General features: G+C 71.6%; 66 protein-coding genes (2 of these 66 running past the window's edge). 59 read left to right on the forward strand and 7 right to left on the reverse strand.

Features of this window, described 5'->3' with window-relative positions:
• From AB0N04_RS11575 to glmM, 37 genes are all read left to right on the forward strand, one after another.
• Positions 1-423, forward strand: the 3' end of a protein-coding gene (locus AB0N04_RS11575) for a hypothetical protein (protein ID WP_360209098.1). 1,398 nt of this gene lie to the left of the window's left edge; the window shows 423 of its 1,821 coding nt (coding positions 1,399-1,821); the start codon falls outside the window, past its left edge; it ends in the stop codon at positions 421-423.
• Positions 424-842: 419 nt separating this feature from the next.
• The gene (gene rpsJ / locus AB0N04_RS11580) at positions 843-1,151 is read left to right on the forward strand and encodes a 30S ribosomal protein S10 (protein WP_012785157.1); all 309 of its coding nucleotides are present in this window, start codon (positions 843-845) and stop codon (positions 1,149-1,151) included.
• 14 nt (positions 1,152-1,165) lie between these two features.
• Positions 1,166-1,813 (forward strand): 50S ribosomal protein L3, encoded by a 648-nt coding sequence (rplC, locus tag AB0N04_RS11585; RefSeq protein ID WP_153460994.1) that lies wholly within the window; start codon positions 1,166-1,168, stop codon positions 1,811-1,813.
• A 4-nt stretch (positions 1,814-1,817) separates the two neighbouring features.
• Positions 1,818-2,495, forward strand: a complete 678-nt coding sequence (rplD, locus tag AB0N04_RS11590) for a 50S ribosomal protein L4 (RefSeq protein ID WP_360209095.1) — start codon at positions 1,818-1,820, stop codon at positions 2,493-2,495.
• A complete protein-coding gene (gene rplW / locus AB0N04_RS11595) occupies positions 2,495-2,812 on the forward strand; it encodes a 50S ribosomal protein L23 (protein WP_030280768.1) in 318 nt (105 codons plus the stop codon). The genes rplD and rplW overlap by 1 nt, the downstream gene beginning before the upstream one ends.
• Positions 2,813-2,858: 46 nt before the next feature.
• Entirely contained in the window at positions 2,859-3,695 is an 837-nt protein-coding gene (gene rplB / locus AB0N04_RS11600; protein ID WP_360209092.1) for a 50S ribosomal protein L2, read from the forward strand.
• Between the two features lie 11 nt (positions 3,696-3,706).
• Entirely contained in the window at positions 3,707-3,988 is a 282-nt protein-coding gene (gene rpsS / locus AB0N04_RS11605; RefSeq protein ID WP_030232469.1) for a 30S ribosomal protein S19, read from the forward strand.
• Between the two features lie 58 nt (positions 3,989-4,046).
• Entirely contained in the window at positions 4,047-4,394 is a 348-nt protein-coding gene (gene rplV / locus AB0N04_RS11610) for a 50S ribosomal protein L22 (protein WP_030232471.1), read from the forward strand.
• On the forward strand, positions 4,394-5,218 hold the full coding sequence (gene rpsC, locus AB0N04_RS11615; RefSeq protein ID WP_030055823.1) for a 30S ribosomal protein S3: 825 nt from the start codon (positions 4,394-4,396) through the stop codon (positions 5,216-5,218). The genes rplV and rpsC overlap by 1 nt, the downstream gene beginning before the upstream one ends.
• Positions 5,219-5,223: 5 nt before the next feature.
• Positions 5,224-5,643 carry a 50S ribosomal protein L16 gene (gene rplP / locus AB0N04_RS11620; RefSeq protein WP_030300385.1) on the forward strand — a complete coding sequence of 140 codons (420 nt, stop codon included), beginning with the start codon at positions 5,224-5,226 and terminating at the stop codon, positions 5,641-5,643.
• A complete protein-coding gene (gene rpmC / locus AB0N04_RS11625) occupies positions 5,643-5,867 on the forward strand; it encodes a 50S ribosomal protein L29 (protein ID WP_030232478.1) in 225 nt (74 codons plus the stop codon). Before rplP ends, rpmC begins: the two co-directional genes overlap by 1 nt.
• Positions 5,867-6,139 (forward strand): 30S ribosomal protein S17, encoded by a 273-nt coding sequence (gene rpsQ / locus AB0N04_RS11630; RefSeq protein ID WP_030055826.1) that lies wholly within the window; start codon positions 5,867-5,869, stop codon positions 6,137-6,139. Before rpmC ends, rpsQ begins: the two co-directional genes overlap by 1 nt.
• A 102-nt stretch (positions 6,140-6,241) precedes the next feature.
• Positions 6,242-6,613 (forward strand): 50S ribosomal protein L14, encoded by a 372-nt coding sequence (gene rplN, locus AB0N04_RS11635; RefSeq protein WP_030232481.1) that lies wholly within the window; start codon positions 6,242-6,244, stop codon positions 6,611-6,613.
• A 15-nt stretch (positions 6,614-6,628) separates the two neighbouring features.
• Complete coding sequence (rplX, locus tag AB0N04_RS11640; protein WP_345286354.1) at positions 6,629-6,940, forward strand: 50S ribosomal protein L24; 312 nt, start codon at positions 6,629-6,631, stop codon at positions 6,938-6,940.
• Positions 6,940-7,509: a 50S ribosomal protein L5 gene (gene rplE, locus AB0N04_RS11645; protein WP_030280779.1), complete on the forward strand. Its 570-nt coding sequence runs from the start codon at positions 6,940-6,942 to the stop codon at positions 7,507-7,509. The genes rplX and rplE overlap by 1 nt, the downstream gene beginning before the upstream one ends.
• A 4-nt stretch (positions 7,510-7,513) precedes the next feature.
• The gene (locus tag AB0N04_RS11650) at positions 7,514-7,699 is read left to right on the forward strand and encodes a type Z 30S ribosomal protein S14 (protein WP_030055830.1); all 186 of its coding nucleotides are present in this window, start codon (positions 7,514-7,516) and stop codon (positions 7,697-7,699) included.
• A 268-nt stretch (positions 7,700-7,967) separates the two neighbouring features.
• Positions 7,968-8,375 carry a 30S ribosomal protein S8 gene (rpsH, locus tag AB0N04_RS11655; protein ID WP_031063036.1) on the forward strand — a complete coding sequence of 136 codons (408 nt, stop codon included), beginning with the start codon at positions 7,968-7,970 and terminating at the stop codon, positions 8,373-8,375.
• A gap of 22 nt (positions 8,376-8,397) precedes the next feature.
• Positions 8,398-8,937 (forward strand): 50S ribosomal protein L6, encoded by a 540-nt coding sequence (gene rplF / locus AB0N04_RS11660; RefSeq protein WP_360209088.1) that lies wholly within the window; start codon positions 8,398-8,400, stop codon positions 8,935-8,937.
• 3 nt (positions 8,938-8,940) lie between these two features.
• Positions 8,941-9,324, forward strand: coding sequence for a 50S ribosomal protein L18 (rplR, locus tag AB0N04_RS11665; protein WP_030232494.1), 384 nt, complete (start codon positions 8,941-8,943; stop codon positions 9,322-9,324).
• A 48-nt stretch (positions 9,325-9,372) separates the two neighbouring features.
• Entirely contained in the window at positions 9,373-9,993 is a 621-nt protein-coding gene (gene rpsE / locus AB0N04_RS11670) for a 30S ribosomal protein S5 (RefSeq protein WP_350573992.1), read from the forward strand.
• Positions 9,993-10,175 carry a 50S ribosomal protein L30 gene (gene rpmD, locus AB0N04_RS11675; RefSeq protein ID WP_030251557.1) on the forward strand — a complete coding sequence of 61 codons (183 nt, stop codon included), beginning with the start codon at positions 9,993-9,995 and terminating at the stop codon, positions 10,173-10,175. The genes rpsE and rpmD overlap by 1 nt, the downstream gene beginning before the upstream one ends.
• Positions 10,175-10,630 (forward strand): 50S ribosomal protein L15, encoded by a 456-nt coding sequence (rplO, locus tag AB0N04_RS11680; protein ID WP_313767858.1) that lies wholly within the window; start codon positions 10,175-10,177, stop codon positions 10,628-10,630. The genes rpmD and rplO overlap by 1 nt, the downstream gene beginning before the upstream one ends.
• Before the next feature lie 307 nt (positions 10,631-10,937).
• Positions 10,938-12,248: a preprotein translocase subunit SecY gene (gene secY, locus AB0N04_RS11685; protein WP_360209084.1), complete on the forward strand. Its 1,311-nt coding sequence runs from the start codon at positions 10,938-10,940 to the stop codon at positions 12,246-12,248.
• Positions 12,248-12,901, forward strand: a complete 654-nt coding sequence (locus AB0N04_RS11690) for an adenylate kinase (RefSeq protein WP_360209081.1) — start codon at positions 12,248-12,250, stop codon at positions 12,899-12,901. Before secY ends, AB0N04_RS11690 begins: the two co-directional genes overlap by 1 nt.
• A 112-nt stretch (positions 12,902-13,013) precedes the next feature.
• Positions 13,014-13,853, forward strand: coding sequence for a type I methionyl aminopeptidase (gene map, locus AB0N04_RS11695; RefSeq protein WP_360209079.1), 840 nt, complete (start codon positions 13,014-13,016; stop codon positions 13,851-13,853).
• A 151-nt stretch (positions 13,854-14,004) separates the two neighbouring features.
• Entirely contained in the window at positions 14,005-14,430 is a 426-nt protein-coding gene (gene mscL, locus AB0N04_RS11700) for a large conductance mechanosensitive channel protein MscL (protein WP_360209077.1), read from the forward strand.
• 180 nt (positions 14,431-14,610) lie between these two features.
• Positions 14,611-14,832, forward strand: a complete 222-nt coding sequence (gene infA / locus AB0N04_RS11705) for a translation initiation factor IF-1 (RefSeq protein ID WP_003956442.1) — start codon at positions 14,611-14,613, stop codon at positions 14,830-14,832.
• Between the two features lie 33 nt (positions 14,833-14,865).
• Positions 14,866-14,979 (forward strand): 50S ribosomal protein L36, encoded by a 114-nt coding sequence (gene rpmJ, locus AB0N04_RS11710; RefSeq protein ID WP_003956441.1) that lies wholly within the window; start codon positions 14,866-14,868, stop codon positions 14,977-14,979.
• A 178-nt stretch (positions 14,980-15,157) separates the two neighbouring features.
• The gene (gene rpsM / locus AB0N04_RS11715; protein ID WP_097237495.1) at positions 15,158-15,538 is read left to right on the forward strand and encodes a 30S ribosomal protein S13; all 381 of its coding nucleotides are present in this window, start codon (positions 15,158-15,160) and stop codon (positions 15,536-15,538) included.
• Positions 15,539-15,610: 72 nt separating this feature from the next.
• Positions 15,611-16,018, forward strand: a complete 408-nt coding sequence (rpsK, locus tag AB0N04_RS11720) for a 30S ribosomal protein S11 (protein ID WP_030232513.1) — start codon at positions 15,611-15,613, stop codon at positions 16,016-16,018.
• A 131-nt stretch (positions 16,019-16,149) separates the two neighbouring features.
• A complete protein-coding gene (locus AB0N04_RS11725) occupies positions 16,150-17,172 on the forward strand; it encodes a DNA-directed RNA polymerase subunit alpha (RefSeq protein WP_030055844.1) in 1,023 nt (340 codons plus the stop codon).
• A 129-nt stretch (positions 17,173-17,301) separates the two neighbouring features.
• On the forward strand, positions 17,302-17,781 hold the full coding sequence (gene rplQ / locus AB0N04_RS11730) for a 50S ribosomal protein L17 (protein ID WP_360209075.1): 480 nt from the start codon (positions 17,302-17,304) through the stop codon (positions 17,779-17,781).
• An 83-nt stretch (positions 17,782-17,864) separates the two neighbouring features.
• A complete protein-coding gene (truA, locus tag AB0N04_RS11735) occupies positions 17,865-18,776 on the forward strand; it encodes a tRNA pseudouridine(38-40) synthase TruA (RefSeq protein ID WP_363364075.1) in 912 nt (303 codons plus the stop codon).
• A 41-nt stretch (positions 18,777-18,817) separates the two neighbouring features.
• Entirely contained in the window at positions 18,818-20,476 is a 1,659-nt protein-coding gene (locus AB0N04_RS11740; protein WP_360209070.1) for an ATP-binding cassette domain-containing protein, read from the forward strand.
• Between the two features lie 243 nt (positions 20,477-20,719).
• On the forward strand, positions 20,720-21,163 hold the full coding sequence (gene rplM / locus AB0N04_RS11745) for a 50S ribosomal protein L13 (protein WP_030055846.1): 444 nt from the start codon (positions 20,720-20,722) through the stop codon (positions 21,161-21,163).
• Positions 21,164-21,208: 45 nt separating this feature from the next.
• Positions 21,209-21,709 (forward strand): 30S ribosomal protein S9, encoded by a 501-nt coding sequence (gene rpsI, locus AB0N04_RS11750; protein WP_360209067.1) that lies wholly within the window; start codon positions 21,209-21,211, stop codon positions 21,707-21,709.
• 166 nt (positions 21,710-21,875) lie between these two features.
• Positions 21,876-23,240: a phosphoglucosamine mutase gene (gene glmM / locus AB0N04_RS11755; protein WP_360209064.1), complete on the forward strand. Its 1,365-nt coding sequence runs from the start codon at positions 21,876-21,878 to the stop codon at positions 23,238-23,240.
• Positions 23,241-23,332: 92 nt separating this feature from the next.
• On the opposite strand, the gene coaA is transcribed toward glmM, so the two are convergent.
• A complete protein-coding gene (gene coaA, locus AB0N04_RS11760) occupies positions 23,333-24,328 on the reverse strand; it encodes a type I pantothenate kinase (RefSeq protein ID WP_360209062.1) in 996 nt (331 codons plus the stop codon).
• Between the two features lie 99 nt (positions 24,329-24,427).
• Here coaA and glmS point away from each other — a divergent pair, with 99 nt between their 5' ends.
• On the forward strand, positions 24,428-26,284 hold the full coding sequence (gene glmS, locus AB0N04_RS11765; RefSeq protein WP_360209060.1) for a glutamine--fructose-6-phosphate transaminase (isomerizing): 1,857 nt from the start codon (positions 24,428-24,430) through the stop codon (positions 26,282-26,284).
• Between the two features lie 41 nt (positions 26,285-26,325).
• Here the strand turns inward: glmS and AB0N04_RS11770 are convergent, their stop codons facing one another.
• Entirely contained in the window at positions 26,326-26,886 is a 561-nt protein-coding gene (locus AB0N04_RS11770) for a Uma2 family endonuclease (protein WP_360209058.1), read from the reverse strand.
• 170 nt (positions 26,887-27,056) lie between these two features.
• Here AB0N04_RS11770 and AB0N04_RS11775 point away from each other — a divergent pair, with 170 nt between their 5' ends.
• From AB0N04_RS11775 to AB0N04_RS11795, 5 genes are all read left to right on the forward strand, one after another.
• Positions 27,057-28,589, forward strand: a complete 1,533-nt coding sequence (locus AB0N04_RS11775; RefSeq protein ID WP_360209055.1) for an NAD(P)H-hydrate dehydratase — start codon at positions 27,057-27,059, stop codon at positions 28,587-28,589.
• A gap of 106 nt (positions 28,590-28,695) precedes the next feature.
• Positions 28,696-29,895, forward strand: coding sequence for an alanine racemase (alr, locus tag AB0N04_RS11780; RefSeq protein ID WP_360209052.1), 1,200 nt, complete (start codon positions 28,696-28,698; stop codon positions 29,893-29,895).
• Positions 29,892-31,109 carry an alpha/beta hydrolase gene (locus tag AB0N04_RS11785; protein WP_360209050.1) on the forward strand — a complete coding sequence of 406 codons (1,218 nt, stop codon included), beginning with the start codon at positions 29,892-29,894 and terminating at the stop codon, positions 31,107-31,109. Before alr ends, AB0N04_RS11785 begins: the two co-directional genes overlap by 4 nt.
• Positions 31,110-31,225: 116 nt before the next feature.
• Entirely contained in the window at positions 31,226-31,723 is a 498-nt protein-coding gene (gene tsaE, locus AB0N04_RS11790; protein ID WP_360209048.1) for a tRNA (adenosine(37)-N6)-threonylcarbamoyltransferase complex ATPase subunit type 1 TsaE, read from the forward strand.
• Positions 31,724-31,912: 189 nt separating this feature from the next.
• Positions 31,913-32,107 (forward strand): hypothetical protein, encoded by a 195-nt coding sequence (locus AB0N04_RS11795; RefSeq protein ID WP_360209046.1) that lies wholly within the window; start codon positions 31,913-31,915, stop codon positions 32,105-32,107.
• Between the two features lie 28 nt (positions 32,108-32,135).
• On the opposite strand, the gene AB0N04_RS11800 is transcribed toward AB0N04_RS11795, so the two are convergent.
• Complete coding sequence (locus AB0N04_RS11800) at positions 32,136-32,705, reverse strand: hypothetical protein (RefSeq protein WP_360209228.1); 570 nt, start codon at positions 32,703-32,705, stop codon at positions 32,136-32,138.
• Positions 32,706-32,867: 162 nt separating this feature from the next.
• On the opposite strand from AB0N04_RS11800, the gene tsaB reads away from it, so the two are divergent.
• The 5 genes from tsaB to AB0N04_RS11825 all read left to right on the forward strand — a co-directional run bounded on the left by tsaB (position 32,868) and on the right by AB0N04_RS11825 (position 36,369).
• Positions 32,868-33,524: a tRNA (adenosine(37)-N6)-threonylcarbamoyltransferase complex dimerization subunit type 1 TsaB gene (gene tsaB, locus AB0N04_RS11805; RefSeq protein WP_360209044.1), complete on the forward strand. Its 657-nt coding sequence runs from the start codon at positions 32,868-32,870 to the stop codon at positions 33,522-33,524.
• A 23-nt stretch (positions 33,525-33,547) separates the two neighbouring features.
• On the forward strand, positions 33,548-34,036 hold the full coding sequence (gene rimI, locus AB0N04_RS11810) for a ribosomal protein S18-alanine N-acetyltransferase (protein ID WP_360209225.1): 489 nt from the start codon (positions 33,548-33,550) through the stop codon (positions 34,034-34,036).
• Positions 34,029-35,120 carry a tRNA (adenosine(37)-N6)-threonylcarbamoyltransferase complex transferase subunit TsaD gene (gene tsaD, locus AB0N04_RS11815; RefSeq protein WP_360209041.1) on the forward strand — a complete coding sequence of 364 codons (1,092 nt, stop codon included), beginning with the start codon at positions 34,029-34,031 and terminating at the stop codon, positions 35,118-35,120. Before rimI ends, tsaD begins: the two co-directional genes overlap by 8 nt.
• Positions 35,117-35,377, forward strand: a complete 261-nt coding sequence (locus tag AB0N04_RS11820; protein WP_360209039.1) for a hypothetical protein — start codon at positions 35,117-35,119, stop codon at positions 35,375-35,377. The genes tsaD and AB0N04_RS11820 overlap by 4 nt, the downstream gene beginning before the upstream one ends.
• Positions 35,378-35,457: 80 nt before the next feature.
• Positions 35,458-36,369, forward strand: a complete 912-nt coding sequence (locus AB0N04_RS11825) for a polysaccharide deacetylase family protein (RefSeq protein ID WP_360209036.1) — start codon at positions 35,458-35,460, stop codon at positions 36,367-36,369.
• A gap of 29 nt (positions 36,370-36,398) precedes the next feature.
• On the opposite strand, the gene AB0N04_RS11830 is transcribed toward AB0N04_RS11825, so the two are convergent.
• A complete protein-coding gene (locus AB0N04_RS11830) occupies positions 36,399-37,565 on the reverse strand; it encodes a methyltransferase domain-containing protein (protein WP_360209033.1) in 1,167 nt (388 codons plus the stop codon).
• Positions 37,566-37,994: 429 nt separating this feature from the next.
• Here AB0N04_RS11830 and groES point away from each other — a divergent pair, with 429 nt between their 5' ends.
• The 3 genes from groES to AB0N04_RS11845 all read left to right on the forward strand — a co-directional run bounded on the left by groES (position 37,995) and on the right by AB0N04_RS11845 (position 41,235).
• Positions 37,995-38,300 carry a co-chaperone GroES gene (groES, locus tag AB0N04_RS11835; protein WP_014136232.1) on the forward strand — a complete coding sequence of 102 codons (306 nt, stop codon included), beginning with the start codon at positions 37,995-37,997 and terminating at the stop codon, positions 38,298-38,300.
• Between the two features lie 117 nt (positions 38,301-38,417).
• A complete protein-coding gene (groL, locus tag AB0N04_RS11840; RefSeq protein ID WP_360209031.1) occupies positions 38,418-40,046 on the forward strand; it encodes a chaperonin GroEL in 1,629 nt (542 codons plus the stop codon).
• Positions 40,047-40,239: 193 nt separating this feature from the next.
• Positions 40,240-41,235 carry a LysR family transcriptional regulator gene (locus AB0N04_RS11845; RefSeq protein WP_360209028.1) on the forward strand — a complete coding sequence of 332 codons (996 nt, stop codon included), beginning with the start codon at positions 40,240-40,242 and terminating at the stop codon, positions 41,233-41,235.
• 103 nt (positions 41,236-41,338) lie between these two features.
• Here AB0N04_RS11845 and AB0N04_RS11850 read toward each other — a convergent pair whose 3' ends face one another.
• Positions 41,339-41,665, reverse strand: coding sequence for a WhiB family transcriptional regulator (locus AB0N04_RS11850; protein ID WP_360209025.1), 327 nt, complete (start codon positions 41,663-41,665; stop codon positions 41,339-41,341).
• A gap of 560 nt (positions 41,666-42,225) precedes the next feature.
• On the opposite strand from AB0N04_RS11850, the gene AB0N04_RS11855 reads away from it, so the two are divergent.
• The 4 genes from AB0N04_RS11855 to AB0N04_RS11870 all read left to right on the forward strand — a co-directional run bounded on the left by AB0N04_RS11855 (position 42,226) and on the right by AB0N04_RS11870 (position 46,933).
• Entirely contained in the window at positions 42,226-42,837 is a 612-nt protein-coding gene (locus tag AB0N04_RS11855) for a response regulator transcription factor (protein WP_014136228.1), read from the forward strand.
• 338 nt (positions 42,838-43,175) lie between these two features.
• A complete protein-coding gene (gene shbA, locus AB0N04_RS11860; protein ID WP_360209022.1) occupies positions 43,176-43,892 on the forward strand; it encodes an RNA polymerase sigma factor ShbA in 717 nt (238 codons plus the stop codon).
• A 253-nt stretch (positions 43,893-44,145) separates the two neighbouring features.
• A complete protein-coding gene (guaB, locus tag AB0N04_RS11865) occupies positions 44,146-45,648 on the forward strand; it encodes an IMP dehydrogenase (RefSeq protein WP_360209020.1) in 1,503 nt (500 codons plus the stop codon).
• Between the two features lie 157 nt (positions 45,649-45,805).
• Positions 45,806-46,933 (forward strand): GuaB3 family IMP dehydrogenase-related protein, encoded by a 1,128-nt coding sequence (locus tag AB0N04_RS11870; protein WP_360209017.1) that lies wholly within the window; start codon positions 45,806-45,808, stop codon positions 46,931-46,933.
• Between the two features lie 79 nt (positions 46,934-47,012).
• Here the strand turns inward: AB0N04_RS11870 and AB0N04_RS11875 are convergent, their stop codons facing one another.
• Positions 47,013-47,576 (reverse strand): hypothetical protein, encoded by a 564-nt coding sequence (locus tag AB0N04_RS11875; RefSeq protein WP_360209015.1) that lies wholly within the window; start codon positions 47,574-47,576, stop codon positions 47,013-47,015.
• Between the two features lie 251 nt (positions 47,577-47,827).
• Between AB0N04_RS11875 and AB0N04_RS11880 the strand changes: the two genes are divergently transcribed.
• On the forward strand, positions 47,828-49,840 hold the full coding sequence (locus tag AB0N04_RS11880; protein ID WP_360209012.1) for a serine/threonine-protein kinase: 2,013 nt from the start codon (positions 47,828-47,830) through the stop codon (positions 49,838-49,840).
• A 103-nt stretch (positions 49,841-49,943) separates the two neighbouring features.
• On the opposite strand, the gene AB0N04_RS11885 is transcribed toward AB0N04_RS11880, so the two are convergent.
• On the reverse strand, positions 49,944-50,477 hold the full coding sequence (locus AB0N04_RS11885; RefSeq protein WP_360209010.1) for an SHOCT domain-containing protein: 534 nt from the start codon (positions 50,475-50,477) through the stop codon (positions 49,944-49,946).
• Between the two features lie 58 nt (positions 50,478-50,535).
• Between AB0N04_RS11885 and AB0N04_RS11890 the strand changes: the two genes are divergently transcribed.
• The 3 genes from AB0N04_RS11890 to AB0N04_RS11900 all read left to right on the forward strand — a co-directional run.
• On the forward strand, positions 50,536-51,660 hold the full coding sequence (locus tag AB0N04_RS11890; RefSeq protein WP_360209007.1) for a protein kinase: 1,125 nt from the start codon (positions 50,536-50,538) through the stop codon (positions 51,658-51,660).
• A gap of 160 nt (positions 51,661-51,820) precedes the next feature.
• Positions 51,821-53,542, forward strand: coding sequence for a protein kinase (locus tag AB0N04_RS11895; RefSeq protein WP_360209005.1), 1,722 nt, complete (start codon positions 51,821-51,823; stop codon positions 53,540-53,542).
• Between the two features lie 121 nt (positions 53,543-53,663).
• On the forward strand, positions 53,664-53,805 hold the 5' portion of the coding sequence (locus AB0N04_RS11900; protein ID WP_360209002.1) for a succinic semialdehyde dehydrogenase. The gene runs 1,490 nt beyond the window's last position; the window shows 142 of its 1,632 coding nt (coding positions 1-142); it begins with the start codon at positions 53,664-53,666; the stop codon falls past the right edge of the window.

Raw genomic sequence — 53,805 nt, forward strand, 5'->3', positions numbered from 1 at the left:
CGGGGTGCCGGCTGGCTGCGGACGGTGCAGCGCGTCGGCACCGACGGCGGGCCCGTGCCGCTGACCCTGCGCCCGGCCGTCACCGGCCGGCTGGTCGCCGGCGCGGTCTGCGCGGTGGCGCTGTTCGCCACCATGGCCGCCTCCTGGTCCGCGGACCGCTACATGCCGACCACCAAGCCGGAGTTCGTGCCGACGGCCGACGCCAAGGGCATCGACATGGGTGCGGACGCCTGGCGCGCCCACATCCTGGTGAACCGCGACGGCAAGTGCCCGAAGTACGACCCGGCCGGGCCGACGGACTGCGCACCGGTGAACAAGCAGCTCAAGGAGTACAACAACGAGCCCGACAAGGGCCGGCTGTGGTGCGCCAACGTGACCGGCGAGGAGTGGGCGCTCACCTGCGGCAGCAAGCGGCCCTGGTGACGCCGGGGCCCGGCGCCGCGCGCCGCTGAGGACGGTCACCCGAACGGGGCCGGTGAGGGAGACCTCACCGGCCCCGATTGGCATCCGGGCTGCTCCATGTGGCAGTATGTCCAAGTTGCTCGGTTGAGTGCCGATGCTGCGCGCCTCCCGCCGGGAGGACCGGAAGCGAGTCCCACGTACTCGTCGTTCCCGTGATGGCCGTTAAGCGTGAAGTCGACGCCACGGCAGCTGCGGGGCGAAAGTACGGGAATCTTCCGGGAAGCGTATGCGGGGCCTCGATCCGGCACCCCCCACCCCGGAAAGTTTGAAACCGACGATCTCTTCGCCGGTTTTTTGCAAGCGCGAGTGCGACACGCCCGAGCGCGGGGGTCGGAGGGGAGGTCGTGCAGTGACTAAGACAGAAGGACTACTGAGTAGCCATGGCGGGACAGAAGATCCGCATCCGGCTCAAGGCCTACGACCACGAGGTCATCGACTCCTCGGCGAAGAAGATCGTCGAGACGGTGATCCGGACTGGTGCGCAGGTCGCAGGCCCGGTGCCGCTGCCCACTGAGAAGAACGTGTACTGCGTCATCCGCTCGCCGCACAAGTACAAGGACTCGCGCGAGCACTTCGAGATGCGTACTCACAAGCGTCTGATCGACATCCTCGACCCCACGCCGAAGACGGTTGACTCGCTGATGCGTCTCGACCTGCCGGCCGGCGTCGACATCGAGATCAAGCTCTGAGAGGCGCACCGAAGATGGCTAAGCAGATTAAGGGCATCCTGGGCGAGAAGCTCGGCATGACCCAGGTCTGGGACGAGAACAACCGGGTCGTCCCGGTGACCGTCGTCAAGGCTGGGCCCAATGTCGTGACCCAGGTCCACACCGCCGACAGCCCGGCCGGCTACGACGCCGTCCAGATCGGCTTCGGCGAGATCGACCCCCGCAAGGTGAACAAGCCCCTCGCGGGCCACTTCGCCAAGGCCGGTGTCACCCCGCGCCGCCACCTGGTCGAGCTCCGTACCTCGGACGCGTCCGAGTACACCCTGGGCCAGGAGATCACCGCCGAGCTGTTCGAGGCGGGTGTCAAGGTCGACGTGACCGGCACCTCCAAGGGCAAGGGCTTCGCCGGTGTCATGAAGCGCCACAACTTCCGTGGTCTCGGCGCCGGTCACGGCACCCAGCGCAAGCACCGTTCGCCCGGTTCCATCGGTGGCTGCGCCACCCCGGGCCGTGTGTTCAAGGGCCTGCGCATGGCTGGTCGGATGGGTCACGAGCGTGTGACCACCCAGAACCTGACCGTGCACGCGGTCGACGCGGAGAAGGGTCTGCTGCTCATCAAGGGCGCCGTCCCGGGCCCGAACGGCGGCCTCGTCCTCGTCCGCACCGCGGCGAAGGGGCTGTGAGGAAATGAGCACCATTGACATCCTGTCGCCGGCTGGCGACAAGACCGGCAGCATCGAGCTGCCGGCCGAGATCTTCGACGCGAAGGTCAGCGTTCCGCTGATGCACCAGGTCGTCGTGGCGCAGCTCGCTGCGGCCCGTCAGGGCACCCACAAGACCAAGACTCGTGGCGAGGTCCGCGGTGGCGGCAAGAAGCCGTACCGCCAGAAGGGCACCGGCCGCGCCCGTCAGGGCTCGACCCGTGCGCCGCAGTTCGCCGGCGGTGGCGTCGTGCACGGTCCCGTGCCGCGCGACTACTCGCAGCGGACCCCGAAGAAGATGATCGCCGCCGCCCTGCGCGGTGCGCTCACCGACCGGGCCCGCCACAACCGCATCCACGTCATCACCGACGTGACCGCGACCGAGGCGCCGTCGACCAAGGCCGCCAAGAGCCTGTTCGGCAAGATCACCGAGCGCAAGAACGTCCTCCTGGTCGTCGAGCGTTCGGACGAGCTGGGCCTCAAGTCCGCTCGCAACCTGCCGCACGTGCACATCCTGGACGCCGGTCAGCTGAACACCTACGACGTGCTCGTCTCCGACGATGTGGTCTTCACCCAGGCCGCCTTCGAGCGTTTCGTGGCCGGTCCGGCCGCGTCCGCCAAGGCCGTTGCCGCTGAGGGCGAGCTCGAAGGGAGCGCCGCCTGATGAGCGACGTTACGAGCAAGACGTTCACGGACCCCCGTGACGTCCTGGTGAAGCCGGTCATCTCCGAGAAGAGCTACAGCCTTCTCGACGAGAACAAGTACACGTTCATCGTGTCGCCGGGCGCCAACAAGACCCAGATCAAGCAGGCCGTCGAGGCGGTCTTCTCGGTCAAGGTCGAGGCTGTCAACACGATCAACCGTCAGGGCAAGCGCAAGCGGTCCAAGACGGGCTTTGGCAAGCGCAAGGACACCAAGCGCGCCATCGTGACGCTGGCCGAGGGCAACCGCATCGACATCTTCGGTGGTCCGGTCTCCTGAACAAGGAGATCGTGATCGTCGATTAGGACGAGGACGAGAGAGCCAAATGGGCATCCGCAAGTACAAGCCGACTACGCCGGGCCGTCGTGGCTCCAGCGTGGCCGACTTCGTAGAAATCACGCGGTCCACGCCGGAGAAGTCGCTGGTTCGCCCCCTGCACAGCAAGGGCGGCCGTAACAACGCCGGTCGTGTCACCGCTCGCCACCAGGGTGGCGGTCACAAGCGCGCCTACCGCGTGATCGACTTCCGTCGTCACGACAAGGACGGCGTGCCGGCCAAGGTCGCGCACATCGAGTACGACCCGAACCGCACCGCGCGCATCGCGCTCCTGCACTACGCGGACGGCGAGAAGCGCTACATCATCGCGCCGCGCGGCATCACGCAGGGCGACCGGATCGAGAACGGCGCTGGCGCCGACATCAAGCCGGGCAACAACCTGCCGCTGCGCAACATCCCGGTCGGTACCACCATCCACGCGGTTGAGCTGCGTCCCGGCGGCGGTGCCAAGCTGGCCCGCTCCGCCGGCTCCGGCATCCAGCTGCTGGCGCGTGAGGGCAAGATGGCGCACCTGCGCATGCCCTCCGGTGAGATCCGCCTGGTCGACGCCCGCTGCCGCGCCACCATCGGCGAGGTCGGCAACGCCGAGCAGTCGAACATCAACTGGGGCAAGGCCGGCCGTATGCGCTGGAAGGGCGTCCGCCCGACCGTGCGTGGTGTCGCCATGAACCCGATCGACCACCCGCACGGTGGTGGTGAGGGTAAGACCTCCGGTGGTCGCCACCCGGTCTCGCCGTGGGGTAAGCCCGAGGGCCGTACCCGTCGCCCGAACAAGGCGTCGGACAAGCTCATCGTGCGCCGCCGCAAGACCAACAAGAAGCGCTAGGAGCAGGTCAGATGCCGCGCAGTCTCAAGAAGGGCCCCTTCATCGACGGCCACCTCATCAAGAAGGTGGACGTTCAGAACGAGGCGGGTACCCAGAACGTCATCAAGACCTGGTCCCGTCGTTCCGTGATCTCCCCGAGCATGCTCGGTCACACGATCGCGGTCCACGATGGCCGCAAGCACGTCCCGGTGTTCGTCACCGAGTCGATGGTCGGCCACAAGCTCGGCGAGTTCGCTCCGACCCGCACGTTCCGCGGTCACGTCAAGGACGACCGCAAGTCGAAGCGTCGCTAAGTCGCCTGAGCTTCAGCGCCAGAACGACTCAATGACTTACTCCATTAAGGGGACAACCATGGAAGCCAGGGCCCAGGCGCGGTACATCCGCGTCACGCCCATGAAGGCCCGCCGCGTGGTGGACCTCATCCGTGGCCTGAACGCCACGGAGGCCCAGGCCGTCCTGCGTTTCGCTCCGCAGGCCGCCACCGTGCCGGTCGGCAAGGTGCTCGACAGCGCCATTGCCAACGCCGCGCACAACTACAACCACTCCAACGTGGACGACCTCTACATCTCTGAGGCGTACGTTGACGAGGGCCCGACCCTGAAGCGGTTCCGTCCGCGCGCCCAGGGCCGTGCCTACCGGATCCGCAAGCGGACCAGCCACATCACCGTGGTCGTCAGCAGCAAGGAAGGGACCCGGTAATGGGCCAGAAGGTTAACCCGCACGGGTTCCGCCTCGGCATCAGCACGGACTTCAAGTCCCGCTGGTACGCCGACAAGCTGTACAAGGACTACGTCAAGGAAGACGTCGCCATTCGTCGCATGATGACGAAGGGCATGGAGCGCGCCGGCATCTCCAAGGTCGAGATCGAGCGCACCCGCGACCGCGTCCGCGTTGACATCCACACCGCCCGCCCCGGCATCGTCATCGGCCGCCGTGGCACCGAGGCCGACCGCATCCGCGGCGACCTCGAGAAGCTGACCGGCAAGCAGGTCCAGCTGAACATCCTCGAGGTCAAGAACCCCGAGCTGGACGCCCAGCTCGTGGCTCAGGGCGTCGCGGAGCAGCTGTCCTCCCGCGTGTCGTTCCGCCGTGCCATGCGCAAGTCGATGCAGGGCACCATGAAGTCCGGCGCCAAGGGCATCAAGGTCCAGTGCTCCGGTCGTCTCGGCGGCGCCGAGATGAGCCGTTCGGAGTTCTACCGCGAGGGCCGTGTGCCGCTGCACACCCTGCGCGCGAACGTCGACTACGGCTTCTTCGAGGCCAAGACCACCTTCGGCCGCATCGGCGTGAAGGTCTGGATCTACAAGGGCGACGTCAAGAACATCGCCGAGGTCCGCGCTGAGAACGCCGCTGCCCGCTCGGGCAACCGCCCGGCCCGTCCCGAGGGTGGTCGTCCCGCCCGCGGTGGCGAGCGCCGTGGTGGCGAGCGCGGTGGCCGCGGCCGTCGTCCCGCCGCTGCCGAGGCCCCCGCGGCCCCGGTCGCCGAGGCTCCGGCTGCCGAGAACACCGGAACGGAGGCCTGACCGCAATGCTGATCCCCCGTCGGGTCAAGCACCGCAAGCAGCACCACCCGAAGCGTCGCGGCGCTTCCAAGGGTGGCACCGAGCTGGCGTTCGGCCAGTTCGGCATCCAGGCCGTGACCCCGGCCTACGTGACGAACCGTCAGATCGAGTCCGCTCGTATCGCGATCACCCGTCACATCCGCCGTGGCGGCAAGGTCTGGATCAACATCTACCCGGACCGTCCGCTGACCAAGAAGCCGGCCGAGACCCGCATGGGTTCCGGTAAGGGTTCGCCGGAGTGGTGGATCGCGAACGTGCACCCGGGTCGGGTCATGTTCGAGCTGTCGTACCCGAACGAGAAGGTTGCTCGCGAGGCGCTCACCCGCGCCGCGCACAAGCTGCCGATGAAGTGCCGGATCGTCCGGCGCGAGGACGGTGAGAGCTGATGTCGGCCGCTACCAAGGCTGCTGAGCTTCGCTCGCTGGACAACGAGGGTCTCGTTGCCAAGCTTCGCGAGGCCAAGGAGGAGCTGTTCAACCTCCGCTTCCAGGCGGCGACCGGGCAGCTCGACAACCACGGACGGCTCAAGCTCGTCCGTAAGGACATCGCGCGGATCTACACCCTGATGCGCGAGCGCGAGCTGGGCATCGAGACGGTGGAGAACGCCTGATGACTGAGAACACCAACGAGACGCGCGGTTTCCGCAAGACCCGTGAGGGTCTCGTCGTCAGCGACAAGATGGACAAGACCGTCGTCGTCGCCGTCGAGGACCGCGTCAAGCACGCTCTGTACGGCAAGGTCATCCGCCGTACGAACAAGCTGAAGGCGCACGACGAGGCCAACGCCTGCGGCATCGGCGACCGGGTCCTCCTCGCGGAGACCCGCCCGCTGTCCGCGACGAAGCGCTGGCGCGTCGTCGAGATCCTCGAGAAGGCCAAGTAACGAAGCCGATGTGGTACGGCCGTATGTGCAGCGGGTCCCCCCGGGACGCCGGTGTGAGCAGCGGCCGGCCCGTCGACTCTCGTTGACGATCAGGAGAAAGCTGTGATCCAGCAGGAGTCGCGACTGCGTGTTGCCGACAACACTGGTGCCAAGGAGATCCTTTGCATCCGTGTTCTCGGTGGCTCCGGTCGTCGCTACGCCGGAATCGGGGACGTCATCGTCGCGACCGTCAAGGACGCGATCCCCGGTGGTTCGGTGAAGAAGGGTGACGTCGTCAAGTGCGTCGTCGTCCGCACCGTCAAGGAGCGTCGTCGTCCGGATGGCTCGTACATCCGCTTCGACGAGAACGCCGCTGTCGTGCTGAAGAACACCGAGGGTGACCCCCGTGGCACCCGTATCTTCGGCCCGGTCGGCCGCGAGCTGCGCGACAAGAAGTTCATGAAGATCATCTCGCTGGCGCCGGAGGTGCTCTAACCCATGGCGAACAGCATGAAGATCAAGAAGGGTGACCTGGTTCAGGTCATCACCGGCAAGGACAAGGGCAAGCAGGGCAAGGTCATCCAGGCCATCCCCGCTGAGAACAAGGTCCTGGTCGAGGGTGTGAACCGGGTCAAGAAGCACACCAAGCCGGGTCCGGGCACCCAGGGTGGCATCGTCACCGTCGAGGCCCCGGTTCACGTCTCCAACGTCCAGCTGGTCGTGGAGAAGGACGGCAAGAAGGTCGTCACCCGCGTTGGCTACCGCTTCGACGACGAGGGCAACAAGATCCGCGTTGCCAAGCGAACCGGTGAGGACATCTGATGTCTGAGACGACTGTTGAGAAGGTGGCCCCCCGCCTCAAGGAGCGTTACAACTCCGAGATCAAGGGCCAGCTGCAGGAGCAGTTCTCGTACGAGAACGTCATGCTGATCCCCGGCCTGGTCAAGGTCGTGGTCAACATGGGTGTCGGCGAGGCCGCCCGTGACAGCAAGCTGATCGAGGGCGCGATCCGCGACCTGACCGCGATCACCGGTCAGAAGCCGGCCGTGACCAAGGCTCGCAAGTCCATCGCGCAGTTCAAGCTGCGCGAGGGCCAGCCGATCGGCACGCACGTCACCCTCCGTGGTGACCGCATGTGGGAGTTCCTGGACCGTCTGGTGTCGCTGGCCCTGCCGCGTATCCGTGACTTCCGTGGCCTCTCCCCGAAGCAGTTCGACGGCCGTGGCAACTACACCTTCGGTCTGACCGAGCAGGTTATGTTCCACGAGATCGACCAGGACAAGGTCGACCGTCAGCGCGGTATGGACATCACCGTCGTGACCACCGCTCAGACCGACGACGAGGGCCGGGCGCTCCTGCGCGCTCTGGGCTTCCCGTTCAAGGAGGCGTGAGCCAATGGCGAAGAAGTCCCTCATCGCGAAGTCCGAGCGCAAGCCGAAGTTCGGCGTCCGGGCCTACACCCGGTGCCAGCGCTGCGGCCGTCCGCACTCGGTGTACCGCAAGTTCGGCCTGTGCCGTGTGTGCCTCCGCGAGATGGCGCACCGCGGCGAGCTGCCGGGCGTGACCAAGAGCTCCTGGTAATCCAGAGCCCTAGGCACCGCTAGCGAAGCAGAGGTGCCCGATCCCACACCGGCTCGTTTTGGGCCTCCTTACGGAATCCCGTAAGGTTGTGGGGTCGGGCCCCCTGCCACGGCTTCCCCATGGTTGTCCGTGGTCCTCTTCTGGGAGGGCTCGCACCCAGTCTTACTACGTCGTAGGTCCCCTGCGCTTGTGCCCCTGACGCACTCGGAAGAGTGCGGCGGGGGGACCTGGTGCGGAGAAACCACGGCGAGAGAGGCCTGAGGCCATCATGACCATGACCGACCCCATCGCAGACATGCTCACGCGTCTGCGTAACGCGAACTCGGCGTACCACGACTCCGTGGCGATGCCGGCCAGCAAGATCAAGGCGCACGTCGCCCAGATCCTGCAGCAGGAGGGGTACATCTCCTCCTACAAGGTTGAGGAGCCCGTCGAGGGCGAGGTCGGCAAGAAGCTGACCATCGAGCTCAAGTTCGGCCCCAACCGTGAGCGCTCGATCGCCGGCATCAAGCGGATCAGCAAGCCGGGTCTGCGCGTTTACGCAAAGTCCACCAACCTGCCGAAGGTTCTCGGCGGCCTGGGCGTGGCCATCATCTCCACGTCGTCCGGCCTCCTGACCGACAAGCAGGCCGCCAAGAAGGGCGTAGGCGGAGAAGTTCTCGCCTACGTCTGGTAATTCGGGAAACGGAGGTACAGCAATGTCGCGCATTGGACGGCTGCCCATCCAGGTCCCCGCTGGCGTGGACGTCACCATCGATGGCCAGGCGGTCTCGGTGAAGGGCCCCAAGGGCACCCTCACCCACGTCGTCGCCGAGCCGATCGAGATCGGCAAGGGCGAGGACGGCATCGTGCTCGTCACCCGCCCGAACGACGAGCGTCGCTCGAAGGCCCTGCACGGCCTGACCCGCACGCTGGTGGCGAACATGATCACCGGCGTGACCGCGGGCTACCGCAAGTCGCTGGAGATCAGCGGTGTCGGCTACCGAGTCGCTGCGAAGGGCTCCGACATGGAGTTCCAGCTCGGCTACAGCCACCCCATCCTGGTCCCCGCGCCGGAGGGCATCTCCTTCGTCGTCGAGTCGCCCACCAAGTTCCACGTGGACGGCATCGACAAGCAGAAGGTCGGCGAGGTCGCCGCGAAGATCCGCAAGCTGCGCAAGCCCGACCCGTACAAGGCCAAGGGCGTCAAGTACGCGGGCGAGGTCATCCGCCGCAAGGTCGGAAAGAGTGGTAAGTAAGCGATGAGCGTCTCTGTCAAGATCGGCAAGGGCAACGCCTACAAGAGCGCCGCTCGCAAGCGCCGCGCGATCCGCGTTCGCAAGCGCGTCGTCGGCACCGAGGTGCGTCCGCGTCTCGTTGTGACGCGCTCGAACCGTCACATGGTCGCCCAGGTCATCGACGACGCCAAGGGTCACACCCTGGCGTCGGCGTCCACCCTCGACGTGTCCATCAAGGGCGCCGAGGGCGACAAGACCGAGCTGGCCAAGAAGGTCGGGAGCCTGGTCGCCGAGCGCGCCAAGGCCGCCGGCATCGAGGCGGTCGTGTTCGACCGCGCGGGCAACCGGTACGCCGGCCGCATCGCCGCCCTGGCGGACGCGGCCCGTGAGGCCGGGCTCGACTTCTAAGCCGCTCGTCGACTCTGTCGGCGGACGTAATCGAGAGAGGTAATTCCAATGGCTGGACCCCAGCGCCGCGGTAGCGGCGCCGGCGGCGGCACCGGTGGCGAGCGGCGCGACCGTAAGCGTGACGACCGGGGCAACGCCCCCGCCGTCGAGAAGACCGCTTACGTCGAGCGCGTCGTCGCGATCAACCGTGTCGCCAAGGTTGTCAAGGGTGGTCGTCGCTTCTCCTTCACCGCGCTGGTCGTGGTGGGCGATGGCGAGGGCACCGTGGGTGTTGGTTACGGGAAGGCGAAGGAGGTTCCGGCCGCCATCGCCAAGGGTGTTGAGGAGGCCAAGAAGAACTTCTTCAAGGTCCCCCGTATCCAGGGCACCATTCCGCACCCCATCCAGGGTGAGAAGGCCGCCGGCGTCGTGCTGCTGAAGCCCGCCGCCCCCGGTACCGGTGTTATCGCCGGTGGTCCGGTGCGCGCCGTCCTGGAGTGCGCCGGCATCCACGACATCCTGTCGAAGTCGCTCGGCTCGGACAACGCGATCAACATCGTGCACGCCACGGTGGCCGCTCTGAAGGGCCTCGTGCGCCCCGAGGAGATCGCCGCCCGTCGTGGCCTCCCGCTGGAGGACGTGGCCCCGGCCGCGCTGCTGCGGGCCCGCGCTGCAGGGGTGAGCGCCTGATGGCTCGCCTGAAGATCACGCAGACCAAGTCGTACATCGGCAGCAAGCAGAATCACCGTGACACCCTGCGTTCGCTTGGTCTCAAGCGCATGCACGACGTCGTGGTGAAGGAGGACCGTCCCGAGATCCGCGGGATGGCCCAGACGGTCCGTCACCTGGTGACGGTTGAGGAGGTGGACTGATCATGGGCGACAACCCGATCAAGATCCACAACCTGCGTCCCGCCCCGGGTGCCAAGACCGAGAAGATCCGCGTGGGTCGTGGTGAGGGCTCCAAGGGTAAGACCGCCGGTCGTGGCACCAAGGGCACCAAGGCCCGCTACCAGGTTCCGCAGCGCTTCGAGGGTGGCCAGATGCCCCTCCACATGCGCCTGCCGAAGCTGAAGGGCTTCAAGAACCCGTTCAAGATCACGTTCCAGGTCGTCAACCTCGACAAGCTGGCCGAGCTCTACCCGCAGGGTGGAGAGGTCACCGTCGAGGACCTGGTCGCCAAGGGCGCGGTTCGTAAGAACTCCCTCGTCAAGGTGCTCGGCACCGGCGAGATCTCGGTCGCGCTGCAGGTGACGGTCGACGCCGTCTCCGGCTCCGCCGCCGAGAAGATCACCGCCGCCGGCGGTACCGTCACCGAGCTCGTCTGAGCGCGCTGACCTGATGCGAGCCCCGCATCTCCTTCGGGAGGTGCGGGGCTCGTTCTTTTTCCCGGGGATTCCTTCTTCCGGGGCCCTCGTTCTTTTGTGTGGCAAAACCGGGCATCCCGTACCCCGTGAGTGGGGGAGGGGCGGTACGCGCTTCTTTCGAGTGGCTGCGCACTGTTAGAGTCCGTGGAGTTCCCTTGTAGGCTGCGCGTAGGCTCGCCTGTGCCGTCTGTACGGGAGCCCGACCCGCAAACTCCCCATTCAGGACCGACCCTCCCGCCGACGACGTGCGGGAGGCGCAGGAGGCACCGTGCTCAGTGCGTTCGCGCGGGCGTTCCAGACGCCCGACCTGCGCAAGAAGCTGCTGTTCACGCTGGGCATCATGGTGCTGTTCCGGCTGGGCTCGCACATCCCGATCCCCGGCGTGAGCTTCACGGCCGTGAACGAGTGTGTGAAGGAAGCCAAGAACACCGGCCTCTTCGGACTCGTCAACCTGTTCAGCGGCGGCGCGCTCCTCCAGCTGACGATCTTCGCGCTCGGCATCATGCCGTACATCACCGCGAGCATCATCCTCCAGCTCCTCACCGTCGTGATCCCGCGGCTCGAGGCGCTGAAGAAGGAGGGCCAGGCCGGCCAGGCGAAGATCACCCAGTACACCCGCTACCTGACCATCGCGCTCGCCGTGCTCCAGGGCACCGGCATCGTGGCGACGGCCTCCAGCGGCGCGCTCTTCTCCGGCTGCCCCGTGAACAACCAGATCGTCCCGGACACCAGCGTGTTCCGGATCGCGGTCATGGTGATCACGATGACGGCCGGCACCACGGTCATCATGTGGCTGGGCGAGCTGATCACCGACCGCGGCATCGGCAACGGCATGTCGCTGCTGATCTTCACCTCGATCGCGGCGCAGTTCCCGTCCTCGATGTGGGCGATCAAGCAGTCCGGCACCATCGGCGGCGGCTGGGTCGAGTTCCTGTCCGTGGTCGCGGTCGGCATCATCGTTGTGAGCCTGGTCATCTTCGTCGAGCAGGCCCAGCGCCGGATCCCGGTGCAGTACGCGAAGCGGATGATCGGCCGCCGGGCGTTCGGCGGCACCTCGACGTACATCCCGCTCAAGGTGAACCAGGCCGGTGTCATCCCGGTCATCTTCGCCTCGTCGCTGCTGTACATCCCCGCCCTGGTCGTCCAGCTGACCAACAGCCAGGCCGGCTGGGCCACGTGGATCCGGACGAACTTCGTCAAGGGTGACCACCCGATCTACATGGCCACCTACTTCCTGCTGATCGTCTTCTTCGCCTTCTTCTACGTCGCCATCTCCTTCAACCCCGAAGAAGTTGCCGACAATATGAAGAAGTATGGTGGGTTCATCCCGGGCATCCGGGCCGGCCGACCGACGGCCGAGTACCTGAACTACGTGCTGACCCGAATCACGTGGCCGGGTTCGCTCTACCTGGGCCTGATCGCGTTGATCCCGATGATCGCCCTGGTCGCCTTCGGACAGCAGACCAACTTCCCGTTCGGCGGCACCAGCGTGCTCATCGTCGTCGGCGTCGGACTCGAAACTGTGAAGCAGATCGAGAGCCAGCTCCAGCAGCGCAATTACGAAGGGTTCCTCCGCTGATGCGTATCGTCCTCGTTGGTCCTCCCGGGGCCGGGAAGGGTACTCAGGCGCACCTGCTCGCCAAGACCCTGTCCATTCCCCACATCTCCACCGGCGACCTCTTCCGCGCCAACATCGGCCAGGGCACCCCGCTGGGGCTCGAGGCCAAGAGCTACATGGACGCGGGCCGGCTGGTTCCGGACGAGGTCACCATCGGGATGGCCAAGGACCGCATGCTCCAGGAGGACGCCGCCAACGGCTTCCTGCTCGACGGCTTCCCCCGCAACCTGGGCCAGGCCAAGGCGCTGGACGAGTTCCTCGCCGAGCAGGGCATCGTCCTGGACGGCGTGCTGGACCTGGAGGTCCCCGAGGACGAGGTCGTCCGCCGGATCGCCGGCCGCCGGCTGTGCCGCAACGACGGCGGCCACGTCTTCCACGTGGACTACAACCCGCCGAAGGCCGACGGCGTCTGCGACGAGTGCGGCGGCGAGCTGTACCAGCGCTCGGACGACACCGAGGACAAGGTGCGCACCCGCCTGGAGGTCTACCACACGGAGACCGAGCCGATCATCGACTACTACGCCCAGCAGGGCCTGGTCGCGACGATCCCGGCCCTCGGCAAGGTGGACGAGGTCACCCAGCGCGCGATCGAGGCGCTGAAGCAGCAGGGCTGAGTTCTCTCAGCGACGTACGTACGGCCGGGTCGCCCCTTGAGCGGGCGGCCCGGCCGTTTTCGGCGTCGTACGGTGGTAGCAGTGGTAATCCGGACTTGGAAGGCGTGACCAGATGGTGGAGATCAAGACCCCCGAGCAGATCGCGAAGATGCGAGCGGCCGGGCTGGTCGTCGCCGAGGCCCTCAAGGCCTGCCGCGAGGCGGTCGCTCCGGGGGTGACCACCCAGGAGCTCAACGACGTCGCGGACAAGGTCATCACCGACCACGGCGCCACCTCGAACTTCCGCGCCCACCACGGCGGCCTCTGGTTCCCCGGGGTGATCTGCGCCTCGGTGAACAACGAGGTCGTGCACGGCATCCCCGGCGAGCGGGTGCTCCAGGAGGGCGACCTCATCTCGATCGACTGCGGGGCCATCCTGGACGGCTGGCACGGCGACGCGGCGATCACCGTCGCGGTCGGCGAGGTCCGCCCCGAGGTCGAGATGCTGAGCCGGGTGACCGAGGGCTCGATGTGGGCCGGCATCGCGCAGATGAAGAAGACCAACCGCCTGGTCGACGTCTCCAAGGCGATCGAGGGCTTCATCCGGCGCCAGCCGCTGCCGCCGAAGGGCAAGTGGGGCATCACCGAGGGCTACGGCGGCCACGGCATCGGCACCGCGATGCACATGGAGCCGCACGTGCTGAACTACGTGGAGCGCGGCCGCGGCAAGGGCCCGAAGCTCGTCCCCGGCACGGTGCTGGCGATCGAGCCGATGGTCTCGCTGGGCACCCCGCACACCGCGGTGCTGGACGACGAGTGGACGGTCGTCACCAACGACGGCACCTGGGCCTCGCACTGGGAGCACTCGGTGGCCGTCACCGAGCAGGGCCCGCTGGTCCTGACCGCCTTCGACGGCGGCCGGGCCGAGCTCGCGAAGCTGGGCGTCACCGCCGCGCCGGACCCGCTCGGCTGAGGCGCGTCCCGGCCGCCCGGTCGCGGGCCGGCGGCCGGTTCCCGTCGCTGACGGGGGAGCGGAGCCCTGGAGGTTTGGACCTCCAGGGCTTTTGTCCTATTTTTATCGGCTGGCAGTTGCTTCAGCAGCATCGATCGAGCAGGAGACAGCAGTGCTCAAGGGATTCCGCGACTTCATGATGCGCGGCAACGTCGTCGACATGGCCGTCGGTGTGGTCATCGGCGCCGCGTTCACGGGGGTGGTGACCGGCTTCGTCTCCGCGTTCCTCACCCCGCTGGTCGGCGTCGTGGTCGGCGCGGCCGGCGACTTCAGCTCCTACAAGGCGACCGTGGCCGGGGTGACCTTCCCCTACGGCCAGTTCCTCAACGTGCTGATCGCCTTCGTGATGACCGCCGCGGTGCTCTACTTCTGCGTCGTCCTGCCGGTCACCAAGGCCACCGCGCGCTACCTGCCGAAGAAGCCGAAGGCTCCGAAGCGCCCCTGCCCGGAGTGCCTGACCGAGATCCCGCAGGCCGCCCGGCGCTGCTCGGCCTGCACCGCGCACGTCGAGCCGCTGGCCGTTCCGACCGGGGTGTGACGGTCACCGCCTTCCGGGGCCTCCGTTTTGGCCCACCGGACGCGCTGGCGTAGGATGGACCGTCGGCTCACTCGTAGCGTGCTTCAGCACGCCCTCTTCCCCTCGGGGGCGGGGTGAACCCAGGTTCGCACGAGCGTTCCGCATACGGTAGCCGGTCCCGGAAGGTGGATCTCGCAGTTCATGGCTAAGAAGCAAGGCGCCATTGAGATCGAGGGCACCGTGATCGAGTCTCTTCCGAACGCGATGTTCAAGGTCGAGCTGCAGAACGGTCACAAGGTCCTCGCGCACATCAGTGGCAAGATGCGCATGCACTACATCCGCATCCTGCCGGACGACCGGGTCGTCGTGGAGCTCAGCCCCTACGACCTCACGCGCGGACGGATCGTCTACCGCTACAAGTAAGAACGTCAGATCTAGACCCGGAGAACCTGAAACATGAAGGTCAAGCCGAGCGTCAAGAAGATCTGCGACAAGTGCAAGGTGATCCGCCGTCACGGTCGGGTCATGGTGATCTGCGACAACCTGCGCCACAAGCAGCGCCAGGGCTGATCTCTCCCCAGCATTTCTCGTAGTACTTCGCGCGACGCGAAAACGTCATAAGCGGGCTACCCGATCCGACCTTGGGAAAGGACGGACTGCCGCCCCCGGTCAGAGGCCGGGGCTCCCTCATCGAGAGATGAAGGAGTAGGTAGCACGCAAGACCTCTGAAGAACCACAGGAGCCTTGAATGGCACGCCTCGCCGGCGTTGATCTCCCCCGTGAGAAGCGGATCGAGATCGCCCTCACCTACGTGTACGGCATCGGCCGTACCCGCGCCCAGCAGACCCTCGCCGAGACCGGCGTCAACCCGGATGTCCGCGTTCGCGACATCTCCGAGGAAGACCTGGTCAAGCTGAGCCAGTACATCGACGCCAACTACACGGTCGAGGGTGACCTCCGCCGTGAGGTGGCCGCCGACATCCGCCGCAAGGTCGAGATCGGCTGCTACGAGGGTCTGCGTCACCGCCGTGGCCTGCCGGTCCGCGGCCAGCGCACCCACACCAACGCGCGTACCCGCAAGGGCCCGCGTCGCGCGATCGCCGGTAAGAAGAAGCCGGGCAAGAAGTAGTCCGTCCCGTAACCGGACATCCCTCCGGCCCGCGGGTCAGCGGACCGACCACCTCAGTAGGAGAACAGACTTATGCCCCCCAAGGGTCGTCAGGCTGCCGGCGCGAAGAAGATCCGCCGCAAGGAAAAGAAGAACGTCGCTCACGGCCACGCGCACATCAAGAGCACGTTCAACAACACCATCGTTTCGATCACCGACCCCGCGGGCAACGTGATCTCCTGGGCCTCCGCCGGCCACGTCGGCTTCAAGGGCTCGCGCAAGTCCACCCCGTTCGCCGCGCAGATGGCCGCCGAGGCCGCTGCCCGTCGCGCGCAGGAGCACGGCATGCGCAAGGTCGACGTCTTCGTCAAGGGTCCGGGCTCCGGCCGTGAGACCGCGATCCGTTCGCTCCAGGCCACCGGCCTCGAGGTCGGCTCGATCCAGGACGTCACCCCCACCCCGCACAACGGCTGCCGTCCGCCGAAGCGCCGCCGCGTCTGACGCAGCGCCTTCGGGCACGCTGGGTTTGCTTTGAAACCTCGTACGGGCTCCCGTTCTCCGCGGGAGCCCGTACGCTTGGTCCTGTCGGCATCAAATAGTGGGTGCCGAAGACAACTGGAGGAACATCCCCCATGCTTATCGCTCAGCGTCCGTCGCTGACCGAAGAGGTCGTCGACGAGTTCCGCTCGCGGTTCGTGATCGAGCCGCTGGAGCCGGGCTTCGGCTACACCCTCGGCAACTCCCTGCGCCGCACGCTCCTGTCGTCGATCCCGGGTGCCGCTGTCACCAGCATCCGCATCGACGGCGTCCTGCACGAGTTCACCACCGTGCCGGGCGTCAAGGAGGACGTGACCGACCTCATCCTCAACATCAAGCAGCTGGTCGTCTCCTCGGAGCACGACGAGCCGGTCGTGATGTACCTGCGCAAGCAGGGCCCGGGTGTCGTCACCGCCGCCGACATCGCCCCGCCGGCGGGTGTCGAGGTGCACAACCCGGAGCTGGTCCTCGCGACCCTCAACGGCAAGGGCAAGCTGGAGATGGAGCTGACCGTCGAGCGCGGTCGCGGCTACGTCTCCGCCGTCCAGAACAAGGCCTCCGGCCAGGAGATCGGCCGCATCCCGGTCGACTCGATCTACAGCCCCGTGCTGAAGGTCACCTACAAGGTCGAGGCCACCCGTGTCGAGCAGCGGACCGACTTCGACAAGCTGATCGTCGACGTCGAGACCAAGCCCGCCATGCGTCCGCGCGACGCCATGGCCTCGGCGGGCAAGACCCTGGTGGAGCTGTTCGGCCTCGCCCGCGAGCTGAACATCGACGCCGAGGGCATCGACATGGGCCCGTCCCCGACGGACGCCGCCCTGGCCGCCGACCTGGCGCTGCCGATCGAGGAGCTGGAACTCACCGTCCGCTCCTACAACTGCCTCAAGCGCGAGGGCATCCACACCGTGGGTGAGCTCGTCGCCCGCTCCGAGGCCGACCTGCTCGACATCCGCAACTTCGGTGCGAAGTCGATCGACGAGGTCAAGGCGAAGCTGGCCGGCATGGGCCTGGCCCTCAAGGACAGCCCGCCCGGGTTCGACCCGACCGCCGCCGCCGACGCCTTCGGCGCGGACGACCTGGACGACGCGGGTTACGCGGAGACCGAGCAGTACTGAAAGACTTGACCGCGGGGGCGGTTCCTGCCGGAACCGCCTCCGTCGTCGTGAAAGTCGTGCGGGCACCGTGCCCGCACGCCCGCTGCGGTACCTGGTACGGCCGCAGTCGGAGATTCGAGGAGTAATTCCATGCCGCGTCCCACCAAGGGTGCCCGCCTCGGCGGCGGCCCGCACCACGAGCCGCTGCTGCTCGCCGGTCTGTGCCGGGAGCTGTTCCAGTACGGCCGCATCACCACGACCGAGGCCAAGGCCCGTCGGATGCGCCCGCTGGCGGAGAAGCTGATCACCAAGGCGAAGAAGGGCGACATCCACAACCGTCGCCTGGTGCGCAAGACGATCACCGACATCTCGGTGCTGCACACCCTCTTCACCGAGATCGCGCCGCGCTACGAGAACCGCCCGGGTGGCTACACCCGCATCACCAAGATCGGTCCCCGTCGTGGCGACAACGCCCCGATGGCCGTGATCGAGCTGGTCGAGGCGCTGACCGTCGCGCAGAACGCGGTCGGCGAGGCCGAGGCCGCCACCAAGCGTGCCGTCAAGGAGGCCGACGAGGCCGCCGCCGTCGAGACCAAGGCCGACGAGGCCGAGGCCGCCGAGCAGGCCTGACACCTCCAGGTGTTCCGCGGGCCCGTTTCCCCAGCAGTGGGGGAGCGGGCCCGTTCCTCATCCCCCGGGAGACGTGAGAAGCAGTGGTCAACGATTGCGCCGAGCAGCCGCCGGTGAAGGACGGTCCGGCCGACGGGTACGTCCGGGTCCGGCTCGACCTGGCCTACCAGGGCGCCGAGTTCTCCGGCTGGGCCCGCCAGAAGGGCGGCCGGCGGACGGTCCAGGAGGAGATCGAGACCGCGCTGCAGATCGTCACCCGCAGCCCCGAGCTGTTCCCGCTCACCGTGGCCGGCCGCACCGACGCCGGGGTGCACGCCCGCGGCCAGGTCGCCCACGTGGACCTCCCGGCCGAGCTCTGGGAGGCCCACCGGGAGAAGCTGCTGCGCCGGCTCGCCGGCCGGCTGCCCGGGGACGTCCGGATCTATCGGGTCGGCGAGGCGCCGGCCGGGTTCGACGCCCGCTTCTCGGCGATCTGGCGCCGCTACGCCTACCGGGTCGCCGACCACCCCGGCGGGGTCGACCCGCTGCTGCGCGGACACGTGCTCTGGCACGACCGGCCGCTGGACGTGGACCGGATGAACGAGGCCGCGAAGCTGCTGCTCGGCGAGCACGACTTCGCCGCGTACTGCAAGAAGCGCGAGGGCGCCACCACCATCCGCACCCTGCTGGAGCTGCACTGGGACCGCGTCCCGGTGGACTCCTACGCAGCCCAGGAGGGCTCCCTCGCGGTCGCCACCGTCCGCGCCGACGCGTTCTGCCACAACATGGTGCGGGCGCTGGTCGGCGCGATGCTGCTGGTCGGCGACGGGCACCGGCCGGTGGAGTTCCCCGGCGAGGTGCTGGCCGGCGGGGTGCGCAACTCCGCGGTCAACGTGATCCGGCCGTACGGGCTCACCCTCGAGGAGGTCGGCTACCCGCCGGACGACCTGCTCGCCGAGCGGAACCGGCAGGCCCGGCGGATGCGCACGCTGCCCGGACAGCCCGCCGCCGGGTAATCCGTTTGGGCCCTGCGCGTCGGCTTGGGACAATCGTCCGCATGGGACACGTCGAGATTTCGCACCTTGAGTACTACCTGCCGGACGGGCGGGTGCTTTTCGACGACGCGTCCTTCCGGGTCGGCGAGGGCGCGGCCGTCGCGCTGGTCGGCGCCAACGGCGCCGGCAAGACCACACTGCTGCGGATGATCGCGGGGGACATCCAGCCGCACGGCGGCTCGGTGACGATCAGCGGCGGGCTCGGCGTGATGCGCCAGTTCGTCGGCACCACCGGCCGCGAGGACCAGCAGGCCACCCCGGGCGCGCTGCCCGCCGACGCCTCCGTCCGCGACCTGCTGGTGTCGGTCGCCCCCGAGCGGATCGCCGTCGCCGCCCGCGCGGTGGACGCCGCCGAGCTGGCGATGATCGCCCAGGACGACGAGAAGACCCAGATGGCCTACGCCCAGGCGCTGTCCGACTGGGCCGACGTGGGCGGCTACGACTACGAGACCGACTGGGACGTCTGCACCATGGCGGCCCTCGGCATGCCCTTCGACAAGGCGCAGTGGCGCGGCCTGAACACCCTCTCCGGCGGTGAGCAGAAGCGGCTCGTCCTGGAGACGCTGCTGCGCGGGCCCGAGGAGGTGCTGCTCCTCGACGAGCCCGACAACTACCTGGACGTCCCCGGCAAGCGCTGGTTGGAGGAGGCCATCAAGGCCACCTCGAAGACCGTGTTGTACATCTCACACGACCGCGAGCTGCTCTCCCGCACCGCGGAGAAGATCATCAGCGTCGAGTCGGGTGCCGCCGGAAGCAGCGTCTGGGTGCACGGCGGGGGCTTCGACTCCTTCCACGAGGCCCGCAAGGACCGGTTCGCACGCTTCGAGGAACTGGGCCGGCGGTGGGACGAGGAACACGCCAAGCTCAAGAAGCTGGTCGTGACCCTGCGCCAGGCCGCGTCGGTCAGCCACGCCCTGGCCACCCGCTACGCCGCCGCGCAGACCCGGCTGAAGAAGTTCGAGGAGGCCGGCCGGCCGGAGGAGCCCCCGCGCGAGCAGTCCATCACCATGCGGCTCAAGGGCGGGCGCACCGGCATGCGCGCCTTCACCATGGAGCGGCTGGAGCTCACCGGCCTGATGCAGCCCTTCGACCTGGAGGTCTTCTACGGCGAGCGGATCGGGGTGCTGGGCGCCAACGGCGCCGGCAAGTCGCACCTGCTGCGGCTGCTGGCCGGCGACACCACGGTCGCCCACACCGGGGACTGGAAGCTGGGCGCGCGGGTCGTCCCCGGCCACTTCCGGCAGACCCACGCCCACCCCGAGCTGTTCGGGCGGACGGTGCGCTCGATCGTCGAGGAGGAGCACGCGCTCAGCCGCGGCGCCGCGATGGGCGCGCTGCGCCGCTACGAGCTGGACCGCCAGGAGGAGCAGAAGTTCGAGTCGCTGTCCGGCGGGCAGCAGGCCCGGCTGATGATCCTCAAGCTCGAACTCTCCGGCGTGACGGCCCTGTTGCTCGACGAGCCGACCGACAACCTGGACCTGGAGAGCGCCGAGGCGCTGCAGGCCGGGCTGGAGGCCTTCGAGGGCACCGTGCTGTGCGTCACCCACGACCGCTGGTTCGCCAGGACCTTCGACCGCTTCCTGGTGTTCGGGGCGGACGGCCGGGTCTTCGAGTCGACCGAGCCGGTCTGGGACGTCAACCGGGTGCAGCGCGAACGCTGAGTGACGACAGGGCCTCCGGGCGGTCGCGGTCCGGCGATTTTTGACCCCTCCCCGCCCGCCCGGTAACCTGGACGCTTGATGTGCGTATTGGCTCGCTCTATCTCACGTGAGAGGTCGGTACGCCGGAGACATCAGGTCGTCGACCAGCGGTCCCCCTTGAATTGCGTCCAAGGGTGATCAGGCTGCTCTTCCGACCAGGTGCTCCTGTCAGGACTCACTCACTGAAAAGCGAAGGCTACGACCGTGCGTACGTACAGCCCCAAGCCCGGCGACGTCCAGCGTCAGTGGCACGTCATCGACGCGACCGACGTCGTGCTGGGCCGCCTGGCCTCCCAGGCCGCCAACCTCCTCCGGGGCAAGCACAAGGCGATCTACGCGCCGCACGTTGACACTGGTGACTTCGTCATCATCATCAACGCCGACAAGGTGCACCTGTCCGGTAACAAGAAGACCCAGAAGCTGGCCTACCGCCACTCGGGCTTCCCGGGCGGTCTGCGCTCGGTGCGCTACGACGACCTGCTGGCGAACAACCCGGAGAAGGCCGTCGAGAAGGCCATCAAGGGCATGATCCCCAAGAACAGCCTGGGCCGTCAGATGCTCTCGAAGCTGAAGGTCTACTCGGGCGACCAGCACCCCCACGCTGCCCAGCAGCCGGTGCCGTTCGAGATCACCCAGGTCGCGCAGTAATTCGGCCACCAAGCCCCCCAACACTGAAAAGAGCTGAGGAACACCGTGGCCGAGACCACTGAAACCCTTGAGGTCGACTTCGACGAGAACGTCGAGGGCGAGTACACCTCCGAGGAGAGCTACACCTCCGAGTCGCTGGCCGGCCGCTTCGGCGAGGCCACCCCGGGCGCCGGCCTCGGCCGTCGCAAGGAGGCGATCGCCCGCGTGCGCATCGTCCCCGGCACCGGCCAGTGGAAGATCAACGGTCGCACCCTGGAGAACTACTTCCCCAACAAGGTGCACCAGCAGACCGTGAACGAGCCCTTCAAGCTCCTCGAGCTTGACGGCCGTTACGACGTCGTCGCCCGCATCACCGGTGGCGGCGTCTCCGGCCAGGCCTACGCGCTGCGCCTCGGCGTGGCCCGTGCCCTGAACGAGGCCGACGTGGACAACAACCGCGGCGCGCTGAAGAAGGCCGGCTTCCTGACCCGTGACGCCCGCGCCGTCGAGCGCAAGAAGGCCGGTCTCAAGAAGGCCCGCAAGGCGCCGCAGTACAGCAAGCGCTAATCGCGTCCCAGGGGGTGCGGTCCGCCCTGGCGGCGCACCCCCCTGGTTGCGCGTACCGTCGCCCCGGAGTACCACGTGTACTCCGGGGCGACGTGTTCCCCGGCCGGCGTGCGGTGGCCGGGGACGGTCGGTTGGGTTCCGAGCAGTGGTGATGGAGGACGGGACAGTGGGACGACTCTTCGGTACGGACGGCGTACGCGGGGTGGCGAACGAGGGCCTGACGGCCGAGCTGGCGCTCGGGCTGTCGGTCGCGGCGGCACACGTGCTGGGCGAGGCCGGTGCCTTCGACGGGCACCGCCCGGTCGCGGTGGTCGGCCGTGACCCGCGCGCCTCGGGCGAGTTCCTGGAGGCCGCCGTCATCGCCGGCCTGGCGAGCGCCGGCGTCGACGTGCTCCGGGTCGGCGTCCTGCCCACCCCGGCCGTGGCGTACCTCACTGGCGCGCTCGGCGCCGACTTCGGCGTGATGCTGTCCGCCAGCCACAACGCGATGCCCGACAACGGCATCAAGTTCCTCGCCCGCGGCGGCCACAAGCTGGACGACCGCATCGAGGACGCGATCGAGAACCACTACCGGACGTACTCCATCGGCAGTGACGAGTGGCAGCGCCCGACCGGCGCGGCCGTCGGCCGGGTCCGCGAGTACACCGAGGGCTTCGACAAGTACGTCGCCCACCTGATCGGCGTGCTGCCCAACCGCCTCGACGGCATCAAGGTCGTCATCGACGGCGCCCACGGCGCGGCCGCCTACGTCGCCCCCGAGGCCTTCGCCCGGGCCGGCGCCGAGGTCGTCCACACCCTGGGGGCCGAGCCCACCGGCCTCAACATCAACGACGGCGTCGGCTCCACCCACCTGGACCGGCTGCGCGCCGCCATGAAGGAGCACCGCGCCGACCTCGGCATCGCGCTGGACGGCGACGCCGACCGCTGCCTGGCCGCCGACGCGGACGGCGACGAGGTGGACGGCGACCAGATCATCGCGATCCTGGCCGTCGCCATGAAGGAGGCCGGCACCCTGCGCGGCAACACCGCCGTCGCCACCGTGATGTCCAACCTGGGCTTCAAGCTGGCGATGCAGCGCGAGGGCATCGAGCTGGTGGAGACCGCCGTCGGCGACCGCTACGTGCTGGAGGCCATGAAGGAGCACGGCTTCGCGCTGGGCGGCGAGCAGTCCGGCCACGTCATCCTGCTCGACCACGCCACCACCGGCGACGGCACCCTGACCGGCCTCATGCTGGGCGCCCGACTGGCCGCCACCAAGCAGCCGCTGGCCGACCTCGCCGCCGTGATGACCCGGCTGCCGCAGCAGCTGATCAACGTCAAGGGCGTCGACAAGGCCCGGGTGGCGACCAGCACCGGGCTGGCCGCCGCCGTCGCCGAGGCCGAGACCGAGCTGGGCTCCACCGGCCGGGTGCTGCTGCGCCCGTCCGGCACCGAGCCCCTGGTCCGGGTCATGGTCGAGGCCGCCGACGCGGTGCAGGCGGAGGCCGTCGCCCAGCGACTGGCCGAGGCCGTGCGGACCCACCTGGGCTGAGCCCGTCCCACCCCACGTCGAAGGGGCCCCCGCCGAGTCGGCGGGGGCCCCTTCGGGCTGGTCGCGGTGCGGGCGCTCCTCGGCGCGGGCCGTCAGAGCTTGCGCAGCAGTGCCCGGCGGACCTTGTGGTCCGAGCCCTTCTGCAGGATCAGGGTGGCCCGGCCCCGGGTCGGCAGCACGTTCTCCAGCAGGTTGGGCCGGTTGATGGTGCGCCAGACCTGCCGGCCGTACTCCATCGCCTCCTCCTCCGGCACCTCGGTGAAGCGGCGGAAGTAGGAGTTCGGGTCCTGGAAGGCGGTCTGACGGAGCTTGCGGAACCGGTCCAGGTACCAGTGCTCGATGTCGTCGGTGCGGGCGTCGACGTAGATCGAGAAGTCGAAGTAGTCGGCCACCGCCAGCCGGGTCCGCCCGTCGGTGCCGGGCAGCGCCGGCTGCAGGACGTTCAGGCCCTCGACGATCAGGATGTCCGGGCGCTCCACGGTGAGCCGCTCGTCCGGCACGATGTCGTACACCAGGTGCGAGTACACCGGGGCGGTGACGCGGTCCTTGCCCGCCTTCACGTCCGCGACGAAGCGCATCAGCGCCCGGCGGTCGTACGACTCGGGGAAGCCCTTGCGGGCCATCAGGCCGCGGCGGCGCAGCTCGGCGTTGGGGAGCAGGAAGCCGTCGGTGGTGACCAGTTCGACCCGCGGGTGCTCGGGCCAGCGGGCGAGCAGGGCCTGCAGCAGACGGGCGGTGGTCGACTTGCCGACCGCGACCGAGCCGGCCACGCCGATGATGAACGGCGTGCGGGTGCGCTCGGTGTCCGGCGTGTCCAGGAAGGTGCCCAGCGCGCCGCGCAGGTCGTGCGTGGCGTGGATGTACAGGTTGAGCAGCCGGGACAGCGGCAGGTAGACGTCGCGCACCTCGTCCAGGTCGAGGGCCGTGCCGAGTCCGCGCAGCCGCTCCACCTCCTCGGCGGTCAGCGGCAGCGGCGTACGCTCGCGCAGCGCGCTCCACTCGGCCCGGCTGAGGTCCACGTAGGGGGACGGCGACGGGCCGGCCGAGGTGGCGCCCCGCGTACAGAGTTCGGTCAGCACATGCTCCATTGTGAGCCGTAGCGGCGTTCACGGTGGTTGTGGTGTCGGTCACGCACTGTTCCCCCAAGGCGGGAAAAGGGCCCCAGAACCGCCCTTATGCTGGCACGCATGTGCGGAATTGTTGGATACGTGGGCGCGCAGTCCGCCCTCGACGTAGTAATCGCAGGCCTGCAGCGACTGGAGTACCGGGGCTACGACTCGGCCGGTGTCGCGGTGCAGGCGCAGGACTCCGACGGGCAGTGGAGTCTGGTCACCGACAAGCGGGCCGGCAAGCTCGCCAACCTGGAGAAGTCGCTCGCCGAGACCCCTCTGCCCGGCGGCACCACCGGCATCGGCCACACCCGCTGGGCCACCCACGGCGGCCCGACGGACGCCAACGCCCACCCCCACCTGGACGACGACCTGCGGGTCGCCGTCGTCCACAACGGCATCATCGAGAACTTCGCGCAGCTGCGCGCCGAGATCGCCGAGCGCGGCCACACCCTCCGCTCCGAGACCGACACCGAGGTCGTCGCCCACCTGCTGGGCGAGGCCTACCAGGGCGACCTCGCCGAGGCCATGCGGGTGGTCTGCCGCCGCCTGGACGGCGCGTTCACCCTGGTGGCCGTGCACGCGGACGCGCCGGACGTCGTCGTCGGCGCCCGCCGCAACTCGCCGCTGGTGGTCGGGCGCGGCGAGGGCGAGAACTTCCTCGCCTCCGACGTCGCCGCGTTCATCGCGCACACCCGCGAGGCGATCGAGCTGGGCCAGGACCAGGTCGTCGAGCTGCGCCGGGAGGGCGTGACCGTCACCAACTTCGACGGCACCCCGGCCGACGTGCGCGAGTACCACGTGGACTGGGACGCCTCGGCCGCCGAGAAGGGCGGCTACGACTACTTCATGCTCAAGGAGATCGCCGAGCAGCCGAAGGCCGTCGCCGACACCCTCCTCGGCCGGATCGGCACCGACGGCCGGCTCACCCTCGACGAGCTGCGCATCTCGGACGCCGACCTGCGTTCGGTCGACAAGGTCGTCATCGTCGCCTGCGGCACCGCGTTCCACGCCGGCATGATCGCCAAGTACGCGATCGAGCACTGGACCCGCATCCCCTGCGAGGTCGAGGTCGCGTCCGAGTTCCGCTACCGCGACCCGATCATGGGCCCGGGCACGCTGGTCATCGCCATCTCGCAGTCCGGCGAGACCATGGACACGCTGATGGCGCTGCGGCACGCCCGCGAGCAGGGCGCCAAGGTGCTGGCGATCTGCAACACCAACGGCTCCACCATCCCGCGCGAGTCGGACGCCGTGCTCTACACGCACGCCGGCCCCGAGGTCGCCGTCGCCTCCACCAAGGCGTTCCTGACCCAGCTGGTGGCCTGCTACCTGGTCGCCCTGTACCTGGGCCAGGTCCGCGGCACCAAGTGGGGCGACGAGATCTTCACCATCATCCGCGAGCTCGGCGACGCGCCGAAGCAGGTGGAGCAGGTGCTGGAGACCATGGAGCCGGTGCGCGAGCTGGCCCGCTCCCTGGCCGACGCCCGCTCGGTGCTGTTCCTCGGCCGCCACGTCGGCTTCCCGGTGGCCCTGGAGGGCGCGCTCAAGCTCAAGGAGCTGGCGTACATGCACGCCGAGGGCTTCGCGGCGGGCGAGCTCAAGCACGGTCCGATCGCGCTGATCGAGGAGGGCCTGCCGGTCGTCGTGGTCGTGCCCTCGCCGCGCGGCCGCTCGATCCTGCACGACAAGATCGTCTCCAACATCCAGGAGATCCGGGCCCGCGGCGCCCGCACCATCGTCATCGCCGAGGAGGGCGACGAGGCGGTCGTCCCGTACGCGGACCACCTGATCCGCATCCCGGCCACCCCGACGCTGCTGCAGCCGCTGGTCTCCACCGTCCCGCTGCAGGTCTTCGCCTGCGAGCTGGCCACGGCCAAGGGCCACGAGGTCGACCAGCCGCGCAACCTGGCGAAGTCGGTCACCGTCGAGTAGCACGCGCTCGTCGGCAACGGCGCCCCTGCGGTGGCTGCGTCCTACCGCAGGGGCGCCGTGTCGAGCGCGAACGAGAACGGGGCGGGCAGGTCGATCGACTTGCCGAACCCGACCTGGGTGCGAGTGACGTAGTCGCCGTCCTGAGGGTGGGTGAACAGAGTGACCATGCCCTGGCCGCGGTCGATCAGCAGGTAGCAGGGGATCTCAGCGGTGGCGTAGCCCCTGCGCTTGGATTCGCGGTCCTTGTGCGGGTTGGTCGAGGTGATCTCGAAGACGAGCAGGACACCCCCGGCCGGGGCCCAGGAGTCCGCGTTCTCGAAGTGGCCGACCGGGCTCACCGTGCCGTCGGGAATGAAACGGTTCTTGGGCGACACGATCAGACCCTTGTTCCCCGAGAGGTCCAGATCGATCGCCGCCTTGCGGAAGAACTGCCTGGCGAGCAGCGAGAACGCCGTTTCGTGGGCTCCGTCCGGCGGTGGCGTCACGATGATCTCCCCTTCGATGAACTCGGCCTTGCTGCCCATCGGGGTGTCCAGCTCCAGGAACGCCTGGAGGAGGTTGTCCTCGCCCATCGGGTGCTCGATTGCCGGCATGGCGACCATGGCCCTTCTCCCTCCTGTGGGTCCGTGCCGGGCGACAAACTACGGGTGCGAACCGGCGCGGGCGGGGGATCGATGTGGGTGTCACTCGAAAGTGTGCCGCAGGGCGGGCTCCCGCGGGGCGGGGGCGCGGGCTAGCGTCGGTGGGAGCCGACCGCTGAAGGAGCCCTCGCATGCGCCACGCCCATCGCGTCGAAGTCGTCCGGGCCGCCGAGGGCGAGCTGATCGCCCGGCTGCCGGAGGGGACGCTGATGCAGCGCGCGGCGGCCGGGCTGGCCGCGACCTGCGCCCGGCTGCTGACCCGGGTCCGCGGGCGGGTGTACGGCAGCCGGGTGGTGGTGCTGGCGGGCAGCGGGGACAACGGGGGTGACGCCCTGTACGCCGGGGCGGCACTGGCCCGGCGCGGGGCGCGGGTGACGGCGGTGCTGCTCGCGCCGGAGCGGGTGCACGCGGGCGGGCTGGCCGCGGTGCGGGCCGCCGGCGGGCGAGTGGTGGTGGATCAGGAAGTCGGCCTGGCCGACTTCTCGTGCGCGGACCTCGTGCTGGACGGCATCGTCGGCATCGGGGGCCGCGGCGGGCTGCGCCCCGGGGCCGTGCCCTACGCCCGTGCCGGGAGGCGCGGGACGGTGGTGGCCGTCGACCTGCCCAGCGGCGTGGACGCCGACACCGGCGAGGTGCCCGGCGTGGCGCTGCGGGCGGACGTCACGGTCTGCTTCGGCACCTACAAGCCAGGCCTGCTGGTGGACCCGGGGGCCTCCTACGCGGGCGCCGTCCAGCTGGTCGGGATCGGACTGGAGCCGCCCGAGCCCGAGGTGACGGCCCTGCAGCACGCGGACGTGGCGGCGCTGCTGCCGCAGCCGGGCGCGGAGAGCGACAAGTACCGGCGCGGCGTCGTGGGGGTGGCGGCCGGCTCGGCGACGTACCCGGGCGCGGCCGTGCTGGCGGTCGCCGGGGCGCTGCGCGGGGGCGCCGGCGCCGTCCGGTACGTCGGCACGGCGGCCGAGGAGGTGGTGCGGCGGTTCCCGGAGGCGCTGGTCACCGAGGGCGGACCGGCCGGCGCGGGCCGGGTGCAGGCGTGGGTGGTCGGCCCGGGCGGCGGCGACGGCGCGCGGCAGGCGCTGGCCGAGGCGCTGGCGGCCGACGTCCCGGTGCTGGTGGACGCGGACGGGCTGACCGAACTGGCCCGGCTCGGCCCGGACGCGCTGGCCGGCCGGACGGCCCCGACCCTGCTCACCCCGCACACCGGCGAGGCCGCCCGCCTCCTCGCCGGCGCCGACGGCACCGCGCCGCCGAGCGCCGACGCGCTGGCGGCCACCCGGCTGGCCACCGCCCGCCGGCTGGCGGCCGCCTACCGGGCGACGGTCCTGCTGAAGGGCTCCACCACGGTGGTCGCCGACCCGGGCGGCGCCGTCCGGGTCAACCCGACCGGCAGCTCCTGGCTGGCCACCGCCGGCAGCGGGGACGTCCTGGCGGGCCTGGCGGGCTCCCTGCTGGCGGCCGGTCTGGCTCCGCTGGACGCCGCCTCGGCGGCGGCCTACCTGCACGGCCTGGCGGGCCGGGAGGCGGCGGGCGAGCCGGGCGCGCCGGTGACGGCGCTCGGGGTCGCGGAGGCGCTGCCCGGAGCCTGGCGGTCCGTCCGGCGGGGCTGGACGGGCGGCGGGGGAGCGGAACCGACCCGTCCGTCCCGGGCGTCCGGAACAGGGTGACGAGCGGTCCTGCGCAGGTCGGCGCGGTGCGGGGAGGCCGGGCGCCGGCCGCCGCGCCGACGGGCCGTTCGGCGAGGACTCCGGGACGTCTGGGAGACTGACCCTGATGACAACTGCGAACACGACCGGCACGGCCACCCTCACCGACGGCGTACGGGCCGAGGCGACCATCGATCTGGCCGCCCTGCGCGGCAACCTCGCCGCGCTGCGCGAACGCGTCGGCAGCGCGGCGGTGATGCTCGCGGTCAAGGCGGACGCCTATGGCCACGGCGCGGTCGAGTGCGCCCGCGAGGCGGTCGCGAACGGGGTCGGCTGGCTCGGTTGCGCCACGCCCGAGGAGGCGCTGGCGCTGCGGGCCGCGGGCATCCGCCCGGAGCAGGCCCGGATCCTGTGCTGGCTGTGGACGCCGGGCGGGCCGTGGCGGGAGGCGCTGCGTGCGGACCTCGACATCTCGGTCAGCGGCCAGTGGGCGCTGGACGAGCTGCTGCCCGCCGTCCGGGAGACCGGTGTCCCGGCCCGGGTGCACCTGAAGGCGGACACCGGCCTGGGCCGCAACGGCTGCCAGCCGCACGACTGGCCGCGACTGGTGGCGGCGGCCCGCCACGCCGAGGCCGAGGGCCTGCTGACCGTGGTCGGCGTCTGGTCGCACTTCGCCGCCGCCGACGAACCGGGGCACCCGTCGATCCAGGCCCAGCTGGACTCCTTCCAGGTCGCGCTGGAGCAGGCCGAGGCGGCCGGGCTGCGCCCCGAGGTGCGGCACCTGGCGAACTCGCCGGCCACCCTGCTGCTGCCGGGCTCGCACTTCGACATGGTCCGCACCGGTCTGGCCGCGTACGGGCTGTCGCCGGTGCCCGAGGTGGGCTCGCCGGCGGACTTCGGGCTGCGCCCGGTGATGGCGCTGACCGCGCGGCTGGCGCTGGTCAAGCACGTCCCGGGTGGGCACGGCGTCAGCTACGGCCACCACTACGTGACGCCGGGCCCGACCACGCTGGGCCTGGTCCCGGTCGGCTACGGAGACGGCGTCCCGCGGCACGCCAGCGGCACCGGACCGGTGCAGATCGGCGGCAAGTGGCGCACCGTGGCCGGCCGGGTGGCGATGGACCAGTTCGTCGTGGACCTGGGCGGGGACGTCCCCGAGGTCGGCGACGAGGTGCTGCTGTTCGGCAGCGGCGAGCGCGGGGAGCCGACCGCCGAGGACTGGGGCCGGGCCTGCGGCACCATCTCGTACGAGATCGTCACCCGGATCGGCGCCCGGGTGCCGCGCCGCTACCTGGGCGGCAGCCACCTCGCGGGCCTGACGGCATGACGGAGGGACCGGACGGGAGCAGCCCGGTCGCGGCGGTGGCCAAGGCGGCCGGTGCGGCCTCCGGGGTGAGCCGGGCGGGCGTGATCGGGATCTCGGTCGGCGTGCTGGCGGCCGGTGCGGCCGCGGGCGTGGCGATCGAGCGGCTGACCGGCGCCCGGGCGACCCGCCGCCGGGCCCGCGCCCAGCTGGACGCCGAGGCCCCCTACGGTTCGCTGCGCGGGCGCCCGCGCCGGGTGGCCGCACCGGACGGCACCGAGCTGTACGTCGAGCTGGACGGCCTCGCCGCCGAGCCGTCCGGAGCCGCCGGCACCGGCGCCGAGCCGCTGACGGTGGTGTTCTGCCACGGCTACTGCCTCAACCAGGACAGCTGGCACTTCCAGCGGGCCGCACTGCGCGAGAGCGCCCGGCTGGTCTTCTGGGACCAGCGCAGCCACGGCCGCTCCGAGCGCTCCCGCTCCTTCCTGGCCGGTGAGCCGGCCAGCATCGACCAGCTGGGCGGCGACCTCAAGGCCGTGATCGACGCCGTCGCCCCGACCGGGCCGCTGGTGCTGGTCGGCCACTCGATGGGCGGCATGACGGTGATGGCGCTGGCCGACCAGTTCCCGGAGCTGTTCCGGGAGCGCGTCGCCGGGGTGGCCCTGATCGGCACCCTGGCGGGGGACTGGAACGAGGTCAGCCTCGGCCTGCCGTCGGCCGGCGCGAAGCTGTTCAAGCGGGTCGCCCCCGGGGTGATGCGGGTGCTCGGCCGCCAGGTCGAGCTGGTGGAGGCGACCAGGCGGCTGGGCGCGGACGTCGCCGCCGTCTTCTACCGGCGGTTCTCCTTCGGCGGCCGGGACGTCGACCCCGGCGTGGTGCGCTTCGCCGAGCAGCTGCTGGACGCCACCCCGATCGACGTGGTCGCCGAGTTCTACCCGGTCTTCGGGGCGCACGAGAAGTACGGGGCACTGGCCGCCCTGCGCGGCCTGCCGGCGCTGGTGCTGGCCGGCACGAAGGACCTGCTGACGCCCTCGGCGCACAGCGAGGCGATGGCCGAGCGGCTGCCGGGCGCCGAGCTCGTCCTCGCGGAGGGGGCCGGACACCTGGTGATGCTGGAGTGCCCGGAGCTGGTCGACCAGGAGTTGACGGCGCTGCTGCGCCGGGCCGCGGACTTCGCCGGCGCCGCGCCGCCGCCGGGGGCCGCACCGCCGCCCGGTGCCGTCCTCGATCCGTCCTGAGCCCCGGCCCGCCGCCGCGGGCCCCCGCGCGGCGCACGCCGGGCCGGTGATGTGGCACGGTAGCGGGGGCGGCCGGTGGTCGGCGCGCCGCACGGACCGAAGGGCACGACACGCGCATGGGCACGCACGCCACTCTGACCGTCCCCACCCCGGAGCGGATGGGCCGGCTCGGCCGGGAGCTGGCCGCCCTGCTGCGGCCGGGCGACCTGGTGCTGCTCTCCGGTGAGCTGGGGGCGGGGAAGACCACGCTGACCCGCGGCCTGGGGGAGGGGCTGCAGGTCCGCGGCGCGGTGACCTCGCCGACGTTCGTGATCGCCCGGGTGCACCCGTCGCTGGTCGGCGGCCCGGCGCTGGTCCACGTGGACGCGTACCGGCTCGGCGGGGACCTGGACGAGATGGAGGACCTCGACCTGGACGTCTCGCTGCCCGAGTCCGTGGTCGTGGTCGAGTGGGGCGAGGGCAAGGTCGAGCGGCTGTCCGACGACCGTCTGGAGGTGCGGATCGAGCGCGCCCTGGGCGACGGCGCCGACGGGGACGACCTGGACCCCCGCCGGGTGCTGCTGACGGGCGTCGGCCCGCGTTGGACGGGTGTCGCCCTGGAGGCGCTCGCCTGAGCCGTCCGGGCGTGCGGGCGTCCGGGGGATGCCGGGGCTCCGGGGGCTCCGGGGCGATCGGCGCGTGACGGGGCGCCCACCCCGGGCGTGCGCCGTTTTGCCGACAGGCTGTCGGGAAGTGTTGCGGGCGGGGTGCCGGGCGTGGTGGGATGGTTGCTGCGGTTAGGTCTGCCTAACTAGGGAGGCGCCATGTCGAGCACCACCCCCGCCCCGGAGCGCGCCGTGCGCGGCACCGGGGCCGGAGAGTCCGCCCGTCGCGCCCAGGGGGCGCCGATGCGGGCCCTGCTGGCCGCCTGCGCGGCCGCCGAGGCGGTGTCCACCCCGCCCGAGCCGGAACCCCGCCCGGCCGTGGAGCCGGAGAGCGGAGCTCCCCGGGCCGCGTGATCCGGCGCCGGGCCACCGCGACCCGCCGTCAGGCGACCACGACCACCTTGGTGCCGTTCGGCGCGAAGTCCCAGAGCAGCTGACCGTCCGGTCGGCCGCTGCGGATGCCGCCGGTCTTGGCCTTCGGGTCGGCGGTCACCGTCGCGCCGTCCATGGCGGCGCTGAAGCCGAACACCACGCCGTTCTGCTGCGCGAAGCGCACCACGTGCTCGATCGGCCGGCCGTCCGTGCCGGTGGTGTTGGGCGTGCGGCTGTAGACCGCGTAGCTGCCCGGGGCGGGCTCGACCGAGCCCGGGGTGACCTGGAAGGCGGCCGCGACCTGCGGGTTCTTCTTCGGGTCGACCAGCCAGACGTAGTGGCTGCCGACCGAGTAGACCACCCGGGTGCCGCTGCCGGAGGTCGTCGGGAGCGCCGGGACCGTCGGGGTCGCCGACGCGGTCGGCGTCGCGGAGACGGCCGGCCCGCTGGACGTCGTGGTGCTGGCGGCGGGCTTCGCGCCGCCCGCCCGGTCCTGTGCGCCGTTGGCCTGGAAGGCCAGCAGGCTCACCACCGCCAGGGCCCCCAGGGTCAGCCCCGTGACCACCACTCCAGGACCCATCTTCGCCACGTCGCGCTCCCGCCGCCGTCCCTTTACGTACGGGCCCCATCGTGCCAGGTCCGCCCGGCCGGTTCGCAGCGGCTCGGATGTGTGTTCCTCGGTGGCACACCCTCACGATCGGCCGATCGTCCGGTCGGAGCAGCCTCGGTCTAACCTTGACCCGTGCTGCTGCTCGCGTTCGACACCGCCACCCCCGCCGTCACCGCCGCCGTCCACGACGGCACGGCCGTCCTCGCCGAGACCCAACAGGTCGACGCCCGGCGCCACGGCGAACTGCTCCTGCCCGCGATCGACGGCGTGCTCCGGTCGGCCGGCGTCGACAAGCAGCAGCTCACCGGCATCGCGGTGGGCGTCGGCCCCGGCCCCTACACCGGCCTGCGGGTCGGCCTGGTGACCGCCGCCGCGCTCGGCCACGCGCTCGGACTGCCGGTGCACGGCGTCTGCACCCTGGACGCGATCGCCTTCCAGGCGCGCGCCGAGGGCCTGGCCGGGGAGCCGTTCACCGTCGCCACCGACGCGCGCCGCAAGGAGGTCTACTGGGCCTCGTACGACGCCGACGGCCGGCGCACGGAGGGCCCCGCCGTGGACCGCCCGGCCGAGCTGACCCCGGGCCCGCGCGCGGTCGGGGCCGGGGCGCTGCTCTACCCCGACGCCTTCCCCGGCGCGCACGGCCCCGAGCACGTGTCGGCCGGCGCCCTGGCCAGCTTCGCCGCCGCCGAGCTGGCCGCCGGGCGCGAGCTGCTGCCGAACGTCCCGCTGTACCTGCGCCGCCCGGACGCCCAGGTCCCGGCCGGCTACAAGGCGGTGCTCCCGGCGTGAACCACGGCACCACCCTGCGCCCGATGCGCTGGTGGGACATCGATCCGGTGATGGAGCTGGAGCTGGAGCTCTTCCCCGAGGACGCGTGGTCCCACGGGATGTACTGGTCCGAACTGGCCGAGACCCACCCCGGCGGCACCCGCCACTACACCGTCGCCACCGCCGCGGACGGCAGGATCGTCGGCTACGCCGGACTGATGGCCGTCGCCGGCGAGGGCGACGTCCAGACCATCGCCGTCGACGGCCGCCACCAGGGCGGCGGCCTCGGCACGGCGCTGCTCACCGACCTGATCCGGGAGGCCGCCCGGCGCGGCTGCGCCGAACTGCTGCTGGAGGTGCGGGTGGACAACCCGCGCGCCCAGCGGCTGTACGAGCGCCACGGCTTCGAACCGGTGGGCATCCGGCGCGGCTACTACCAGCCCGCCAACGTCGACGCGCTGGTGATGCGCCTCGACCTCCCGAGCACTGACAGCACTGACCCGAAGGACATTGAGGACACCCGCCATGGCTGACGAACCGCTCGTCCTCGGCATCGAGACCTCCTGCGACGAGACCGGCGTCGGCATCGTGCGCGGCACCACGCTGCTCGCCGACGCGGTCGCGTCCAGCGTCAACGACCACGCCCGCTTCGGCGGCGTCGTCCCGGAGATCGCCAGCCGCGCCCACCTGGAGGCGATGGTCCCCACCATCCAGCGCGCCCTGGACACCGCCGGGGTCAAGGCGAGCGACCTGGACGGCATCGCGGTCACCGCCGGCCCCGGCCTGGCCGGCGCGCTGCTGGTCGGCGTCAGCGCCGCCAAGGCGTACGCCTGGGCGCTCGACAAGCCGCTGTACGGGGTCAACCACCTCGCCTCGCACATCTGCGTCGACCAGCTGGAGCACGGCCGGCTGCCCTCGCCGACGATGGCGCTGCTGGTCTCCGGCGGGCACTCCTCGCTGCTGCTCAGCGAGGACATCACCACCGACGTCCGGCCGCTCGGCGCGACCATCGACGACGCGGCCGGCGAGGCCTTCGACAAGGTGGCCCGGGTGCTCGGCCTGGGCTTCCCGGGCGGCCCGGTGGTCGACCGCACCGCCCGCGAGGGCGACCGCAAGGCGATCGCCTTCCCGCGGGGTCTGAGCGGGAAGAACGACCCGGCGTACGACTTCTCCTTCTCCGGCCTGAAGACCGCCGTCGCCCGCTGGGTGGAGGCCAAGCGCCGGGCCGGCGAGGAGGTGCCGATCGCCGACGTGGCGGCGTCCTTCCAGGAGGCCGTCACCGACGTGCTCACCCGCAAGGCCGTCAAGGCGTGCAAGGAGAACGGCGTCGACCACCTGATGATCGGCGGCGGGGTGGCCGCCAACTCGCGGCTGCGCGAGATGGCCCAGCAGCGCTGCGACCGGGCCGGGATCCGGCTGCGGGTGCCCCGGCCGGGCCTGTGCACCGACAACGGCGCGATGGTGGCGGCGCTCGGCTCCGAGATGGTCTGGCGCGGTCGCACGCCGTCCGCCTTCGACCTGTCCGCCGACTCCTCGCTGCCGGTGACCGAGGTGCACGTCCCGCACACGGACCTGCACGGCCAGGCCTACGACGCCCTCGGCGGTGGCACGGCATGACCGTCGCCGCCATGTGGGAGGCCCGGGCCGCCGACGGCCGCGGGGCCGAACTCACCGCCTGGGTGCGGGAGGTGGCGCTGCCGGCGCTGCGCGGCTCGCCCGGGCTGGAGCGCACCGAGCTGTTCGGCGCGCCCGGTGAGCGGGTGCTGCTGATCACCTGGTGGGCCGGCGAGGCCGTACCGGTCGCCGAACCGCCGGCCGAACTGCTCGGCCGCCCGGTGCACCGCTGGTCCTTCACCAGTCAACACGTCGAGTAGGGCCTCACCGGGAACCGCGACCCGGCCCGTTACCGTGCATAGCTGATAAGAAGCTGGACGGATCCGGGGAGCGCGGTGCGGTGAGCAGGGACGGGCGGAGCAGGACCAGGACGTACGCGGTGGGGGCGCTGGCCCTGCTGGCCCTGGCCACCGGATGCGGGGACAACGGCGGCGGCACCGCCGCCGCCCCGGCCCCTGCCGGGACCTCGGCGGGCGTGCCGCAGCCCACCGGCGGCGCCGCGTCGACCGGCCCGGCCGGCACGCCCGCCCCCGCCCCGGCGGCCGGTGACGCGGCGGCCTGGGCGAAGTGGAACCTCAAGCCGCTGGCGCCGGCCCCCGCACCGCCCGCCGACAAGCCCGTCAAGCTCGAACGGACGGGCACCGTACCGGTGTTCAGCGACATCAAGACGAGCGACAAGGTCGTCTTCATCACCATCGACGACGGCGCCGAGAAGGACCCGAAGTTCGTCGAGATGCTGACCGAGCTGAAGGTGCCGATCTCGATGTTCCTGACCAAGGACATCGTCAAGAACGACTACGGCTACTTCAAGCCGCTGCAGGCCCTGGGCAACCACATCCAGAACCACACCGTCAGCCACCCGGTGATGAGCAAGATCCCGCCGGAGAAGCAGAAGTCCGAGATCTGCGACGACCAGGCCGCGCTCACCCAGCAGTACGGCACCGCCCCGCTGCTGTTCCGCCCGCCCTTCGGCGACGGCGCCAACACGCCGACCCTGAACACCTCGGTGCAGCAGTGCGGCCCGCGCGCGATCGTGCTGTGGCGCGAGTCGATGCAGATCCACGACATGCAGTACCAGGCGGCCGACAAGAAGCTGAAGTCCGGTGACATCATCCTGGCGCACTTCCGTGGCCCCAAGGAGCTCAAGGGCGCCACGATGACCCAGATGTTCGCCGACCTGCTGGCCCGGATCCAGGAGCAGGGCTTCTCGGTGGCCCGGCTGGAGGACTACATCCAGCCCCCGGCCTCCTAGGAGCCGTCCGGGAGCCGCCCGGCGGCCCGTCAGGCCGGGTGGCCGAGCATCATCAGCGGGCCGTGGTCGGTGCGGCTGAGGATCACCGTGACGGAGTTCGGGCCCGAGGGCTTGAGCTGGCGGCGCAGCTCCTCCGGGGTGATCGCCATCCCGCGCTTCTTGATCACCACCGTGCCGACCCCGCGCTCGCGCAGCAGCGCCTTCAGCTTCTTGATGTGGAACGGCAGCACGTCGGTGAGCTCGAAGGCGTGCGCGTACGGGGTGGGGACCAGGCGGTCCGAGGTGAGGTAGGCGATCTTCGGGTCGATCAGCCGGCCGCCCACCTGCTCGGCCACCTCGGCCACCAGGTGGGCCCGGATCACCGCGCCGTCCGGCTCGTACAGGTAGCGCCCGACCGGGCCGGCCGGCGGGTCGGGCAGGTCGCCGCCGGTCAGGCTGGCGGCCTGCGGCAGCAGGGTGGCGCGGTGCGGTCGGGAGGCCCCGGTGCCGAACCAGAGCACCGCCTCCTTGACGTCGCCGTGGTCGGAGACCCACTCCGCCTCGGCGTCGGCCGGGACGGCCTCGTGCGGAATGCCCGGGGCGACCTTCAGCGCGCCGATCGGGGTCCGGCGCCCGGCCTCGATCGCCCAGGACAGCGGCGGGGCGTACGCCTCGGGGTCGAACACCCGGCCGCGGGCGGTCCGCCGGGCCGGGTCGGTGAACACCGCGTCGTAGCCGGTCACGTCCACGTCGGCGACGTCCGCGCACTCCACCCGGACCAGGTCGGACAGGCCCAGCGCGGCCGCGTTGGCGGCGGTGGCCGCGCAGGCCGCCGGGTCCCGGTCGACGGCCAGCACCTCGATGCCGGCCCGGGCCAGCGCCAGGACGTCCCCGCCGATGCCGCAGCACAGGTCGGCCAGGCGCCGGACGCCCAGGTCGGCGAAGCGGCGCGCCCGCCACTCGGCCACGCTGCGCCGGGTGGACTGCTCGACGCCGTTGGGCGTGAAGTACATGAGGTCGGCGTCCGCCCCGAACTTCGCCCGCGCCCGCTGCCGCAGCCGGGCCTGTCCGAACGCCGCCGACACCAGCTCCGCCGGGTGCCCCCGCCGCAGCCGGGTGGCCAGCGCCAGCTCCTCCTCGGGCGCGAACTCGCGCAGCTCGGCGAGCAGGGCCTGGCCTTCGGCGGTCAGCAGGGGCTGGAGGTTCTCGGTGTCCACGGGCCCATTCTGACCGGTTCCGGAGGAACCCCGCGGATCCCGGCCGGCCGCGGCGGAGCGGGAGGGCGGGGCGGGCCCGGGCGCCGGCGCCGACCCGGATCCCGGTCGGCGCCCGGCGGTTTCGGACCGGCCGCCGCGGAGCAGGAAGGCGGTGACCGGCACGGCGCCGGGCAGCGGGCCGGGCGACGCCTCCCCGGCCCGGCCGCCCCGGGCGCACACGTGTACGACCACCCGTCCGTTGCCGGGATCCGCGGGCGCGCCGTTGGCACTCTGGTTGACTGAGTGCTAACACGGGCCTATGGTCGTCCTTGGCACTCCCCACTGGGGGAGTGCTAACGCGAAGACGCGTGCCTGACCCCCGCGACGGCAGGCCCGCAGGTTCGCTCCTACCCGTTAGAAACCCCGTAATCTCCGAAGGGGAGCTCGGACGTGACCACCAGCAGCAAGGTTGCCATCAAGCCGCTTGAGGACCGCATCGTGGTCCAGCCGCTCGACGCCGAGACCACCACGGCCTCCGGCCTGGTTATCCCGGACACCGCCAAGGAGAAGCCCCAGGAGGGCGTCGTCCTGGCCGTCGGCCCGGGCCGCTTCGAGGATGGCCAGCGTCTGCCGCTCGACGTCGCCGTCGGTGACATCGTCCTGTACTCGAAGTACGGCGGCACCGAGGTGAAGTACCAGGGCGAGGAGTACCTCGTCCTCTCCGCCCGCGACGTTCTCGCCATCATCGAGAAGTAAGTCGTCCCGACCCGCCCCGGATCCGTGTCACTTCGTGACAGTGGCCCGGGGCGTGGTCGTTGGTTCACGTAATCCGGCGACCGGTGGGCCGGTCGCAGCCCCGAAGGAATAGGGAACATGGCGAAGATCCTGCAGTTCGACGAGGACGCCCGCCGCTCGCTGGAGCGCGGTGTCAACAAGCTGGCCGACACCGTCAAGGTGACCATCGGCCCCAAGGGCCGCAACGTCGTCATCGACAAGAAGTTCGGCGCCCCGACCATCACCAACGACGGTGTCACCATCGCCCGTGAGGTCGAGCTGGACGACCCGTACGAGAACCTCGGCGCGCAGCTCGTCAAGGAGGTCGCCACCAAGACGAACGACGTCGCGGGTGACGGCACCACCACCGCCACCGTGCTGGCCCAGGCCCTGGTCAACGAGGGCCTGCGCAACGTCGCCGCCGGTGCCGGCCCGGCCGCCCTGAAGAAGGGCATCGACAAGGCCGTCGCCGCCGTCTCCGAGCACCTGCTGTCCGTCGCCCGCGAGATCGAGGGCAAGGACGACGTCGCCGCCGTCGCGTCCCTCTCCGCGCAGGACACCCAGGTCGGTGAGCTGATCGCCGAGGCGATCGACAAGGTCGGCAAGGACGGTGTCATCACCGTCGAGGAGTCGAACACCTTCGGCGTGGAGCTGGACTTCACCGAGGGCATGCAGTTCGACAAGGGCTACCTGTCGCCGTACTTCGTCACCGACGCGGAGCGTCAGGAGGCGGTCCTCGAGGACCCGTACATCCTGATCAACCAGGGCAAGATCTCCTCCATCCAGGAGCTGCTGCCGCTGCTGGAGAAGATCCTGCAGGGCGGGGCCTCCAAGCCGCTGCTGATCATCGCCGAGGACGTCGACGGCGAGGCGCTGTCCACCCTCGTGGTGAACAAGATCCGCGGCACCTTCAACGCCGTCGCCGTCAAGGCCCCGGGCTTCGGCGACCGCCGCAAGGCGATCCTCGGCGACCTGGCCACCCTGACCGGCGGCACGGTCATCTCCGAGGAGGTCGGCCTCAAGCTCGACCAGGTCGGCCTGGACGTGCTGGGCACCGCCCGCCGCGTGACCATCACCAAGGACGAGACCACCGTCGTCGACGGCGCCGGTGACGCCGAGGCCGTCGCCGGCCGCGTCGCCCAGATCAAGGGCGAGATCGCCGCGACCGACTCCGACTGGGACCGCGAGAAGCTGCAGGAGCGCCTGGCCAAGCTGGCCGGCGGCGTCTGCGTCATCAAGGTCGGCGCCGCCACCGAGGTGGAGCTGAAGGAGCGCAAGCACCGCCTCGAGGACGCCATCTCGGCGACCCGCGCCGCGGTCGAGGAGGGCATCGTCGCCGGTGGTGGCGCCTCCCTCGTCCACGCCGCCAAGGTGCTGGAGGACGGCCTGGGCCTGTCGGGCGACGAGGCGACCGGTGTCGCGGTCGTCCGCAAGGCGCTGCACGAGCCGCTGCGCTGGATCGCCCAGAACGCCGGCCTCGAGGGCTACGTCATCACCCACAAGGTCGCCGAGCTGGAGACCGGCCACGGCTACAACGCGGCCACCGGCGAGTACGGCGACCTGCTGAAGGCCGGCGTCATCGACCCGGTCAAGGTCACCCGCTCCGCCCTGGAGAACGCCGCCTCGATCGCCTCCCTGCTGCTCACCACCGAGACCCTCGTGGTGGAGAAGAAGGAGGAGGAGGCCGACAACGGTCACTCCCACGGCGGCCACGGCCACTCGCACTGACGCCCGAACCGTCTGACCGGAGGCCCGGCCGCACCCCTCACGGGGCGCGGTCGGGCCTTCCGGCTGTGTTTTCGCCCGCTCGCGGGAGGAGGGCTCGGGGCGGGGCCGTCGGCCGTTGGCCTTCCGGCTGTGTTCCATCCTTCAACTATCAGCAGAATTTTGCGCACAGCAAAGATTGCCTTATAACTGAGGCATGATCGAGGCCCGCCACCTGCGCGTCCTGCGTGCCGTCGCCCGCACCGGCTCCTTCTCCGCCGCCGCCCGCGAGCTGGGGTGCACGCAGCCCGCCATCAGCCAGCAGATGAAGGCCCTGGAGAAGTCGGTGGACACTCCGCTGGTGGTCCGTTCGGGCCGCGGCATGCAGCTCAGCGAGGCCGGGCGGGTGCTGCTCAAGCACGCCACCGGGATCCTGGCCGGGCTCTCCGCGGCCGAGGAGGAGGTGGCCGCGATCGCCGGGCTGCGGGCCGGGCGGGTGCGGCTGGTCTCGTTCCCGACCGCGAGTTCCACCCTGGTGCCGCCCGCTGTCGCCCGGCTGCGGGACGGCCATCCGGGGGTGCGCGTGTCGCTGGTCGAGGCGGAGCCGCCGGAGTCGCTGGCGATGCTGCGCGGCGGTGAGTGCGAGATCGCGCTGGCCTTCCGGTACCCGCAGTCGAACGGTGCCGCGGCGCTGCCGGCGCCCGCCCACGGGACGCCGCGCGAGGCGCGGGCCGAGGCCAACCTGGAGGCGCAGCAGCTGAGCGCCGGCACCGACTGGTCCGATCTGGTGGTCACCCCGCTGCTCGACGACCCGCTGGTGGGGCTGCTGCCCGCCGCGCACCCGCTGGCGGGCCGCGGCGGGCCGGTGGGGCTGGCCGAGCTGGCGGAGGAGCAGTGGATCGCGGGCTGCCCGCAGTGCCGGGGGCACCTGGTGGAGCTGTGCGCGGGGGCGGGCTTCGAGCCGCGGATCGACTTCGCGACCGACGACTACCCGGCGGTGGTCGGCCTGGTGGCGGCCGGGCTGGGGGTGGCGGTGCTGCCCCGGCTGGCACTGGAGTCGGTGCGCCCCGACGGGGTGTCGACGGTGCCGGTGCGGACGGCCGCGGGGGCGCCGGCGGTGCGGCAGGTGGTCGCGCTGACCCTGCCGGACCTGGCCGAGGTGCCGGCCGTGGCGTTGATGCTGGAGCGCCTGGCGGGGGCGGCCGGCCGCTGAGGCCCGGCGGCCCCGCGGCGGCCCCGGGTGCCCCGGGAGCGGGGTGGAGCAGCCTGAGGCGCCGCGAAGAAACGTTTCTTCACGGCAGGCCGTCGAGGCGGGGCTAGCGCTGCGCGATGGCCGGCGGGGTCAGCGGGACCTCGACCAGCCGGTGCCGGGAGCGGCCCAGCATCTCCTCGCGCTCGTCCTCGGTCATCCCGCCCCAGACGCCGTACGGCTCGCGGACGGCGAGCGCGTGCGCCGCGCACTCGGTGATCACCGGGCAGCGCATGCAGACCTCCTTGGCGCTGGCCTCGCGCGAACTCCGCGCGGCCCCGCGTTCGCCCTCGGGGTGGAAGAAGAGCGAGCTGTCCACGCCACGGCAGGCTGCGGAGAGCTGCCAGTCCCACAGGTCCGCGTTGGGGCCGGGGAGGCGGGAGAAATCTGCCATGGCTCATTCCCTTCAGAGGCTCGCCCCCCGTGGGCCGGCGCTCGGCCGGCTGCTGCCGGGTGCGCGGCGGGGCGTCGATGCACTGGTGTGGACACCTGGAAATATGACTTACGGCAACTCCATGGACAAGTCACCCACAGAGTGGCACAACAGTCAATGACCATACGAAAGCTATAAAAACGGGCAAAGTGGGCAATGACTTCGACGGGCGCGGACGTGGCAATCGGGTGGCCGACGGGCGCGCGAGGCTCCGCACCGGTGTGCGGGTCGTACGCCCACCGCGCGCGAGCTGCGCAAAAGTGCGGCGTGTGCACCGCGATGCGGCTGATCGGTAATGAGTTGGCCACGTACAGTGGTGGAGATGGCCCTGAAGGCCGTAACTCATTCGAGTGACGGTCGTTGGAAGTGCGGAGGCGGTTAGCGGGCGCCGGACGTCGGGAACGATCGCGGGGAAGTTGAGGCGATCAGCACGGACTCTGTCGCCGATCGGCCGTGTCGGAGAGGTTCGTACCAGCCAGGAGGCTCAACGTGACGCGGATCAGCTGCGGAGGACGACGGTCATGACTTCCGTTCTCGTTTGCGACGATTCCCCGCTCGCCCGCGAGGCGCTTCGCCGCGCCGTCGCGACCGTACCCGGGGTGGACCGGGTCACCACCGCGACGAACGGGGAGGAGGTCCTCCGCCGCTGGGTGGCCGACCGCTCCGATCTCGTCCTGATGGACGTCCGGATGCCCGGCCTCGGCGGGGTCGAGACGGTCCGGCGGCTGCTGTCCGCCGATCCGGGCGCGCGGATCATCATGCTCACCGTCGCCGAGGACCTCGACGGCGTCGCGCTCGCGGTCGCCGCGGGCGCCCGCGGGTACCTGCACAAGGACGCCTCGCGCGCCGAGCTGCGGGCCACCGTCACCCAGGCGCTCGCCGACCCGACCTGGCGCCTCGCGCCGCGCCGGCTGCGCAGCCCCGACATGGGTGCCGCCCCCACCCTGACGGCGCGTGAGATCCAGGTGCTGGAGGGCATGAGCCACGGGCGCAGCAACGCCGAGATCGGCCGCGAGCTCTTCCTGTCCGAGGACACCGTCAAGACCCACGCCCGGCGGCTGTTCAAGAAGCTCGGGGCCTCCGACCGCGCGCACGCGGTGGCGCTGGGCTTCCGCTGGGGCCTGGTCCGCTGACCACCGCCGGCGCCGCCGGGTGCGGCGCGCCGCCGGTGGTTCCCGGGGCGGACGCCGTACGGGCGTGTGACGTTACGGTCCCGAGGTTGCACCATGGAGGAGTGGAGCACCTCGGGGACCAGCGGACAGGCACTGCGGCGAACCACGCAGCCGCAGGACACTCGGCGGACGGCGCGACGGACGGGACCGCCGACCTCGGCGGGGCGGGAGGCGGCACGGTGCAGGAGGGGCCGGTGGTGCGCGGCGGCACGCCGTACGGCGCCGCAGCGCATAACGTTCCGGTGCACAACTCCGGACGCGGTGCCGCGTTTTCCCGATCGACCAGGCACCATGGACCGATGCGCGACGACGTCGCCGGCGCGGCCGGCCAGGCGGACCCGGTGGAGGCCGAGCCCTCCGCCCCGGGTGGCGGTCCGTCGTACGCCGACCCGGGCGGTCCGGGCTCGGACCCGGGCCCCGACCGGCCCCCGGTGCTCGGCACGGGGAGTTCGCCGCTGGTGGGCGAGCTCGTCGCGGCCGCCGTCCGCGGTGAGGGCCCGGCCATCGACGCCCTGCTCGCCTACGTCCACCCGCTCGCGCTGCGCTACTGCCGCGGCCGGCTCGTCCGGCTGCCGGGTGGGGCCCGGCACCACGTGGACGACGTCGCGCAGGAGGTCTGCGTCGCGGTCCTGTGCGCGCTGCCCCGCTACAAGGACCAGGGGAGGCCGTTCGAGGCCTTCGTCTACGGCATCGCCGCGCACAAGATCGCCGATCTGCAGCGGGCCGCGATGCGCGGGCCCGGCTCGACCGTGATGCCGCAGGACGACCTGCCGGAGGTGCCGGACGAGGCGCTCGGCCCGGAGGAGCAGGCGCTGCTGAGCAGCGACGCGGCCTGGGCCAAGGAGCTGCTCTCCAACCTGCCGGCCCGTCAGCGCGAGCTGGTGCTGCTGCGGGTGGCCGCCGGGCTGTCGGCGGAGGAGACCGGCGAGGTGCTGGGGATGTCGCCCGGCGCCGTCCGGGTGGCGCAGCACCGCGCGCTCAGCAGGCTGCGGGCGCTCGCGGAGGAGTCCTCCTGAGCCGTCGGGCCCGCCGGAATGGGACGGCGGCGCCCGGTGTTGTCAAGGGCACACGAGGACACATTCCCGGTGCCAGTACCATGGGGTATCGGCGCCTGGGCGGGTTGCCAAAGTTTCGCGGGTGAGTGTGCGGTTCTCCTGGAGGTTCCTCCAAAACCACCCGGCTTTCGGCGGTCTGCGCGAGTGAGCGATGAACGCGCCCCCACCCTCAGGGCGTGAGCGGATTAGGCCGGCCACGGAAGGTACCCCCGAAATGTCTTACAACGCCGCAGGCGTACCCGAGAAGTTCGCCATGCTCGGGCTCACGTTCGACGACGTCCTGCTGCTGCCCGGGGCCTCCGCGGTGCTGCCGAACGAGGTGGACACCTCCTCGCGGATCTCCCGGAACGTCCGCGTCAACATCCCGCTGCTCTCCGCGGCGATGGACAAGGTCACCGAGGCCCGGATGGCCATCGCGATGGCCCGCCAGGGCGGCGTCGGCGTGCTGCACCGCAACCTGTCCGTCGAGGACCAGGCCAACCAGGTCGACCTGGTGAAGCGCTCCGAGTCCGGCATGGTCACCGACCCGATCACCGTCGGCCCGGACACCACGCTGGCCGAGGCCGACGCGCTGTGCGCCAAGTTCCGCATCTCCGGCGTGCCGATCGCCGACGAGGCCGGCAAGCTGCTCGGCATCGTCACCAACCGCGACATGGCCTTCGAGTCGGACCGCACCCGCCAGGTCCGCGAGATCATGACCCCGATGCCGCTGATCACCGGCAAAGTCGGCATCTCCGGCGAGGACGCGATGGCGCTGCTGCGCCGCCACAAGATCGAGAAGCTGCCGCTGGTCGACGACGAGGGCCGGATCAAGGGCCTGATCACCGTCAAGGACTTCGTCAAGGCCGAGAAGTACCCGAACGCCGCCAAGGACGCCGAGGGCCGTCTGCTGGTCGGTGCCGCCGTGGGCGCCAGCGCCGAGGCGTTCGACCGGGCCCAGGCCCTGGTCGAGGCGGGCGTGGACTTCCTCGTGGTGGACACCTCGCACGGGCACAGCCACAACGCGCTGGCCTGGATCGAGAAGATCAAGTCGGCCGTCGGCGTCGACGTGGTCGGCGGCAACGTCGCCACCCGGGACGGCGCCCAGGCGCTGATCGACGCCGGCGTGGACGGCGTCAAGGTCGGCGTCGGCCCCGGCTCCATCTGCACCACCCGCGTGGTCGCCGGCATCGGCGTCCCGCAGATCACCGCCATCTACGAGGCCGCGGTGGCCTGCCGGGCGGCCGGCGTGCCGGTCATCGGCGACGGCGGCCTGCAGTACTCCGGCGACATCGGCAAGGCCCTGGCCGCCGGTGCCGACACCGTGATGCTGGGCTCGCTGCTGGCCGGCTGCGAGGAGTCCCCGGGCGAGCTGCTGTTCATCAACGGCAAGCAGTTCAAGTCCTACCGCGGCATGGGCTCGCTGGGCGCCATGCAGTCCCGCGGCCAGGGCCGCTCGTACTCCAAGGACCGCTACTTCCAGGCCGAGGTGGCCTCGGACGACAAGCTCGTCCCCGAGGGCATCGAGGGCCAGGTGCAGTACCGCGGCCCGCTGTCGGCCGTGCTGCACCAGCTGGTCGGCGGCCTGCGCCAGACCATGGGCTACGTCGGCGCCGCCACCATCGCCGAGATGGAGAGCAAGGGCCGGTTCGTCCGGATCACCTCGGCGGGCCTCAAGGAGAGCCACCCGCACGACATCCAGATGACCGTCGAGGCGCCGAACTACTCGGCGCGCTGAGCCGCTGGACCGCTGAGAACCGGAGGGCCCGCCGTACGGCGGGCCCTCCGGCCTGTCCGGGGTCCGGGCCCTCGGGGCGCGGGCACCCACGGTGCGGGATACTGGGTGCGGCCGGGGTGACCCGGCGGGCATGAGCAACAAACCAGAAGGGCTCGAAGTGACTGAGATCGAGATCGGGCGAGGCAAGCGCGGCCGACGGGCGTACTCCTTCGACGACATCGCCGTCGTCCCCAGCCGCCGTACCCGGGACCCGAAGGAGGTCTCGATCGCCTGGCAGATCGACGCCTACCGCTTCGAGCTGCCGTTCCTGGCCGCCCCCATGGACAGCGTGGTCTCGCCGCAGCAGGCCATCGCCATCGGCCGCCTCGGTGGTCTCGGCGTGCTGAACCTGGAAGGCCTCTGGACCCGCTACGAGGACCCGCAGCCGCTGCTCGACGAGATCGCCACGATCACCGACGAGGCCGCTGCGACCCGCCGCCTGCAGGAGATCTACTCCGCGCCGATCCGCGCCGAGCTGATCAAGCAGCGGATCCAGGAGGTCCGCGACTCCGGCGTGGTCACCGCCGCCGCCCTCTCGCCGCAGCGCACCGCCGAGTTCTCCAAGGCCGTCGTGGACGCCGGCGTCGACGTCTTCGTCATCCGCGGCACCACCGTCTCGGCCGAGCACGTCTCCAGCGGCGCCGAGCCGCTCAACCTCAAGCAGTTCATCTACGAGCTGGACGTCCCGGTGATCGTCGGCGGCTGCGCCACCTACACCGCGGCCCTGCACCTGATGCGCACCGGCGCGGCCGGCGTGCTGGTCGGCTTCGGCGGCGGCGCCGCCCACACCACCCGCAACGTGCTCGGCATCCAGGTGCCGATGGCCACCGCCGTCGCCGACGTGGCCGCGGCCCGCCGCGACTACATGGACGAGTCCGGCGGCCGCTACGTGCACGTGATCGCGGACGGCGGCGTCGGCTACAGCGGCGACATCCCGAAGGCCGTCGCCTGCGGCGCCGACGCGGTGATGATCGGTGCCGCGCTGGCCCGGGCCACCGACGCGCCCGGCAAGGGCTTCCACTGGGGCATGGAGGCCGTCCACGAGGAGCTGCCGCGCGGCAAGCGCGTCGACCTCGGCACGGTCGGCACCACCGAGGAGATCCTGACCGGCCCCTCGCACACCCCCGACGGCACCATGAACCTGTTCGGCGCGCTGCGCCGCGCGATGGCCACCACCGGCTACACCGAGCTCAAGGAGTTCCAGCGGGTCGAGGTGACCGTCAACCCGGCGCTCCACCACCGCTGAGCACCGCCCCCGGTCCGCTCCCGGGCCCCCGCCGGCACGCCGGCGGGGGCTCCGGCGCGTCCGGGGCCCCGACCCGCGGTCAGCCCCGGTTGGCGGTGCGGCGGGTGAGCAGGAAGCCGCCGACCACCGCGATGCCGTAGAAGGCCAGGTCGAGGGTGCGCAGTTCGGCGCGCCAGTGCGCCAGCGCCTCGTGCGGCAGCCCGCGCGGGCCCGGGCCGGCCGCGTGCACCCGGCGGAGCTGGACCGTCAGCTGGCCGATCAGCAGCGAACCGGCCGAGAGCAGCGACCCGAGCAGCGGAAGCACCCGGCTGCGGCCGCCGAGCAGGCCCAGCGGCAGGGAGACCAGGGCGGCGAGCGCGATGGCCAGCCAGCCGAGGCTGTCCGCGGCCCGCAGCGGCGCGCAGCCGTAGGCCAGACCGCCGATCAGCCCGGCGAGGGCGGCCAGGGCGACCGCCAGGGCGGTGCGGCGGCGCGGGCGGGCGTGCCGGACCCGGGGGGCCGGGTCGTATCCGGCCACCGGCGCACCGGGCATCCCGGGCGCGACGTAGCCCTCCGGGGCCTCCATGGCCGGCGCGACCGAGTAGTGCTGGGCGGTGCGCGGCCGTCCCGACTGGCCGTCAGCGCCCGGAGCGGGTGCGGTCATGGACGTCGGATCCCCCCGGGAAGACTACGAGCTGCCGAACGGTAGCAGTGTCTCGAACAGATCTTGGCGAGTTTTCGATCACAGATCGGGCACGGAGCGCCGCACCGCTTCCGCTATGTCCCGGCTTGGGACGGGGGCCGGGTGGTCGCGGGCCCCGGGGACAGGGGATGATGGAGGCTTCGGCGTTCGGCCTGAGGCGGGCCGACACGCCGTCACCACGACCGCCAGCAGCACATGGGGGAACGTTCCGAATGACCCAGGCGCAGGGTTCCACCGGCCGCCTCCTGGCCGGCCGCTACCGGCTGAACGGCGTGCTCGGGCGCGGTGGCATGGGCACCGTCTGGCGCGCCGAGGACGAGATGCTGGGCAGGACCGTCGCGGTCAAGGAACTGCGGATGAACGCCAGCGTCGACGAGGAGGAGAAGCACCGGCTGATCGTCCGGACGCTGCGCGAGGCCAAGGCGACCGCCCGGATCCGGCACAACTCCGCCGTCACCGTCTTCGACGTGGTGGAGGAGGACGACCGGCCGTGGATCGTCATGGAGCTGGTCGAGTCCCGCTCGCTGGCCGACGTCATCCGCGAGGACGGGCCGCTCGAGCCCGCCCGCGCCGCCGAGATCGCGCTCGACGTGCTGGGCGTGCTGAGCGCCGCCCACGCGCTCGGCATCCTGCACCGCGACGTCAAGCCGTCCAACGTGCTGATCGGCGAGGACGGCCGGGTCGTGCTCACCGACTTCGGCATCGCCAGCGTCGAGGGCGACGCCTCCGTGACCTCCACCGGCATGCTCGTCGGCGCGCCCTCGTACATATCCCCCGAGCGGGCCCGCGGGCAGAAGCCCGGCCCGCCGGCCGACCTGTGGTCGCTGGGCGGAACGCTCTACGCGATGCTGGAGGGCCGCCCGCCGTACGACCGGGGTTCGGCCCTGGCCACCCTGACCGCGGTGATGACCGAGGAGCTGGCGGCCCCCGTCAACGCCGGGGCGCTGCGGCCGGTGATCGAGGGCCTGCTGGCCAAGGACCCGGCCGAGCGGCTGGACGCCTCGCAGACCCGGTCGATGCTGAAGCGGGTGGTCGCCGAGGCCACCGCGAAGGCCGAGTCGACCACCGAGCACGCGGTGCCCGTCACGGCGCCGGCGGAGGAGCCGGCCGCCGCGGCCGCGGAGCCCGAGCGGGCCGAGGAGCCCGCGGTGAAGGCCGAGGAGGTCCGCAAGCGGCCCGTCGGCGGGCTGCTGGGGACCGTCCGGGTCGGCAGCCGGGCCAAGGAGGAGAAGCCCGCGGCGGTCCTGCCGGCGCCCGTCGCCGAGCCGGCCGCGGAACCCGCGCCGACGCCCGCCGCGCCGCCCGCCGCGCCGCCGGAGACCGAGCCGATCCGGCCGGTGACCAGCGAGTGGACCCTGGGCGCGACCCAGGCGGCCGGCGCCGACCCGCGCAACGGCCGGCGGCGGCTGGCCGTCGTCACGGTGGTGCTGGTGCTGCTGCTGATCGCCGGGGTGATCGCGGTGGTCCAGGCCGTCGGCGGCGGCAAGGGCGAGTCCGCGCACGGCGCGGGCGCCACCTCGCCGGTCGTGGCCACCACGTCGGACGGGCCGGGTACCGGCGCGTCCGGCACCGGGACGGCGCCCGCCGAACCCGCGCCGGCCGGCGGCACCCAGGCCCCGGGCAGCCCCGCCCCCGGCACTCCGGCGCCCGGTACGCCGGCCGGGGAGACGCCGCCGCCCGCCACGGGCGCCACGGGCGCCGCGCCGGCCACCACGCCGCCGGCCGCCACCGCGGCGTCGACGCCCACCTCGACCCCCACGCCGACCCCGTCCGGGGCCGCCTTGCCGGCCGGTTACCACGAGTACAAGGACTCGACCGGCTTCTCGGTCGTCCTGCCGGACTGGCTGCAGCCGGCCGGCTCGGACGGCGTCCGCCGGATCTTCAAGGGCAACGGCAGCACCCTGACCATCGAGTGGACCACCACCCCCGGCCCCAGCGCCGTCGCGGACTGGCAGGAATCCGAGCCGGGGCTGCGCGGCAAGGTCACCAACTACCAGCGGGTCAACCTGGCGGCGATCACCTACCGGCAGTGGACCAACGCCGCGGACTGGGAGTGGATCAGCGGCTCGCCGCGGACCCACTCGCTCAACCGCGGCTTCGTGACCGGGAACCCGGCCAAGTACGGGTACGCCATCTACTGGATCACCCCGGACGCGGACTGGGCCGCGCCGGCCAACGCCCAGGCCCGGGACACGGCCTTCGCCACCTTCCAGCCGGCGCCGTAGCCGGATCCGGCCGCCGCCGCCCGCCGCGTCGGCACCGGCAGGCCGGCGGCAGGGCCTAGGGTTCGTCTTCGGAGCCCCGCAGCCGCGGGTGTGACGACACGCGCTAGCCGATGAGGCGGGCCTTGGCCCGGGTGAACTCCTCGTCGGTGAGCGCCCCGGAGCGGTGCAGGGCGGCCAACCGTTCCAGCTGGTCGACGAGTTGCCCGCCGGCGTCGGCCTCCGCCGGGACCGGCGCGGAGGCCGCGGCCGGTACGGTGCGGGCGCGCCCGGCGGCCGCCCGGAGCTGCTCGGCGAAGACGTCGGCCTTCACCACGTCCTCGAAGCGGTGCGAGCCGGTCAGCGCGACCACCGTGAGCACGTCGCCGTTCAGCTTCGTCCGGGCCACGGTCGCGTCGGTGACCGCCGAAAGCGGAACCGGGACCGGCGGTTTGCCGTCCTTGAGGAAGAGCAGCCGGTGCGTGGTGAGGACGAGCACGCCCTTGCGGAAGTGGTCGGGATGGCGCCCGGCCGTGGAGGCGACCGGGTTCTCGCCGCCGATGACCGCCGCCTCGACCGTCCGTACGGCATCGGCCCGGTCGGCTCGGTCGCTGTTGCCCGCCACCGTGAAGGCGGTGTCGATCAGATCGGTCCAGTCCATGGCTCCGAGCCTAGGGCGTGTCGCTCAGTAAGCTGACCGGTGAGCGAGAGGAACTGGCATGCGAGGCGGTCCCGGACAGTTGCTGGGCGGGCGGTACCGGCTGACGGACCGTCCGCGACCCCTGCGTGCGGTGGCGGTGGACGAGCGGACCGGGGAGTCGGTGCTGCTGCGCGGCCTCGAACTGCCCGCGCTGCTGACTGCCGGTCAGGACCCCGAGGACGAGGTGCCCGAGCAGGCCGACCGGCTGGTGCGCCGGGTGGCGGCGGTCGGGTCGGCCGCGCCGACCCGGCACCCGCGGCTGCTGCGCGGGGTCGGCGCGTTCGTCGAGGGCGACCTGCTGTGGACGGTCGAGGAACGCCCGGCCGGCCTCTCCCTGGCCGAGCTCCTCACCGCCGGACCCGTGCCGCCGTACCGCGCGGCCGAACTCGCCGCGGACCTGGCCGGCGCGCTGCGGGCCCTGCACGAGGCCGGGCTCGTCCACGGGAACCTGACCGCCGACGCGGTGCTGGTCTGCGAGGACGGCGCGGCGATGCTCGGCGGGCTGCTGTCCGGGGTGGCGGAGGAGGCGCTGGCCGAGGACCTCGGCGGCCCCGGCGGCCGCCGCCGGTACGAGGTGCGGGCCGCCCTGGTCGGCCCGGTGGCCGAGCGCTGGCCGTTGGACGGCGGCCCGGCGGGCGACTGCTGGGCGCTCGGCGTGCTGGTGCAACGGATGGTCGGCGGCCGCTCGCCGTTCCCGGACGGCAGCGTCCCCGAGCTGGTCACGGCCGTCCGGGACGGGCGGCGCGCGCCGGTGGACGTCTGCGGACCGCTGGCGCCGGTGGCCGAGCGGCTGCTGCAGCCCGATCCGGCGCTGAGACCGACCGCGGAGGGCGTCCGGTCGGACCTGGCGGTGCTGCTGGCGGGCGCGCCGGAGCCGGTCGACGAGGAGTCGGCCGCGCGGGCGGTGGTGCTGCGACCGGAGGGGCCGCTGGTCCCGCTGCGGCCGCGCCGCCGCGGGCGGGGCACGGCCGGCGCGCTGGCCGCCCCCGGCGCAGGGGCGGCGGACGGCGACGGGGGCACCGCGCGGGCGGGGCGGTCGAAGCCGCCGCGGATACCCCCGGCCCTGCTGGGGCCGTTGCTGGTGGGGGGCGTTTTCCTGGTGCTGGTGCTGGGGGTCGCCGCGGTGGTGCTGTTCGCAGGCTGACGGCCCGGGAGCGTCCGGCCGCGTCGTTCCGGCGGGTGGGCGTGATTACCGGGGGCGGCACGGTACGCCTAGGGTGTGCGTGGGATTTGTTCGAACAGTGGTCTGCACCAGGCCCTCCGTCGCGGTGACGGCAGGCGGATGTGAGGGGGAGCGGTCGCCGATGGGCGTGCAGGACCGGCCGGATGCGGCCGACGCGGAGCGGCTGCTGGCCGGGCGGTACGAGCTGGGCGACCGGCTCGGCCGGGGCGGGATGGGCACCGTCTGGCGGGCCTGGGACCGGATGCTGGACCGCGAGGTCGCGGTCAAGGAGCTGACCGTCAACCACCTGCCCGAGGAGGACCTGCAGATCCTGCACGCCCGGATGAAGCGGGAGGCCAGCGCGGCCGCCCGGATCAAGCACCCCGGCGTGATCACCGTGCACGACGTGCTGGAGCAGGACGGCCGGCCGTGGATCGTGATGGAGCTGGTCGACGGCCGTTCGCTGGCCGACGTGATCAGCCAGGACGGCACCCTGCCGCCGCGCGCCGCCGCCGAGGTCGGCAGCCAGGTGCTCGCCGCGCTGCACCGCGGCCACCAGCTCGGCGTGCTGCACCGGGACGTCAAGCCGGCCAACGTGCTGCTGGAGCGGGGCACCGGGCGGGTGGTGCTGCTGGACTTCGGCATCGCCAAGTACGAGGGCTCGACCGAGCTGACCCGGCCGGGTGACCTGGTCGGCTCGCCGGACTACCTGGCGCCCGAGCGGGCCCAGGGCGAGCGGCCCGGCCCGGCCTCCGACCTGTGGGGCCTCGGGGCGACGCTGTACGCGGCGGTCGAGGGCCAGTCGCCGTTCCGCCGGGACTCGCCGATCACCACCCTGGCGGCCGTGGTCGACGAGCCGCTGCCGGAGTCGCTCCGGGCCGGGCCGCTGGGGCCGGTGCTGGCCGCGCTGATGGCCAAGGACCCGGCGGACCGCCCGAGTGCGGACGAGGCGGCCCGGATGCTCGCCGAGGTGCAGGCCGGGCACACGATCGGCCTGAAGTCGGTGGCGTCGGTGCGCACCCCCACCCAGTCGGTGCCGGTGGTGGACCGCAGCGAGCGGACGGCCCCCGAGGCTGGCGCCGAGGAGGGCACGCTGGGGAAGGACGGCGAGGAGCCGACCGAACCGCGCGGGCCGGCCGTCCTGCCGGAGGCGGTGGGGAGCGCGGCCCTCGGCACGCCGGCGCAGACCACCGGCGTCACGCCGGTGGCACACCCCGTCGCGCCCGCGCGCGGCCCGGCCAGGCGCCGCAACCTGCTGAGGGTCGCCGCCGTCGCCCTCGCCGTCGGCCTGGTGGCCGCCGGGGCGACCTTCTTCGCCACCCGGCAGGAGCCCGGCACGCCGACCGCCGACCCCACCGCGACCACCAGCCCCACGCCGACCGGCGACGCCAGCCCCGAACCGGCGGCGCCCAGCGGCTACCACTGGGTCGACGACCCGGCCGGCTTCCGCTTCCCGCTGCCCTCGGGCAATCCGGTGTGGCAGCGCACCGCCACGACCGACAACCAGATCTACTACAGCCCCGACAACAAGGTGCACTACCTGCAGTTCGCCGTCACCGTCGGGCAGTCGGTCAAGCCGCTGGACCACATGCGGCAGATGGAGACCTCCGTCTCCAGGACGCTGAAGGACTACAAGCAGCACAAGATGACCGGCGTCGCGGTGAACGGCCACGAGGCAGCCGTGTGGGAGTTCAGCTACGCCGCCAAGGAGGGCGGCCGGCGCCGGGCGGTCGAGGCCGAGTTCATCGACGACGACGGCACCAGCTACGCGATCTACTCCTCCAGCCCGGAGCGGGGCAACGAGTGGAACGAGGCCGAACAGCGGTTCAACGCGGTGCTCCACTACTTCACGCCGACCCGCTGAGGCCGGCTGAGGCCGGCTGAGGCCCGCCGCGATCCGCCGGGGCCGGCCTGCGGGCGGGCGGCGGCAGATTCTTGTTACCGACGGGTACCGATCCGGCCCCCGAACGCCTAGGCTGCGCCGTATGTCGGACCTCACAGCAGACGCAGTGGCCACCGAACACTCCGCGACCGGGAACCCGCCCGCCCCCGGCGGTGGCCGGACCGTCGCCGCGGCCGTCCCGCCGTCCCTGGTCGCCCGGCTGGCCGCCGGGGTCACCGCCACCG

Source organism: Kitasatospora sp. NPDC051702, from assembly GCF_040681575.1.
Classification (GTDB): domain Bacteria; phylum Actinomycetota; class Actinomycetes; order Streptomycetales; family Streptomycetaceae; genus Kitasatospora.

Bases quoted from the DNA above. Each gene is read 5' to 3' on its own strand.
- rpsJ (WP_012785157.1), top strand. From the start codon at position 843: ATGGCGGGACAGAAGATCCGCATCCGGCTCAAGGCCTACGACCACGAG.
- rplC (WP_153460994.1), top strand. From the start codon at position 1,166: ATGGCTAAGCAGATTAAGGGCATCCTGGGCGAGAAGCTCGGCATGACC.
- rplD (WP_360209095.1), top strand. From the start codon at position 1,818: ATGAGCACCATTGACATCCTGTCGCCGGCTGGCGACAAGACCGGCAGC.
- rplW (WP_030280768.1), top strand. From the start codon at position 2,495: ATGAGCGACGTTACGAGCAAGACGTTCACGGACCCCCGTGACGTCCTG.
- rplB (WP_360209092.1), top strand. From the start codon at position 2,859: ATGGGCATCCGCAAGTACAAGCCGACTACGCCGGGCCGTCGTGGCTCC.
- rpsS (WP_030232469.1), top strand. From the start codon at position 3,707: ATGCCGCGCAGTCTCAAGAAGGGCCCCTTCATCGACGGCCACCTCATC.
- rplV (WP_030232471.1), top strand. From the start codon at position 4,047: ATGGAAGCCAGGGCCCAGGCGCGGTACATCCGCGTCACGCCCATGAAG.
- rpsC (WP_030055823.1), top strand. From the start codon at position 4,394: ATGGGCCAGAAGGTTAACCCGCACGGGTTCCGCCTCGGCATCAGCACG.
- rplP (WP_030300385.1), top strand. From the start codon at position 5,224: ATGCTGATCCCCCGTCGGGTCAAGCACCGCAAGCAGCACCACCCGAAG.
- rpmC (WP_030232478.1), top strand. From the start codon at position 5,643: ATGTCGGCCGCTACCAAGGCTGCTGAGCTTCGCTCGCTGGACAACGAG.
- rpsQ (WP_030055826.1), top strand. From the start codon at position 5,867: ATGACTGAGAACACCAACGAGACGCGCGGTTTCCGCAAGACCCGTGAG.
- rplX (WP_345286354.1), top strand. From the start codon at position 6,629: ATGAAGATCAAGAAGGGTGACCTGGTTCAGGTCATCACCGGCAAGGAC.
- rplE (WP_030280779.1), top strand. From the start codon at position 6,940: ATGTCTGAGACGACTGTTGAGAAGGTGGCCCCCCGCCTCAAGGAGCGT.
- AB0N04_RS11650 (WP_030055830.1), top strand. From the start codon at position 7,514: ATGGCGAAGAAGTCCCTCATCGCGAAGTCCGAGCGCAAGCCGAAGTTC.
- rpsH (WP_031063036.1), top strand. From the start codon at position 7,968: ATGACCATGACCGACCCCATCGCAGACATGCTCACGCGTCTGCGTAAC.
- rplF (WP_360209088.1), top strand. From the start codon at position 8,398: ATGTCGCGCATTGGACGGCTGCCCATCCAGGTCCCCGCTGGCGTGGAC.
- rplR (WP_030232494.1), top strand. From the start codon at position 8,941: ATGAGCGTCTCTGTCAAGATCGGCAAGGGCAACGCCTACAAGAGCGCC.
- rpsE (WP_350573992.1), top strand. From the start codon at position 9,373: ATGGCTGGACCCCAGCGCCGCGGTAGCGGCGCCGGCGGCGGCACCGGT.
- rpmD (WP_030251557.1), top strand. From the start codon at position 9,993: ATGGCTCGCCTGAAGATCACGCAGACCAAGTCGTACATCGGCAGCAAG.
- AB0N04_RS11690 (WP_360209081.1), top strand. From the start codon at position 12,248: ATGCGTATCGTCCTCGTTGGTCCTCCCGGGGCCGGGAAGGGTACTCAG.
- map (WP_360209079.1), top strand. From the start codon at position 13,014: ATGGTGGAGATCAAGACCCCCGAGCAGATCGCGAAGATGCGAGCGGCC.
- infA (WP_003956442.1), top strand. From the start codon at position 14,611: ATGGCTAAGAAGCAAGGCGCCATTGAGATCGAGGGCACCGTGATCGAG.
- rpmJ (WP_003956441.1), top strand. From the start codon at position 14,866: ATGAAGGTCAAGCCGAGCGTCAAGAAGATCTGCGACAAGTGCAAGGTG.
- rpsM (WP_097237495.1), top strand. From the start codon at position 15,158: ATGGCACGCCTCGCCGGCGTTGATCTCCCCCGTGAGAAGCGGATCGAG.
- rpsK (WP_030232513.1), top strand. From the start codon at position 15,611: ATGCCCCCCAAGGGTCGTCAGGCTGCCGGCGCGAAGAAGATCCGCCGC.
- AB0N04_RS11725 (WP_030055844.1), top strand. From the start codon at position 16,150: ATGCTTATCGCTCAGCGTCCGTCGCTGACCGAAGAGGTCGTCGACGAG.
- rplQ (WP_360209075.1), top strand. From the start codon at position 17,302: ATGCCGCGTCCCACCAAGGGTGCCCGCCTCGGCGGCGGCCCGCACCAC.
- AB0N04_RS11740 (WP_360209070.1), top strand. From the start codon at position 18,818: ATGGGACACGTCGAGATTTCGCACCTTGAGTACTACCTGCCGGACGGG.
- coaA (WP_360209062.1), bottom strand. From the start codon at position 24,328: ATGGAGCATGTGCTGACCGAACTCTGTACGCGGGGCGCCACCTCGGCC.
- glmS (WP_360209060.1), top strand. From the start codon at position 24,428: ATGTGCGGAATTGTTGGATACGTGGGCGCGCAGTCCGCCCTCGACGTA.
- AB0N04_RS11770 (WP_360209058.1), bottom strand. From the start codon at position 26,886: ATGGTCGCCATGCCGGCAATCGAGCACCCGATGGGCGAGGACAACCTC.
- AB0N04_RS11775 (WP_360209055.1), top strand. From the start codon at position 27,057: ATGCGCCACGCCCATCGCGTCGAAGTCGTCCGGGCCGCCGAGGGCGAG.
- alr (WP_360209052.1), top strand. From the start codon at position 28,696: ATGACAACTGCGAACACGACCGGCACGGCCACCCTCACCGACGGCGTA.
- AB0N04_RS11785 (WP_360209050.1), top strand. From the start codon at position 29,892: ATGACGGAGGGACCGGACGGGAGCAGCCCGGTCGCGGCGGTGGCCAAG.
- tsaE (WP_360209048.1), top strand. From the start codon at position 31,226: ATGGGCACGCACGCCACTCTGACCGTCCCCACCCCGGAGCGGATGGGC.
- AB0N04_RS11795 (WP_360209046.1), top strand. From the start codon at position 31,913: ATGTCGAGCACCACCCCCGCCCCGGAGCGCGCCGTGCGCGGCACCGGG.
- AB0N04_RS11800 (WP_360209228.1), bottom strand. From the start codon at position 32,705: ATGGGTCCTGGAGTGGTGGTCACGGGGCTGACCCTGGGGGCCCTGGCG.
- rimI (WP_360209225.1), top strand. From the start codon at position 33,548: ATGCGCTGGTGGGACATCGATCCGGTGATGGAGCTGGAGCTGGAGCTC.
- tsaD (WP_360209041.1), top strand. From the start codon at position 34,029: ATGGCTGACGAACCGCTCGTCCTCGGCATCGAGACCTCCTGCGACGAG.
- AB0N04_RS11820 (WP_360209039.1), top strand. From the start codon at position 35,117: ATGACCGTCGCCGCCATGTGGGAGGCCCGGGCCGCCGACGGCCGCGGG.
- groL (WP_360209031.1), top strand. From the start codon at position 38,418: ATGGCGAAGATCCTGCAGTTCGACGAGGACGCCCGCCGCTCGCTGGAG.
- AB0N04_RS11845 (WP_360209028.1), top strand. From the start codon at position 40,240: ATGATCGAGGCCCGCCACCTGCGCGTCCTGCGTGCCGTCGCCCGCACC.
- AB0N04_RS11850 (WP_360209025.1), bottom strand. From the start codon at position 41,665: ATGGCAGATTTCTCCCGCCTCCCCGGCCCCAACGCGGACCTGTGGGAC.
- AB0N04_RS11855 (WP_014136228.1), top strand. From the start codon at position 42,226: ATGACTTCCGTTCTCGTTTGCGACGATTCCCCGCTCGCCCGCGAGGCG.
- shbA (WP_360209022.1), top strand. From the start codon at position 43,176: ATGCGCGACGACGTCGCCGGCGCGGCCGGCCAGGCGGACCCGGTGGAG.
- guaB (WP_360209020.1), top strand. From the start codon at position 44,146: ATGTCTTACAACGCCGCAGGCGTACCCGAGAAGTTCGCCATGCTCGGG.
- AB0N04_RS11875 (WP_360209015.1), bottom strand. From the start codon at position 47,576: ATGACCGCACCCGCTCCGGGCGCTGACGGCCAGTCGGGACGGCCGCGC.
- AB0N04_RS11880 (WP_360209012.1), top strand. From the start codon at position 47,828: ATGACCCAGGCGCAGGGTTCCACCGGCCGCCTCCTGGCCGGCCGCTAC.
- AB0N04_RS11885 (WP_360209010.1), bottom strand. From the start codon at position 50,477: ATGGACTGGACCGATCTGATCGACACCGCCTTCACGGTGGCGGGCAAC.
- AB0N04_RS11890 (WP_360209007.1), top strand. From the start codon at position 50,536: ATGCGAGGCGGTCCCGGACAGTTGCTGGGCGGGCGGTACCGGCTGACG.
- AB0N04_RS11895 (WP_360209005.1), top strand. From the start codon at position 51,821: ATGGGCGTGCAGGACCGGCCGGATGCGGCCGACGCGGAGCGGCTGCTG.